The organism is Myceligenerans pegani (assembly GCF_014892515.1).
GTDB classification, from domain to species: domain Bacteria; phylum Actinomycetota; class Actinomycetes; order Actinomycetales; family Cellulomonadaceae; genus Myceligenerans; species Myceligenerans pegani.
Window position 1 is genome coordinate 1 of the sequence record NZ_JADBGR010000088.1, and the last position, 56,119, is coordinate 56,119.

General features: G+C 72.2%; 54 protein-coding genes and 1 pseudogene (1 of these 55 cut by a window edge). 26 read left to right on the forward strand and 29 right to left on the reverse strand.

Annotated elements, in window-relative coordinates; translation table 11 throughout:
- The 3 genes from IIE03_RS13330 to IIE03_RS13340 all read right to left on the reverse strand — a co-directional run.
- On the reverse strand, window positions 1–801 hold an 801-nt coding region (locus IIE03_RS13330), incomplete at its 3' end, for a DUF1684 domain-containing protein (protein ID WP_192863259.1).
- 233 nt (window positions 802–1,034) lie between these two features.
- Entirely contained in the window at window positions 1,035–1,856 is an 822-nt protein-coding gene (locus IIE03_RS13335) for an alpha/beta fold hydrolase (RefSeq protein ID WP_192863260.1), read from the reverse strand.
- A gap of 76 nt (window positions 1,857–1,932) precedes the next feature.
- Window positions 1,933–3,177, reverse strand: a complete 1,245-nt coding sequence (locus IIE03_RS13340) for an MFS transporter (protein WP_192863261.1) — start codon at window positions 3,175–3,177, stop codon at window positions 1,933–1,935.
- A gap of 98 nt (window positions 3,178–3,275) precedes the next feature.
- Here IIE03_RS13340 and IIE03_RS13345 point away from each other — a divergent pair, with 98 nt between their 5' ends.
- The 7 genes from IIE03_RS13345 (at window position 3,276) to IIE03_RS13375 (ending at window position 8,109) form a co-directional block, all read left to right on the forward strand.
- Window positions 3,276–3,845, forward strand: coding sequence for a TetR-like C-terminal domain-containing protein (locus IIE03_RS13345; RefSeq protein WP_192863262.1), 570 nt, complete (start codon window positions 3,276–3,278; stop codon window positions 3,843–3,845).
- A gap of 300 nt (window positions 3,846–4,145) precedes the next feature.
- Entirely contained in the window at window positions 4,146–4,553 is a 408-nt protein-coding gene (locus IIE03_RS13350; protein WP_192863263.1) for an ArsR/SmtB family transcription factor, read from the forward strand.
- A gap of 1 nt (window position 4,554) precedes the next feature.
- The gene (locus IIE03_RS13355) at window positions 4,555–5,199 is read left to right on the forward strand and encodes an SRPBCC domain-containing protein (protein ID WP_318842968.1); all 645 of its coding nucleotides are present in this window, start codon (window positions 4,555–4,557) and stop codon (window positions 5,197–5,199) included.
- A 22-nt stretch (window positions 5,200–5,221) separates the two neighbouring features.
- Complete coding sequence (locus tag IIE03_RS13360; protein ID WP_192863264.1) at window positions 5,222–5,713, forward strand: SRPBCC family protein; 492 nt, start codon at window positions 5,222–5,224, stop codon at window positions 5,711–5,713.
- Window positions 5,714–6,001: 288 nt separating this feature from the next.
- Entirely contained in the window at window positions 6,002–6,748 is a 747-nt protein-coding gene (locus tag IIE03_RS13365) for a hypothetical protein (protein WP_192863265.1), read from the forward strand.
- A 24-nt stretch (window positions 6,749–6,772) separates the two neighbouring features.
- The gene (locus tag IIE03_RS13370; protein WP_192863266.1) at window positions 6,773–7,672 is read left to right on the forward strand and encodes an aminoglycoside phosphotransferase family protein; all 900 of its coding nucleotides are present in this window, start codon (window positions 6,773–6,775) and stop codon (window positions 7,670–7,672) included.
- Entirely contained in the window at window positions 7,669–8,109 is a 441-nt protein-coding gene (locus IIE03_RS13375) for a class I SAM-dependent methyltransferase (RefSeq protein WP_192863267.1), read from the forward strand. Before IIE03_RS13370 ends, IIE03_RS13375 begins: the two co-directional genes overlap by 4 nt.
- A 33-nt stretch (window positions 8,110–8,142) precedes the next feature.
- Here IIE03_RS13375 and IIE03_RS25885 read toward each other — a convergent pair whose 3' ends face one another.
- A complete protein-coding gene (locus tag IIE03_RS25885; protein ID WP_318842969.1) occupies window positions 8,143–8,598 on the reverse strand; it encodes a luciferase domain-containing protein in 456 nt (151 codons plus the stop codon).
- Between the two features lie 225 nt (window positions 8,599–8,823).
- On the opposite strand from IIE03_RS25885, the gene IIE03_RS13385 reads away from it, so the two are divergent.
- The 5 genes from IIE03_RS13385 (at window position 8,824) to IIE03_RS13405 (ending at window position 12,220) form a co-directional block, all read left to right on the forward strand.
- Window positions 8,824–9,117, forward strand: coding sequence for a hypothetical protein (locus IIE03_RS13385; protein ID WP_192863268.1), 294 nt, complete (start codon window positions 8,824–8,826; stop codon window positions 9,115–9,117).
- Window positions 9,114–9,458 carry a hypothetical protein gene (locus tag IIE03_RS13390; protein WP_192863269.1) on the forward strand — a complete coding sequence of 115 codons (345 nt, stop codon included), beginning with the start codon at window positions 9,114–9,116 and terminating at the stop codon, window positions 9,456–9,458. Before IIE03_RS13385 ends, IIE03_RS13390 begins: the two co-directional genes overlap by 4 nt.
- Window positions 9,459–9,550: 92 nt before the next feature.
- Entirely contained in the window at window positions 9,551–10,372 is an 822-nt protein-coding gene (locus tag IIE03_RS13395; RefSeq protein ID WP_192863270.1) for an alpha/beta hydrolase, read from the forward strand.
- Window positions 10,373–10,433: 61 nt separating this feature from the next.
- Window positions 10,434–11,663 (forward strand): helix-turn-helix domain-containing protein, encoded by a 1,230-nt coding sequence (locus IIE03_RS13400; RefSeq protein WP_192863271.1) that lies wholly within the window; start codon window positions 10,434–10,436, stop codon window positions 11,661–11,663.
- Between the two features lie 107 nt (window positions 11,664–11,770).
- Window positions 11,771–12,220 (forward strand): helix-turn-helix transcriptional regulator, encoded by a 450-nt coding sequence (locus IIE03_RS13405; protein WP_192863272.1) that lies wholly within the window; start codon window positions 11,771–11,773, stop codon window positions 12,218–12,220.
- Between the two features lie 235 nt (window positions 12,221–12,455).
- On the opposite strand, the gene IIE03_RS13410 is transcribed toward IIE03_RS13405, so the two are convergent.
- Window positions 12,456–12,806 carry a M24 family metallopeptidase gene (locus tag IIE03_RS13410; RefSeq protein WP_192863408.1) on the reverse strand — a complete coding sequence of 117 codons (351 nt, stop codon included), beginning with the start codon at window positions 12,804–12,806 and terminating at the stop codon, window positions 12,456–12,458.
- A 108-nt stretch (window positions 12,807–12,914) separates the two neighbouring features.
- On the reverse strand, window positions 12,915–13,301 hold the full coding sequence (locus tag IIE03_RS13415) for a hypothetical protein (RefSeq protein WP_192863273.1): 387 nt from the start codon (window positions 13,299–13,301) through the stop codon (window positions 12,915–12,917).
- A 151-nt stretch (window positions 13,302–13,452) separates the two neighbouring features.
- Between IIE03_RS13415 and IIE03_RS13420 the strand changes: the two are divergent.
- From IIE03_RS13420 to IIE03_RS13430, 3 genes and pseudogenes are all read left to right on the forward strand, one after another.
- A pseudogene (locus IIE03_RS13420) lies at window positions 13,453–13,632 on the forward strand (23S ribosomal RNA methyltransferase Erm); the annotation flags it as partial.
- Window positions 13,633–13,827: 195 nt separating this feature from the next.
- Window positions 13,828–14,349, forward strand: a complete 522-nt coding sequence (locus IIE03_RS13425; RefSeq protein ID WP_192863274.1) for a PadR family transcriptional regulator — start codon at window positions 13,828–13,830, stop codon at window positions 14,347–14,349.
- Window positions 14,346–15,122: an alpha/beta fold hydrolase gene (locus tag IIE03_RS13430; protein WP_192863275.1), complete on the forward strand. Its 777-nt coding sequence runs from the start codon at window positions 14,346–14,348 to the stop codon at window positions 15,120–15,122. The genes IIE03_RS13425 and IIE03_RS13430 overlap by 4 nt, the downstream gene beginning before the upstream one ends.
- A 102-nt stretch (window positions 15,123–15,224) precedes the next feature.
- Here the strand turns inward: IIE03_RS13430 and IIE03_RS13435 are convergent, their stop codons facing one another.
- On the reverse strand, window positions 15,225–18,200 hold the full coding sequence (locus IIE03_RS13435) for a glycoside hydrolase family 2 TIM barrel-domain containing protein (RefSeq protein ID WP_318842970.1): 2,976 nt from the start codon (window positions 18,198–18,200) through the stop codon (window positions 15,225–15,227).
- 190 nt (window positions 18,201–18,390) lie between these two features.
- Complete coding sequence (locus tag IIE03_RS13440; protein WP_192863277.1) at window positions 18,391–19,425, reverse strand: LacI family DNA-binding transcriptional regulator; 1,035 nt, start codon at window positions 19,423–19,425, stop codon at window positions 18,391–18,393.
- A 315-nt stretch (window positions 19,426–19,740) separates the two neighbouring features.
- On the opposite strand from IIE03_RS13440, the gene IIE03_RS13445 reads away from it, so the two are divergent.
- Window positions 19,741–21,213 carry an RICIN domain-containing protein gene (locus IIE03_RS13445; protein WP_192863278.1) on the forward strand — a complete coding sequence of 491 codons (1,473 nt, stop codon included), beginning with the start codon at window positions 19,741–19,743 and terminating at the stop codon, window positions 21,211–21,213.
- A gap of 130 nt (window positions 21,214–21,343) precedes the next feature.
- Here IIE03_RS13445 and IIE03_RS13450 read toward each other — a convergent pair whose 3' ends face one another.
- From IIE03_RS13450 to IIE03_RS13460, 3 genes are read right to left on the reverse strand one after another with little or no spacing between them, the layout of a single operon-like run.
- Window positions 21,344–22,075, reverse strand: a complete 732-nt coding sequence (locus IIE03_RS13450; protein ID WP_192863279.1) for a DUF2306 domain-containing protein — start codon at window positions 22,073–22,075, stop codon at window positions 21,344–21,346.
- A 43-nt stretch (window positions 22,076–22,118) separates the two neighbouring features.
- Window positions 22,119–22,886 (reverse strand): ABC transporter permease, encoded by a 768-nt coding sequence (locus IIE03_RS13455; protein ID WP_192863280.1) that lies wholly within the window; start codon window positions 22,884–22,886, stop codon window positions 22,119–22,121.
- Window positions 22,883–23,851, reverse strand: a complete 969-nt coding sequence (locus IIE03_RS13460) for an ATP-binding cassette domain-containing protein (protein ID WP_192863281.1) — start codon at window positions 23,849–23,851, stop codon at window positions 22,883–22,885. The genes IIE03_RS13455 and IIE03_RS13460 overlap by 4 nt, the downstream gene beginning before the upstream one ends.
- 164 nt (window positions 23,852–24,015) lie before the next feature.
- Between IIE03_RS13460 and IIE03_RS13465 the strand changes: the two genes are divergently transcribed.
- Window positions 24,016–24,915, forward strand: coding sequence for a TetR/AcrR family transcriptional regulator (locus tag IIE03_RS13465; RefSeq protein WP_192863282.1), 900 nt, complete (start codon window positions 24,016–24,018; stop codon window positions 24,913–24,915).
- Between the two features lie 127 nt (window positions 24,916–25,042).
- Here the strand turns inward: IIE03_RS13465 and IIE03_RS13470 are convergent, their stop codons facing one another.
- On the reverse strand, window positions 25,043–25,699 hold the full coding sequence (locus IIE03_RS13470; protein WP_192863283.1) for a biliverdin-producing heme oxygenase: 657 nt from the start codon (window positions 25,697–25,699) through the stop codon (window positions 25,043–25,045).
- 242 nt (window positions 25,700–25,941) lie between these two features.
- On the opposite strand from IIE03_RS13470, the gene IIE03_RS25890 reads away from it, so the two are divergent.
- Window positions 25,942–26,799: a peptidase inhibitor family I36 protein gene (locus IIE03_RS25890; RefSeq protein WP_225997726.1), complete on the forward strand. Its 858-nt coding sequence runs from the start codon at window positions 25,942–25,944 to the stop codon at window positions 26,797–26,799.
- A 124-nt stretch (window positions 26,800–26,923) separates the two neighbouring features.
- Here the strand turns inward: IIE03_RS25890 and IIE03_RS13480 are convergent, their stop codons facing one another.
- Entirely contained in the window at window positions 26,924–29,815 is a 2,892-nt protein-coding gene (locus IIE03_RS13480) for an AfsR/SARP family transcriptional regulator (protein ID WP_192863284.1), read from the reverse strand.
- A 160-nt stretch (window positions 29,816–29,975) separates the two neighbouring features.
- A complete protein-coding gene (locus IIE03_RS13485) occupies window positions 29,976–30,899 on the reverse strand; it encodes an undecaprenyl-diphosphate phosphatase (protein WP_192863285.1) in 924 nt (307 codons plus the stop codon).
- 38 nt (window positions 30,900–30,937) lie between these two features.
- On the opposite strand from IIE03_RS13485, the gene IIE03_RS13490 reads away from it, so the two are divergent.
- A complete protein-coding gene (locus IIE03_RS13490; protein ID WP_192863286.1) occupies window positions 30,938–31,879 on the forward strand; it encodes an aldo/keto reductase in 942 nt (313 codons plus the stop codon).
- Between the two features lie 8 nt (window positions 31,880–31,887).
- Here IIE03_RS13490 and IIE03_RS13495 read toward each other — a convergent pair whose 3' ends face one another.
- Entirely contained in the window at window positions 31,888–32,208 is a 321-nt protein-coding gene (locus IIE03_RS13495) for a primosomal protein (RefSeq protein WP_192863287.1), read from the reverse strand.
- Between the two features lie 156 nt (window positions 32,209–32,364).
- Between IIE03_RS13495 and IIE03_RS13500 the strand changes: the two genes are divergently transcribed.
- The 3 genes from IIE03_RS13500 to IIE03_RS13510 are packed head-to-tail and all read left to right on the forward strand — an operon-like array spanning window position 32,365 to window position 36,596.
- Window positions 32,365–32,580, forward strand: coding sequence for a DUF5703 family protein (locus IIE03_RS13500; protein WP_192863288.1), 216 nt, complete (start codon window positions 32,365–32,367; stop codon window positions 32,578–32,580).
- A gap of 42 nt (window positions 32,581–32,622) precedes the next feature.
- A complete protein-coding gene (gene mshC / locus IIE03_RS13505) occupies window positions 32,623–33,903 on the forward strand; it encodes a cysteine--1-D-myo-inosityl 2-amino-2-deoxy-alpha-D-glucopyranoside ligase (protein ID WP_192863289.1) in 1,281 nt (426 codons plus the stop codon).
- 11 nt (window positions 33,904–33,914) lie between these two features.
- Window positions 33,915–36,596, forward strand: coding sequence for an acyltransferase family protein (locus IIE03_RS13510; protein WP_192863290.1), 2,682 nt, complete (start codon window positions 33,915–33,917; stop codon window positions 36,594–36,596).
- A 23-nt stretch (window positions 36,597–36,619) separates the two neighbouring features.
- Here IIE03_RS13510 and IIE03_RS13515 read toward each other — a convergent pair whose 3' ends face one another.
- Window positions 36,620–37,522, reverse strand: a complete 903-nt coding sequence (locus IIE03_RS13515; protein ID WP_192863291.1) for a PAC2 family protein — start codon at window positions 37,520–37,522, stop codon at window positions 36,620–36,622.
- A gap of 116 nt (window positions 37,523–37,638) precedes the next feature.
- Here IIE03_RS13515 and IIE03_RS13520 point away from each other — a divergent pair, with 116 nt between their 5' ends.
- Window positions 37,639–38,085, forward strand: coding sequence for a nitroreductase family deazaflavin-dependent oxidoreductase (locus tag IIE03_RS13520; protein WP_192863292.1), 447 nt, complete (start codon window positions 37,639–37,641; stop codon window positions 38,083–38,085).
- Between the two features lie 124 nt (window positions 38,086–38,209).
- Here IIE03_RS13520 and IIE03_RS13525 read toward each other — a convergent pair whose 3' ends face one another.
- The 3 genes from IIE03_RS13525 to IIE03_RS13535 form a co-directional block, all read right to left on the reverse strand.
- Entirely contained in the window at window positions 38,210–39,577 is a 1,368-nt protein-coding gene (locus tag IIE03_RS13525) for a M20/M25/M40 family metallo-hydrolase (RefSeq protein ID WP_192863293.1), read from the reverse strand.
- Window positions 39,578–39,662: 85 nt separating this feature from the next.
- A complete protein-coding gene (locus tag IIE03_RS13530) occupies window positions 39,663–41,033 on the reverse strand; it encodes a chitinase (protein ID WP_192863294.1) in 1,371 nt (456 codons plus the stop codon).
- A gap of 144 nt (window positions 41,034–41,177) precedes the next feature.
- Entirely contained in the window at window positions 41,178–43,268 is a 2,091-nt protein-coding gene (locus IIE03_RS13535; RefSeq protein WP_192863295.1) for a M3 family metallopeptidase, read from the reverse strand.
- A 99-nt stretch (window positions 43,269–43,367) separates the two neighbouring features.
- Here IIE03_RS13535 and IIE03_RS13540 point away from each other — a divergent pair, with 99 nt between their 5' ends.
- A complete protein-coding gene (locus IIE03_RS13540; RefSeq protein WP_192863296.1) occupies window positions 43,368–44,021 on the forward strand; it encodes a DUF6314 family protein in 654 nt (217 codons plus the stop codon).
- Here IIE03_RS13540 and IIE03_RS13545 read toward each other — a convergent pair.
- The 9 genes from IIE03_RS13545 to aspS form a co-directional block, all read right to left on the reverse strand.
- Window positions 44,008–45,639, reverse strand: coding sequence for an ABC-F family ATP-binding cassette domain-containing protein (locus IIE03_RS13545; RefSeq protein WP_192863297.1), 1,632 nt, complete (start codon window positions 45,637–45,639; stop codon window positions 44,008–44,010). The genes IIE03_RS13540 and IIE03_RS13545 overlap by 14 nt on opposite strands.
- 257 nt (window positions 45,640–45,896) lie before the next feature.
- Complete coding sequence (locus IIE03_RS13550) at window positions 45,897–46,217, reverse strand: helix-turn-helix domain-containing protein (RefSeq protein ID WP_192863298.1); 321 nt, start codon at window positions 46,215–46,217, stop codon at window positions 45,897–45,899.
- Window positions 46,210–46,587: a type II toxin-antitoxin system RelE/ParE family toxin gene (locus IIE03_RS13555; protein ID WP_192863299.1), complete on the reverse strand. Its 378-nt coding sequence runs from the start codon at window positions 46,585–46,587 to the stop codon at window positions 46,210–46,212. Before IIE03_RS13555 ends, IIE03_RS13550 begins: the two co-directional genes overlap by 8 nt.
- A gap of 191 nt (window positions 46,588–46,778) precedes the next feature.
- Window positions 46,779–47,762, reverse strand: coding sequence for a phosphotransferase family protein (locus IIE03_RS13560; RefSeq protein ID WP_192863300.1), 984 nt, complete (start codon window positions 47,760–47,762; stop codon window positions 46,779–46,781).
- A 102-nt stretch (window positions 47,763–47,864) separates the two neighbouring features.
- On the reverse strand, window positions 47,865–49,325 hold the full coding sequence (locus IIE03_RS13565; RefSeq protein ID WP_225997727.1) for an FAD-dependent monooxygenase: 1,461 nt from the start codon (window positions 49,323–49,325) through the stop codon (window positions 47,865–47,867).
- A gap of 132 nt (window positions 49,326–49,457) precedes the next feature.
- Window positions 49,458–49,985, reverse strand: a complete 528-nt coding sequence (locus tag IIE03_RS13570; RefSeq protein ID WP_192863302.1) for a DUF4190 domain-containing protein — start codon at window positions 49,983–49,985, stop codon at window positions 49,458–49,460.
- A 145-nt stretch (window positions 49,986–50,130) separates the two neighbouring features.
- The gene (locus tag IIE03_RS13575) at window positions 50,131–50,688 is read right to left on the reverse strand and encodes a DUF4190 domain-containing protein (RefSeq protein WP_192863303.1); all 558 of its coding nucleotides are present in this window, start codon (window positions 50,686–50,688) and stop codon (window positions 50,131–50,133) included.
- Between the two features lie 229 nt (window positions 50,689–50,917).
- On the reverse strand, window positions 50,918–51,379 hold the full coding sequence (locus tag IIE03_RS13580) for a DUF4190 domain-containing protein (RefSeq protein WP_192863304.1): 462 nt from the start codon (window positions 51,377–51,379) through the stop codon (window positions 50,918–50,920).
- Window positions 51,380–51,564: 185 nt separating this feature from the next.
- Window positions 51,565–53,367 (reverse strand): aspartate--tRNA ligase, encoded by a 1,803-nt coding sequence (gene aspS / locus IIE03_RS13585; protein WP_192863305.1) that lies wholly within the window; start codon window positions 53,365–53,367, stop codon window positions 51,565–51,567.
- Between the two features lie 146 nt (window positions 53,368–53,513).
- On the opposite strand from aspS, the gene IIE03_RS13590 reads away from it, so the two are divergent.
- Both IIE03_RS13590 and IIE03_RS13595 read left to right on the forward strand, forming a co-directional pair.
- Entirely contained in the window at window positions 53,514–53,984 is a 471-nt protein-coding gene (locus IIE03_RS13590) for a PPOX class F420-dependent oxidoreductase (protein ID WP_192863306.1), read from the forward strand.
- A gap of 12 nt (window positions 53,985–53,996) precedes the next feature.
- Entirely contained in the window at window positions 53,997–55,010 is a 1,014-nt protein-coding gene (locus tag IIE03_RS13595) for a DUF2332 domain-containing protein (protein WP_192863307.1), read from the forward strand.
- 1 nt (window position 55,011) lies between these two features.
- Here the strand turns inward: IIE03_RS13595 and IIE03_RS13600 are convergent, their stop codons facing one another.
- A protein-coding gene (locus IIE03_RS13600; protein WP_318842971.1) for an exo-beta-d-1,3/1,6-glucosidase crosses the window boundary here: on the reverse strand, window positions 55,012–56,119 show its 3' portion. The gene runs 1,154 nt beyond the window's last position; only the last 1,108 of its 2,262 coding nucleotides appear in the window; the start codon falls outside the window, past its right edge; its stop codon occupies window positions 55,012–55,014.

Sequence of the window (56,119 nt, forward strand, 5' to 3'; positions counted from 1 at the left end):
CTTGCGCGGGGTCTTTTCGCCGGCTTCGATGCGGAAGGGGTAGCGGTTGCCGGCCGGTGGCGTGGGGCAGATCGGGAAGTAGTCTGCGAACGCGCAGGGCAGGTTCAGCGCCCGGTTGAAGTCGAGCGTGACGGTGCCGTCCGCGGCGGGCGCGGGGACGTCGAGGGACCGGCCGGCCGGGTAGGTGGTGTCGCCGCTGGTACCGTCGGTGAAGACGGTGGTGTACCGGCCGGCGGCGACGATGACCTGCATCCGGTAGGCGGCGCCGTCGTGCTCGAAGTGCACGACGCCGGGCGAGAGGTACTCGTGCTCGCGCCAGCCCACCGTGTCCAGCGCGAGGGACCGCTCACCGTCGTGCGCCTCGAACCTTCCCGTGACGATCCAGGCGGGATCCGGATCGTGGACCGGCACGCCGTCGAACACCGCCCGGGCGGGTGCCGCCGGGTCGTAGACGTTGATGTGGTAGCCGTCGCGGTAGGTGATCCCGATCTCCAGGTCGCCGACGGCGATCCGGCGGTCATCGGGGCCCTCGGCCAGGTCCAGGGCGGCCACCTGGGCGAGCTCGGCGCCCTCGAAGGTCATGGTGGCGCCGTCGAGATCGATCATCAGGGTCTCGCCGCTCTGCCACCAGCGGCCGGGCACGCCGTCGTAGCTGCGGGGCGTGTCGTCGAGCCAGTGCACGGCCACGGCGGCCAGCCAGCCGTGGGGCTGGGCGAGCCACTGCTGCCAGCCCGCTCGCCAGGCCCTCCACTCGGCCTCGTAGACGTTCCGGCCGGTAGCGTCGGTCACGGGGTGTGTCATGGCGTACTCCTCGGGGTATCGGGCGTCCGGAACGGACGCATGTCAGGTCGCGCGGGACGCAGGGCCGCCCAGCATGCGGAACCGTGCCCGGCGGGACGGCACGGGACGGCCGTCCCGCCGGGTGTGGCAGCTCAGTCCGGGGCCGGTCCCGGGCTCCGAGAGGCTCAACCCGTCGTCGCCGGCATCGATCCTGAAGTTGCCAGAACCGCAATTGGTTCGATGGCACGACGGCGTCATGGCCGACGATCTCGAACACGCTGTCCGGTGATGACGCCCGCCAGGAGCTTGGCCGTGGCATCGGGGGACTCGACCGGGAAGTGGTGGGAGCCCAGGTCGATGAGTTCCAGGTCGAGCCGGTCGCCGTAGCGGTCGATGGCTTCCTGGCTGATCAGGTCGCGGATCGCGAAGACGGTGATCGGCTGGGTCGTCTCGCGTAGCGCGGCGTCCATGTCCCAGCGGATCAGCCCTTCGATCGATTGCACGCCCGCGGGTTGCCGCACGGCCACCATCTTGTGGAAGTAGGTGTCCTTGAGCTCGGAGGCGGTGCCTTCGGGTGATCCGCCTTCGACGAGGCCCCGCACGGCCGCAGCGAAGTCGTCGTGGAACCCGCGGATCAGGGTCCGGGCCTGCTCGTCACCGATGGCGGGGAACAGGCCAAGGTAGTGCAGGGCGTCGAGCGCGATCACCTGGGTCACCGTTCCCGGGAGCAGTCTGCCGGCCTCGACCGCGACCGCCCCGCCGAGGGAGTGCCCCGCGACGACGACGGAGGTGACTGATTCGGCCCTCAGGACGGCGGCGACGTCGTGCGCGAACTCGGCGATGGTCCACGCATCCCGCGCAGATCGGGACTCGCCGTGTTCGGCGAGGTCGATCGCGAGCACTCGGTAGGTCTCGGGCAGGTGGTCGGTGACCGCGTCGAAGTCTCCGCGGTGGCATGCCCAACCGTGCACGAGGGCGAGCGTCGGCCCGTCTGCCGGGCCGCTGACGGTGTAGCGGATGGTCGTCCTGTACGGCCGGCGCACCTCACGATGCCACTTGGTCCTCGTCGTGGTCATGGGTTTCTCCTCTTGTCTCATGGTGTCTCCCGGGATGTGTGCGACGCGCATCTGACGTGTTCGGTCAAGGCGTGCCTCAGGGGCGCGCCGGACCCGCGACCCGGCCACGTGCCCGCGCTTGGTTCAGGAGCAGGGTGCAAGCGGTGAAGGTCGCCGCGACGATCACGAGGGCGTAGACGGTGGTGGCGGTCGGCAGGCCCAGGGCGGTGACGGCGATGCCGCCCAGCACGGCAGGCACGCTGTTGCCGAGGTAGTTGATGGTGTTCGCCAGGGCGAAGACCGCGCTGCGCTCATGCGGCCCGGCAATCCGGGCGAAGGTGCCGAACGTCGCGAGCACCGATCCCCCGAAGCCGATGCCGGCGACGACGGTGCCGGCCGCCGCAATCCATGCGGCGTCCTGCATCACGGCGGCCAGCGAGATCAGGGTGCCGATCCCGAGCGTCGCCGAGGACGGGGCCAGCAACGAGGACGCCGAGCGGGACCGAAGCACGAGGACCGCGAGTGCGCCGGTACCCGCCAGGAGCGTGACGACGATGCCACCGATCAGGCGGTTGTCGAGCCCGAGCAACTCCGCGGCGACGGACGGCCCGAGCGAGAGGTACATGCCGGCCAGAGCCCAGGCGGCGACCATCGCCGGGACCACAGGAATGATGTCCGCGCGCAGGTGCGAGGGCATCGCGACCCGGGGACGCAGGGACGCCACGGCTCCGGGCCGGCGACGCGAGGTCTCGGGCATGAGGGTCACCACGACCGCCGCCAGGACCATGCCCACCAGCAGCACGGCGTAGACCAGCCGGGTCGGCGCAGGGCCGAACTGGACGAGCAGACCACTGCCCAAGGCCCCGAGAGCGAGACCGCCCAGCGGCCCGACGGAGGTGACCACGCCCGCCCGCCCGCGCGAGGGCGTGAGGTCGACGAGGGTCGCACCCAGCGTGGTGGTCGCAGCTCCGGTCGCGACGCCTTGCAGCACGCGTGCCGCGGACAGCACCAGGACGTCCTGCGCCGTCAGGAACAGGACGAGCGCGACGATCTCCAGCCCGATCGCGGCGGCGAGCACCGGACGCCGTCCGAGGTGATCGGACAGCGCTCCGAAGACGAGCAGGGAGCCCAGCAGGCCGAACACGTAGAGGGCGAAGACGACGGTCAGCACCCAGGCGGGGAACTGCCACTGCTGCTGGTAGACCACATACAACGGGGACGGTGCGCTGGAAGCGGCCAGGAAGAGCACGAGGACGGCACCCATCCAGCCGAAGAATCCCCTTCCCGGCGCGCCGAGCCGCCGCGCGGCAGGTGGACGAACGGTCTCAGACTTGACGGGCATACGAACCTCGCAATGATCGTTGCGTTAGAGCTTGCACAATGACGCTAACGCAGTCATCGTTGCGATTATTTCGCAGCGATCGATGCGATACTGGTCACATGGCCACCGCGAGCGCACCGCACCAAACCGTTCGCCGGCCGGGTGGCCGCTCCGCCCGGGTCCGCGCGGCCGTTCATCAGGCCGTCAAGGAGATGCTCGCCGAGGACACCGGGGACCAGCTGACCATCCCGGCCGTCGCGACCCGCGCCGGGGTTCACCCCACGACGGTCTACCGCCGTTGGGGATCCGTCGGCGACCTGCTCACCGACGTCGCGACCAGCCGCTTCTCCGGCGACCTCGTCGTCCCGGACAGCGGCAGCCTTCGCGAGGACCTCGAACGCTACGCCGCGGACCTGGCCAGAGACCTCAGCGACCCGGACACTCTCGCCCTGGTACGCGCCATCGTCGGCGCGGCCGGCGAGAACGCCGACGTGTGCCGCGCCGAACGACAGGACCAGCTCGAGGCGATCCTCGATCGCGAACACGCGCGCGGCAACAAGCAGGCACCCACCGTCGAACGCGCCGTCGACGGGCTCCTCGCCCCCCTCTACTACCGGGCGGTCTTCACGTCGCAGACGCCGACCCCGGAATGGGCACGCTCCCTGGTGGCACACCTGTTTCCGGAATGAGACACGGCGGGGACCACCAGCGTCCGGACGCCGTCAGGGAGCGCCCGTCCAGTGCGCCGAGAAGGCTTCCCGTCGTGACGACCAGGTACGCCCCCGCAGCACGACGCCGCGCATGGTCCCCCTGTGGGTCAGCGACTTGACCCGAGTTCGCGGCCACCCGCACGTGGCCCGACGCTCTCACCGACGTGAAGGCGGGGAACGAGCACCGCGCCGACACCGGGCGACGTCGAACCGGGCCGAACACGACAACCGAATACCAGCACCTGCTTATATAAGTGAAGGCTGGTATGATCCGCGGTCGTGCACGCGTTCGACATCCTCGGCGACCCGGTGCGCCGGCGCATTCTGGAGCTGCTCGCCAACGGTGAGCAGACCTCCGGCGCGATCACGAACGTGATCCGAGCCGAATTCGGACTCTCCCAGCCCGCCGTCTCGCAGCATCTGCGCGTGCTCCGAGACAGCGGGTTCGCGTCGGTACGCCCTGAGGGCGCTCGCCGGTTCTACGCCGTCGAGCCCGGGCCGCTGAGCGAGGTCGACGCGTGGCTGGACCGGTTTCGCCGGTTCTGGGAGCAACGCCTCGACGCCCTGGACACCGAACTGGCCCGGGGCAGGCGTGCGGCTCAGACTTCGGCCGGCAAGGAGCCCACCGCACCGGCCGAGCCAGGCGCCGGCGCGGACAAGGCCGATCCGTCTGCGAAGGGAGCATGACGTGAGAGACATACTCGAGGAACTGGCCGCCGCGCGCCGGACGATGGGCAAGGCCAGCGTGCCCGCCGGTGAGGCGTACACCATCGAACTGCGGCGGCGATACGACGCGCAGATCGACGACGTCTGGGACGCCGTGACCAGCCCAGAGCGGCTGCGGCGCTGGTTGAAACCGATCACCGGGGACCTGCGGCCGGGCGGGACGTTCGAGTTCGACGGCGGTGAGCACGGCGAGATCCTCCGGTGCGAGCCGCCGCGTCTGCTGAAGGTGTCCTGGCTCTACGGGCCGGACGGCGACGCCTGGCCCGGCACGAGCGAGGTGGAAGTGCGCCTGGCCCCAGGCCCGAACGGCGACACCGAGTTCGAGCTCATCCACGCGGCGGTCGTGGAGGAGCCCCTCTTCCCGACCTACGGCCCCGGCGCCGGCGGCGTCGGCTGGGACCTCGCTCTCCTTACCCTGGCCCGCCTGTTGGCCGGTGGCGAGACCGCCGGCCACGAGGCCGTCGAGAAGTCGCCCGAAGCGCGCGAGTTCATCCGGCGCAGCGCCGCCGCATGGGGCGAGGCCCACCTGGCCGCCGGTGGCGACCCGGAGCACGTCGCGGCCGCGGTCGAGGCCACCACCACGTTCTACGCACCCGACCCGGCCTGACTTCCTGGAAGGAACACGCGCCATGAAGTACACCAACTCGATCGAGATCGCCCTGCCCCGGGAACAGGTGGCCCAGCTGCTCGCCGACCCGGCACACCTCCCGAAGTGGCTGCGGGGCATGGTGCTGCACGAGCCCGTGAACGGGGAGCACGGGCAGCTCGGCACCACGTCGCGGGTCGTGATGCAGTCGGGGCAGCGAACGATGGAGGGTACCGAGACGATCACCCGCCGAGAGCCGGCAGACCTGCACGAGATCCCCCGCGGGACCGTCGTTCACTTCGACCGCGAGATCGCCGCCCCGGGCATGTGGAGCGTCGTCCGCGATCGGCTGACCGAAGCCGGTCCGACGACGACGCTCTGGGAGGAGGAGAGCGAATACCGGTTCAGCAACCTGCTGATGCGGCTCATGGGGCTTCTCATGCGCGGCGCCTTCCACAAGCAGTCGCAGCAGCACATGGAGGACTTCAAGGCGTTCGCCGAACAGGGGAAGGACATCCGCGAAGCGACCAGTTGAGCTGCCACGCTCAGCCGGATCTCTCAAAGCGACGATGCTCGTCGGCATCTGCGACTTCCGGCGCACCCGATAGCGCGTCCAGACGGACTTTGAGGTAGGCCGCGCCGAGGTCGCTGATCGGAGGCGCATGTTGCGTCCCGTGCGACGAACGTGCGGCGCCGATGCCACGCGCGTGCGCTGTTCTGCAGGCGGGGCACGCGATGTGATGGCGAAGCACAAGACGCCCAGACCGACCGGCCGGCGGTCCTGGCTGCGTCCGTTCCCCTCTATCGCAAGGGAGTACACGCAATGACTGTCGCTACCCTGGCGCTGATCAGCGTCGACCTGCCCGAGGCGTTCGACCCTCGCTGGTCGCGCCTGCCCGGCATCACCGTCGAGGGCACCACCATCACCCTCGACCCCGCGCAGTACTTCTTCCGGTTCGACGAGGCGTCCTGGCTCATCGCCGACTGGGACCTGGTGCGTGAGCAGTTGCTGCCCGTGAACGAGTCCGCCGAGGAGGCCCTGGAGCAGACCGCACTGCGGTTCATCCAGACTCACGCCCGCACCACGACCGACGCAGCCGAGGTCCTGCGCACGGCGTGGCAGGTGTACTCCTACGTGTTCCGCGACGAGCTGCTGCCCGTGGCCGGCCTGGAGGAGATCGGCCCGGACGAGCTGCGCATGCTGCGCCAGGCCGCCACCCTCATGGCGCTGAACAAGGTCAAGCCCGACGGCTCGATCGTGAACGTGGGCCCCTGCTGGTTCTTCCCGGCAGCGACCCAGGTCGTGTTCGACGTCGACGAATCCAAGGGCAACATGATCGACGAGGTGTACCACTCGACGTGGTTCAACGAATCGCGCAGGGTGGAGTCGGTCAAGGCACACGCCGCCCTCGGCGGACGCCTGGTCCACGGCTGCCAGTCCGCACCCAACCAGTCCGGCGGCGCGCTCGTACCGTACGGCGCCTCGATCGACCGGTTCCGCCAGGACCTGGCCCGGTTCCGCGACACCTGGCTGCAGGCCGTGTACGCCTGCCGCGTCGCCACCGACTGACCAACCACGCCTGACGAACGGAGCATGAGCTTGAACACCACGGACGTGACCACCGCGCTGCCCTCTCTCCTTGCGGAGGCGGGCCTGCCGGACAGGTACGACCGTCAGCCGATCCGGGTGTGGGCACGGTCCGGGGTCGAACGCCTCACGTTCGACTGCGGCGCGTCCGTGGTGCTCAAGTACGCCGAGACCCCGTTCGACACCGAAGACCACACCCTGATCGCCGCCGCAGGGGCGGGCCTGCCCGTCCCCGCCGTCCACGCCTCCACCCATGTCGGCGGCCTGCTGGTCATGCTCATCGAGGACCTGGGCGAAGCCACGAGAGAAGCTGGCATCGGCGACGGCGCGCGTGCCGCCGTCCAGATCCACGCCATCACCAACCTGCCCGGCCTCCCCACGGTCGGGCAGAAGCACCTCTCGAACCTCCCGGCGAACACGGCGGAGATCCTCACCCGGTACGACGCGCCCGACGACGCCGTCGCAGCGGCCGGCGCGCTGACGGCCGCAGCCGAGACACGGGCCAAGGGCACGGAGCTCGCGCCGTTCGGGCTGGTGCACTCCGAGTTCCACCACACCTCCCTGCACGTGACCGGCCGGGGGCTGCGGATCCTGGATCTGGCACGAGCGTTCGTCGGTCCCGGGGTACTCGATCTCGCCTCGTGGTCCGGCACGATCGATGCTCCCGATGTCGAGGACCTGTGGGATCTGGTCGACCTCTACCGGGCCGAGGGCGGCGCTCCGGAAGCCTCTGCCGACCGTGGCGGGATCGATGCCGCCTCGTGGGCCTTGGGATGGCACCGCGTTTGGGTCGCCGAATGGTTCGCCCGTCAACTCGACCTCGGCTGGGCCGAGGGAGCCGAGGACGCCTGGATGAACGCGATCACCAAACACCTGCTCGAAGCCGCCACCCTGCTCAAGACATGAACCCACCCGGGCGGTTCGAACTCACGCGCGTACCAGGCGTCGGGCCCGACACGAGCATTCTCGGTGAGCTGGCAGGCTCCGTCGTCGTGGAGATCGGCTGCGGCAGCGGACACAACATCGCCCACCTCGTCGCCCACCACGACGCCGTCGGAATCGGCATCGACCACGACCCCGCCAAGATCCACCGCGCCCGCACTTTCTACGGGCACATCCCTGGCCTGCAGTTCATGCACGACGACGCCGAACAGAACCTGTGTCGGCTCGCCCCCGGCTCCGTCGACGTCATCGTGTCAATCTTCGGAGCCCTGAGCTTCACCGACGACCTCCGCTCACTACTCCGCGCCTGCTCCCGCGCGCTCGCCCCACACGGCCGACTGCTGGTCACACTCCGTGCCGACGACGACCACGACCAGGTCACTCTCCTAAGACACCGCTGACCGGGCGTCGACCGCCGCAAGGTCCTGCAGCGCTCAGGCTCCGCGAGCAAACGCGATGCTCTCCTCGACCACCGACACCACGGCATCCACCTCGGTCGTATCCCGGGGGCCGTAGACCATGTACTCGGTGCCGAAGTCCTCGTACTGGTGGGCCTCGGCCCAGCCAAGGGCAACCAGTTCCTCGCCGCGTTCGTGCGGCAGCACCAAGTGCACACTCGTGTCGGTGACCCCGTGCAGATGGACCGGCTCCAGACGCCGGCCGGGGGCGAGGTTCGTCTCCGGAGCGCGCTCCTCCTCCACCCCCTCAAGGAACACTGCCCGTGACGACGCAGGCGACACCTGACTGTGCCCCTCACAGACACCATCCAGCGCGCACACCCGCGCCACCAGCTCGCCCCACACGGCCGGAGGCGACTTCTGGGTGAGCTGGCGATGCGGGCCCTGGTCAGAGGTCTGCGGGCGCTCGCCCGCGCGTTCCGTCTTGAGCACCTGCGGACCGTACAGCGGACAGAGGTCGGCTCGCACCGGAGTTTCGCCCACCAGCGGTGCCTCCCCGTCGGCGGCGCGGAGGGTGTAGCTCTGCGCCAAACATGCGAAGTGCCCGCGTCACGCATGCGCTACAGAGTTCTCGGTGCGCCGGGTTCGATGGAAGGCGTACGAGAGCCCGCCGTGATCGTTGCCCGTGGGCTCACGCCGAACCCTGGAGCGTGAACCATGCCGAACACCAAGACGCCTGCACCAACGCCCTCCCTGCACGCGATGTTCGTCGCATTGACCGAGATCCTGGAGATGCTCGGTGAGGACCGCATCGCCCGCCTGACCCTGCTGCGCGGCGGAACCGTCACGATCGAACCCGTCCACCTGTCCGACGGCGCATCCATCGCCCGCGACCTCGGCCTGTCCGAGACCTTCATCCAGCGCCTCGCTGTACCGACCATCGCGGACTGGTCCGGAACCGTCTCAGGCATGGAATGCCACGTGCGCGCGCTGGCCGGGAGAGAAGCATGAACAGGCCGCGGCCGGTCGCGCTCGGCTACATCGCCGCCCACACCCGCGCCCAAGCTCGGGAGCAGCGCGAGGCCGTCACCGCGTACGTGCAAGCCGAAGGCCTCGCCCTGGCAGACGTGCTCGACGACACCCGCGACGGCCTCACTATCAGCCAGATCACCGAGACTGCCCGCCACCACCAGGCGGACGTCGTGGTCGTCCCGGGCTCGGCCCGACTGGCCGAGGCATACACCCGGCTCGCGTTCGAACTGGAGAAGCATGGCGTGCGCTGCACCTTGCTGGGCGAGGCTCGTACACCGCGTCGCGTCCGTGTTCTCTCGTCAGTCCGGCCTCGGTCATGATCCCGACGATGCCGCTGAACGTCGGCGTCGCAGGCGGCGCCAAGTCGGGCAGACTTGCCCGTGTCAGTCCCCCAGCGGACCAGGAGGTTGCCATGCCCACCGAATCCCGCGTCGAGTTCCGCTCGCTCGACGGGTTGCGGCTGGTTGGCGATGTCGCGATGCCCGAAACGCCGCCCACCGTCGGAGTGCTGCTGGTCCACGGTCGTGGGGTGACGCGGCACGAGTCCGGGTTCTTCGACCGGATCGCCGACGGACTCACAGCCGCAGGAATCGCATCCCTGCGATTCGACCTGCGTGGGCACGGTGAATCTGAAGGAACGCAGGAGGACGTGACGCTCGCCGGGCTGCTGAACGACGTGCGGGCTGGTTTCGAGGTACTGCGTGCTGAGACCGGCGTCGCATCGGCGTCGCTGGTGGGGCAGTCATTCTCAGGCGGGGTGTGCGCGTTGTATGCGGCCAGGCGGCCGGAGGAAGTGGATCGCCTCGTGATGCTGTGCCCGCGGATCGACTACAAGAAGCGAACCATCGACTCACGCCCGTACTGGGTGGACGATCATCTGGATGCGGAGCACGCCGAGGCGCTCACCCGCGACGGGTTCCTGCAGTACTCCGCGAGCTTCCGGCACGGGCGAGCGTTCCTGAACGAGGTCTTCTGGCTGCAACCACACACCGCCCTGGGCGACATCACTGCCCCGACGCTGCTGGTGCACGGGGACGCGGACACCCAGGTCCCGATCGGCCCGTCCTACGACGCAATCAAGGAGCTAAACGCCGACTCCCGGCTCGTAGTCGTCGAGGGGGCGGGACACGGATTCTCCGTCACCGGGGACAAGGCGTACCGGCAGCCCCAGACCCTTGCCTGGCAGGCCGAGGTCATCGACGAGATCGCCGAGTGGTTCTCCCCGGAGCGCTGACCGTGGACGAAGCGGCCGCTATCGTGAGGCCTCGGAGCCCCTCGTGTGAGAGGAGACGGTGATGACTGGCGACGGCCAGGAGGCGGTTGGGTCGCGGATCGCGACGTACCGCAAGCTTGCGGGCTACACGCAGCGCGAGTTCTCCGACCACGCCCACCTCTCGCTCGGCGCGATCCGCAAGGTCGAGCAGGGCGAGCGCCTGCCCACCTACGGGTTCCTCAACACGGCGGCCCGCACCCTCGCCGTCAGCGTCGAGGAACTCACCGGACAGCCCTACCGTGGCCGCGAGCGGGCCGACGCGCGCGTCCACGCACCGATCGCCGCGATCCGCGCCATTGCCCGCACCTACGACCTCCCGCCCGAGTGGCGTACCGCACCACGCCCGCTCAACCTGATCGCTCGCGACGTGGACCAGGCCACGACCTACCGTGCCGCAGCCCGATACACCGCCCTGGGAGAAATGCTGCCGGCGCTCCTGGAAGAACTCACGGCGTGCGTCCACCAACTTGACGGCAAGGCCCGACGCCGCGCCGCGCGCCTCCTGGCCTCCGGCTACTACATGGCCTACAGCCTGGCCTCGCGGCTCGGGTACGTCGACCTCGCCTCGCTCCTGGAGGACCGTCTCCAATGGGCATCGGGCATGGCCGACGATCCACTCTCCGTCGGACTCGCCCAGTGGACACGAGCCAACGGATTCCAGATCGCCAAGGACTACGACGCCGGCCTGCGCCTCCTGGAGCGCGCCTACGACCAACTCCAAGCCGACGTCGGCGATACGCCGTCCGGCCCGGCGGTGACACTGTTGGGCAGCATCCGGCTCCGGCAGGTCACCCAGGCTTCCCGCGCCCGGGACGAGGACGCCACTCTCCACCACCTCGCGGAGGCCCGACGCCTCGCCGAACTCGTGCCCGATGGCGTGGACCGCGTCCACTACCACCTGACCTTCGGGCCCGTGAACACCACCGTCCACGAGATCGCCGCCCAGATCGAACTCAAGCACGCCGACATCGCCGCAGAGCGGGCTCGCACGCTCCAACTGCCCGCCTCCATGCCGCGCACGCGTCGAGGCCACCACCTGATCGACGCCGCTCGCGCCTTCATCGCAGTCGGCGACCGCGACGCAGCGCTCGACGCCCTGCAACAGGCACGCACCGTCGCACCCCAGCAGACGCGCTACCACCCCATGGCCCGCGAAGCTGTCCGGGTCCTGGCCAGCCACAACCGCAAGGTCGGTGAAGACGTCCGGGCACTCGCCGCGTGGATGGGCTCGGCTACCACCGACACGCCGTAACGGTCTGTCAAGCCGCTCTGGCACCCCGAAGTACCCCGCCGCGGGGTACTTCGAGCCCCGCCCCTCCCGGAACCTGGTTCTGTCGAACCATCGATCGAGGGGGACGAATGGCAGGCCACGACGTCACGAACCTACAAGGCCAGGAGATCGGCCAACTGATCCAGTCAGCCGGCACGGCAGACGTGCTCGACCAACTGCGTGCCGCAACCGGCGAGAGCCGATCTGTCGTCGTCCTCGTCGTGACGGGGAACCCACCGCGGCCAGATGCCCCGGCAGCTCGACCGCCGCAGCCTGACACTTTGGCAGCGCAGACGACGGAGTCCGGCCGCCGAACGGCCCTCGCACGTCGTCGTCGCGAAGTCTGCAAGACACAGGAAGGCCTCGCCATGGACATCGGGGTCGAGCGCTCCACCGTCGCGCGCTGGGAAGCCGGCGAGACGACGCCATCCCTCTGGGCCCGGCCCCGACTCGCCAACGCGCTTGCCATCACCCTTGACCAACTCGACACGCTCCTGACCGTGGCACCCGGCCACGCCAGATGCGCGGGTGCATCGTGAGCGGGCTCGCAATCCCGGACGCCGTCATCGGCGATGCCGAGGAGGTAGTCCTCGTCCATCGCTCTACGACGGCATCCGACCGGGAGAGCCGGTCAGCAACACAAGGCATGTCGATGACGAGTGACGGCCGATTAAGGACCGAGGGCATCGCACGTCACGACGACGCGCGCCTGCTGTCGGCCGCTGTCGCCGACCCGCGGCGGCCGTCCCACCCGGCAGCGCGACGGCCGCCGCCCTATGCCCAACGAACTCCGCCGCGCGACGGCGTCAGCAGGTCGCAGCGGTCTTCGGTGACGGGCACGGTGTCGCACACGACGTGGTCGCCGACATGGTGCTTGATCACCCAGGACTGGATGTAGAAGGTCATGCCCGGCCGAGGGACCGTCGTGTTGCCAGGGCGCAGACCGAGCACGGAGCCCACCCAGGATGGAGGAAAGCCGACGCCGATGCGGTAGCCGCAGTGGTGGCGGTCATTGGGCGCGCCGAGGTGCGCGTCGACGGTGTCGCGCCATGCCCGGTAGATGTCCTCGGCGGTGCACCCTGGCCGGATCGCGGAGCGGATACCGGCATGTCCGGCGAGGGCGATCGCGGCGGCCGACGGGCTCCGGGAAGAGCCGACAACGGCGACGCCGTTCGCCGAGCTCGGTCAGCAGGGCGCGGATGCGGTCGGCGTCGAACCCTGCTCGGGTGTCGTTCACACGGACTCCAGGCTGGCGACGTCGATGAAGATGTTGCGGATCGCGAATTCCGGTGCCGAGTGCTGCAGAGAGTAGGCACGCAGGGACTCGGTCGGGCTGAGGAACCACCAGGGGCTGAGCACGTAGACGTTGTCGTAGACCCACTCGGGGATCTCGCGGCGGGATCGGCGAGCCTCACGCTCGGCGATGGCCGCGAGCATCGCGTCCCAGCGGCGCTCGCCTGTCGAGTCCGGCCGCCGGAGGAACCGGTCCTGGTCGGCGGGTGTGTGCAGGGAGCGATAGTCGCTTATTGCCTGCGCGGCCATGCGCAGCAGAAAGTTCTGGTCTGGGCGAGGCCCGGCCAGCTCGGAGCGGACGACGTCGGCCAGCGAGTTGAGAGTCATGTATGGGTTCGTGTCGTAGGCCGAGGCCATGGTTGTGCTCCCTTCTGCTGTACGAATCCTATGGGTCCTCGCACGATGTGTGGGGTATCGACACCACGTACGAGTACGACGATCTGGGGCAGGGCCGGTCGGTTCTTGGCGAGGAAGACAGCAGTGGGAGGTCGCGCGCAAGCGCGCCGCCGTCGGCGGCACCACCCTTCTGACCGCCCAGTGGTGGCCCTGGTACACGTTCCGGCTGGACCGACGCGTGCCCGCGGCCGCCTTCCGGCCCCGGCCGAGCGTGGACGCGGGGATCCTCGTGATCGACCGCCGTCCGCAGCCGCTGCTCCCCGCGACCTGAACGCTCGTGCGTGGGCTGAGGCGTTCGCCATCGTCCGGTGAGGACCGCGGGAACGGCTGCGCCACGTCGTGCAGCCGTACCCGCGCGACGCCACGGGATGCTCACGCCACGGGTAACGCGCAGCGATCGGGTTCTCCGACCGCCAGCTAGTTGACATATCTTCCATAAGACTTGTCTACTAGCTTCGTGATCCTCGCGCGCATCATCCTCGGGTTGCTCGACCTCGCGCCCATGTCCGGGTACGACCTCAAGCGCCACTTCGACACGACGATCAACCACTTCTGGTCGGCCGACCGGGCGCAGATCTACCGGACGCTCGCGCGGCTCGTCGAGGACGGGCTCGTGACCGTGGAGACCCTCGCGGGGGCGAAGGCGCCCGACAGGCACGAGCACCGAATCACGCCGGAGGGCCGCGACGCGTTGCGGGAATGGCTCACCTCCGAGCTCGACCGGCAGCCCGAGCGGGACGCGTTCCTCGCGCGGCTCTTCTTCGCGGGAAGCCTGGACGACGCCGAACTCGCCGGCCTCCTGGCCAGGTACCGGGCAGCGGCGCAGGAACAGCTGGACGCTCTCGAGGCGATCCGCGCCTCGACTCCCCCGCCGGCCGACCGGCGCGCCCGCCTCCGCATCGTCACCCTCAACTGCGGGCTGACCCGCACCCGCGCCGAGCTCGACTGGCTCGACGAGGTCACCAAGGAGCTCACGTGACCGACCATCCCGAACTGCACCACGAGGAGGCCGGGTCCGCGCACCCACCGCTGCTCTTCCTCCATGGCGGCACCGTCGCCGGCTGGTCGTGGGAGGAGCAGGTCGCGGCCTTCAGCGACCGGAAGGTGGTGACGCCCGACCTGCCGGGCTTCGGCCGGCGTGCCCGCGACGACTGGCCCGGCCTGCCCGGCGCCGCCGACGCCGTCGCGAAGCAGCTCGCCGAGCTGGGCATCACGGGCCCGGTCGACGTCGTCGGGCTGTCGTTCGGCGGGATCGTCGGGCTCCACGTCGCGGCACGCCATCCCCGCCTCGTGCGCACACTCCTCGTCAGCGGGCCGATGCTGGCGCCCGCCGGGATCGCCCTGCGGGCCGCGGGCAGGCTGCAGCTGGGCGTGTGGAACGCGCCCTGGTACTGGAAGGCACAGGCGGCAGCGATGGGCCTGCCGCCGGACGCCCGCGACCTGTTCGTCCGGCACGGCCTGACGATCCGCCGCGACACCATGCACCGGATCGCCTCCGAGATCTACCCGCGTGGCGCTCTCCCGGCGGACATCTCACGCTACACCGGACCGCTGCTCGGCCTGGCCGGCGCACGCGAGTCCGCCTACTTCCGCCGCTCGCTCGGGGCGCTGCGGCGAGCCGTCCCCCAGGCCGAGATCCGCCTCGCGCCCGGGATGCACCACATGTGGAGCATCGAGGACACGGGCCTCTTCAACGACGTCACAGCCTCCTGGCTGGCCGGCCGGGTCGACCCGCGTCTGCTGCCGCTCTGACGTGCGCGGCGTCCGGCCCGGGTGATCAGGCCGGACGGATCCCGGCCCGCTCCCGCGGCCGCCGCGGCGCCGGCACCGCCGTCAGCCGTGCCGGCACCGCCGTCAGCCGTCCTGACGGAACACCATCGACCAGCGGGCGGGCGCGGGGGCGATCTCGTACGCGGGCAGGACGTCGGGGCCGCAGGAGGCCGAGCCGACGCCGCGCTGGGCGTGGTCGAGGTTGATCCACAGCACGTCGCCCGGCACGAGGTCCGTCGTGTGCCGCGCCGCCGCCAGGTCGTGGTGCGTCCACCGGCGCACGGTCGCCTCCACGGGAGTGCCCACCGTGTCCACCGCCAGCGCGCTGCCCGCGCGGCTGAGCCGGAGGTGGCGCACGCCCGCGCGGGCGCCGTTCTCCTGCGGGCGGACGTAGGGCGTCTGCCAGTCGCGGACGGTGGTCCGCCAGGCCCCGATGCGCGCGGCGAGCGCCGAGTCGGCGTACGCCTCGCCCGGCCCGGCGCCGAACCAGGCGACCTCGGTCGCGTCGTCGGCCAGCGGCCCCCGCACCCCGAACCGCACGCCCCAGCGCGGGACCGGGACCTCCCAGCGCCCCAGCGGCGCGAGTTCGACGTCGAGGCGGACGCCTCCGTCGACGGGCGTCCAGCGGAACGTCCCGCGCGCACCGGTGTCGGTGCCGGCGGGCAGCGCGTGCTCGACGACCACCAGCGCGCCGTCGTCGTCACGGACGTCGACCGTGCGGTGGCGCACGCGGTGCAGCCCGAGGCGGTGCCACAGGTCGGCGACCTGGCGGTGCCACCCGAGCCGGTCGTTGTCGAGGGGCGCCCGCCACAGGTCGACGTGCAGCGGCTCGGTCGCGGTGTCGCCGAGCGCGACCAGCCGTCCGCCGCCGTCGAGCACCGCCGGGCCGACCTGCCAGCCGCGCGCCGTCGTCAGCGCCGGGCCCGCGGCGACGGGCGCGCGGCGGGCGTCCGCCAACTGCTCCTGGGTCCAGGCCACCTCGTGGTCGGCCGGCGCCCAGGGCGTGTCGGACGCCAGCAGCGCGCGGACGGTCAGCCAGCGCTCCCCCGTCACGTCGGTCGTCCGGCGCGCGGCGTCCGGGAGCGCCACCCTCGCCACCCCGCCCGGGGCGACGGGCTCCACCTCGACCTCGCCGCCGGCGACCGGCACGCCGTCGTCGGCAAGTTCCCAGACGAACCGGAGGTAGGCGGTCGTCACGTGGGCGTGCAGGCTGCGCACGACGAGCACGCCGTCGTCCACGTGCATCCGCACGGGCTCGACGACCTTCTTCAGCTCGAGGAGTCCGGGCGACGGCGTCCGGTCGGGCAGGACGAGGCCGTCGGCGATGAAGTTGCCGTCGTGCAGTTCCTCGCCGAAGTCGCCGCCGTACGCGTGGTAGGTGCGCCCGTCGGCCGTGCGCCGCGCGATGCCGTGGTCGATCCACTCCCACACGAAGCCGCCGGCCAGCCGGTCGTACGTCTCGAACAGGTCCTGGTAGTCGCGCAGGCCCCCGGGGCCGTTTCCCATCGCGTGGGCGTACTCGCACAGCACGAACGGCAGGGCGCGCCGCCAGGCGTCGAGCCGGGGGTCCGCCGTCGGCGGTTCCTGTCGGCGCCCGATCACCGCGACCTCGTCCGGGTGGGCGTACATGCGCGAGTAGAGGTCGACGTCGGGGCAGTCCCGGTCGCCCTCGTAGTGCACGAGCCGTGACGGGTCGCGGTCCTTCGCCCAGCGCGCCATCGCGCGCAGGTTCTCGCCCGTACCCGCCTCGTTGCCGACCGACCAGATGATCACGCTGGCGTGGTTCTTGTCCCGTTCGACCGTGCGACGCATGCGCTCCAGCATCGCCTCGTGCCACTGCGGGTCGTCGCTCGGGTTGGCGCGCCATCCCACCTCGACGAACCCGTGGGTCTCCAGGTCGCACTCGCCCAGGACCCACAGCCCGTACTCGTCGCACAGGTCGAGGAACTCGGGCGCCGGGGGGTAGTGACTCGTGCGGACGGCATCGATGTTGTGCCGCTTCATCAGCAGCACGTCGGCGAGCATCGTCTCCTGGTCGAGCGTGCGCCCGGTCACCGGATGCCACTCATGGCGGTTGACACCGCGCAGCAGGAGCGGCGCGCCGTTGACCTCGATGCGGCCGTCGCGCACCTCGACCCGGCGGAACCCGACGCGCAGGGCGACGGACTCCGTGGCGGTCCGCACCGTGACGTCGTACAGCCGGGGGCGTTCGGCCGACCACGGCTCGACCGGCCGCGACACGGACGCGCGCGCGTCCGCGCCGGCCAGGCCGAGCTCGGGCGCGTCGAGCAGCACCTCGCCGGCGTCGGTGAGGACGTCGAGGGCCAGGGTCCCGGCGCCCGTCACCGGGTCGTAGTCCGCGTGGACGAACACGTCCTCGATCCCCGCCCGGGGCCGTTCGAGCAGCGTGACGGAGCGGAAGATCCCGGACATCCACCACATGTCCTGGTCCTCGAGGTAGCTGGCGGCGGACCACTGGTACACGCGGACGGCCAGGACGTTCACGCCGGGCCGGGCCTCGACCTCGAACTCGGACGTCAGGCGCGAGCCCGTGCCGTGGCCGACGCGGCGCCCGTTCCACCAGACGACGAACGAGGAGTCGACGCCGTCGAAGCGCAGCACGGTGCGCGCGCCGGCGGCCGCCCAGTCCGCGGGCACGTCGACGGTCGTGCGGTACTCGCCGGTCGGGTTCTCCCGGGGGACGTGGGGCGGGTCCACGGGGAACGGATAGGTCACGTTGACGTAGGCGGGGGTGCCGTACCGGGCGCCCTCGACGCCGTCGGGCCCGAGGCCGGCGAGCTGCCAGCTCGACGGGACCGTGATCCGGTCCCAGGCCGAGTCGTCGAAGTCCTGCGCCTCGAAACCCTCGGTCACGTCGTGCGGCCCGGCGGCGAGCCGGAACGCCCAGGCGCCGTCGAGCGACAGCTGCGGCGCGTCCGACCGGAGCCGCGCACGGGCGGGCAGGCGGCCGGAGCCCGGTGCGGTCGATGTGAGGGCGGGTTCGGTCGAGGCGGCGGCGAGGTCCTTGGTGGTCGCTCGAGCAGAGCCGTGAACGTTCACGGGACGACCGTACACAGCCCTTGGCCCGTCGGTCAACGCACCCGGAGGCCGCGGGCGGAGATGCGGTCGGCAAGGTGTCGAACGGTCGGTCGGATGTTGGATGATCGGCTCCCCCGAGCGGCCGATCATCCGACACCCGACCGACTGCTCGGCAGGGACCGCGCCGCCTCCCGCGGGAGCTCTCAGGTACTCACGCCGAGCCGCGCGTCAGCAGCGTGGCGCGGACGCTGCGGCGGATCGGCGGGAGGCGGGCGAAGTCGGCGTCGGCCAGGATCTGGATGATGTCCAGGATGTGCTCCGCCAGCCCGCGCCGGTCGAGCGAGATCGAGGTGAGCGGCGGGTCGACGGCCTCGCCCAGGGCCAGGCCGTCGACGCCGACCACGCGGACGCCGCCGGGGACGTCGACGCGCAGGGCACGGGCGGTCTGGACCGCGCCCAGTGCCATGAGGTCGTTGAACATCAGCACGGCGTCGGTGTCGGGGTGTTGGCGCAGGAGCGCAGCGAAGGCCTCGCCTCCGCCCGAGATGCTCTCCTCCCCCGCCACGACGCCGGTCAGCTCACCCCCGGTCGCCTCCTCGAACCACTCCCGCCGGGGCGACGGCGTGTACGGACCCCCCGAGCGATGGGCAGAGTCGACCATCCCGAACCGACGCGCACCGCGCTCGCGGAGTGCCGCGACCGCGTCGACGATCCCGGACTCGAGGTCGGTGTCCACCGCGTGGACGCCGGGGACGGCGCTGCTCGGCTCCGACCGCTCGCGCCCGAGCCGGACGACCGGCAGCCCGCGAACGATCTCGACCAGGTCCGCGTCGGGCCGACGGAAGTAGCCGGCGATGACGTCGACCTGTGTGGACAGCAGCGCCAGGCTCTCGACGACGTCACCCTCCGGCGCGGCGATGACGACCTGCCACCGGCGTTCCGCGGCGGCCGAGAGCAGGTCCGCGGCCATCTCGGTGTAGTACGGGTTGCGGAGGGACGGGACCACGAGGCCCAGCGCGTGCGCCTTCTGCCTCGTCACCAGGTTGCGGGCGTACCGGCTCGGCCGGTAGCCGAGACGGTCGGCGGCCTCGAGCACCCGCCGCCGCGTCGCCGCGCTGATCTCGCTCATGTCGTTCATCGCGCGCGTCACCGTCTGCCGTGACACCCCGGCCTCCTCGGCGACGTCGAGAATCGTCACACGCTTGCCCACCGGGCCGCCCTTCTCCCTGCACAGGTCACCAGTCACGAGCCATCCGTGACAGACCCTATAGGTGTCGGGGCGGTCACGACGGCCTCCGAGGAGGCCGTCGCGCATCATGCCCCGGCCCCTCATCACCGGAGTGCGCCCGACGACGATGTCGGCGCCCCTGCCGTCCCGACGTGCGGAAGTCGACACACCCGCCGATCTTGCGTGATCGCTTCTGATCGTTGATGTCCTCTCCTGAGTCTACGATCTTGCAGGGCCATCGGATGTGCACTAGTTTGACGCAAAGTGCTCGACGCTGTGTTCGGCACTGCGAACCCGTTCCGCTGCAATGACGCAACAGGAGGTTCTTCGATCATGAACTCATCCCGGATCCGACCGCTGCGCCGGCTCTTGGCCGGACTGGCCGCGCTGGTCCTGCTCCCGGCCACGGCCGTAGCCCTCTCGACGGCTCCCGCATCCGCCGCCACCAGCCAGTTCCGGGGCATGAACTGGGCCGTGCTCGGCGACAACTTCAGCACCGGCATCCTCGTCCTGGACGGGCTGTCCAGCTCCGACAGCTACTCGACCGTCAAGGCGAAGGCGAACGCCCTGTACGACGACATGGAGTCGAGCCTCCAGGTCAACACGGTCCGCCTGCCCGTCAACACGCACACGGTCGGCTCCTCCTGGTGGGCGAGCTACCGGGGCACGATCGACGCCGCGACCGAGCGCGGCTGGAAGGTCGTCCTGGCGTACTGGGAGGACGGCGCCGCCTCCGGCGGGCGTGTCACCGACTACGCCGCGTGGAACGCCATGTGGTCCGAGGTGACCAACCGGTACGGCGGCAACAGCCTGGTCTACTTCGAGCCGATGAACGAGCCGCACGGCTACAGCTCGTCCGAGTGGCGCAACGTCGCCGCCGACTGGCTCGACCACCACTACTCCGCCCCGGCCAACCGCGTCCTGATCGGCGGCACCGGCTACAGCCAGGACCTGCGCGACCTGTGCAACGACAGCCGCTTCGCCGGCACGCTGTTCTCGTTCCACCACTACGCCTTCTTCTACGGTGAGAACACCTACGACGGCTGGCGCAGCCACATGACGACCCGCCTGGGCAACTGTGCCTCGCGGGCGGTCGTGACGGAGTTCGGTGCCCCCATGAACGACGGCCGCAACTACGCGGACGGCGGGAGCACGGACAACTTCGTGCGACACATCCGCGCCGTCACCCAGGTCATGCGCGACAACGACATGGGCGCCACGTACTGGCCCGCCCTGGGCGGCAAGCCGGGCACCATCGGCTACGACTGGTACTCGATGTACGCCAAGAGCGGCAGCGGCACCGACCTGAACCTCTCGATCCGCAACACCTCGGGCGCGGACCGCCTGCGGTACGGATGGGGCGACGACGTCTCCGGTGGCACTCCGGGCGGCACCGTGACCCCGATCGTCAACGAGACCTCCGGCAAGTGCGTGGACGTCGTGCAGGCCTCCACGGCCAACGCCGCGGAGATCATCCAGTACACGTGCTCGGGCGCGTCGAACCAGCAGTTCGAGCTGCGGGACCTCGGCAACGGGTACTACAACCTCGTCGCGCAGCACTCCGGCAAGTGCCTCGACGTGAACAACGCGTCCGCGGCCGACGGCGCCGCCGTCATCCAGTACACCTGCGGCAGCGGCACCAACCAGCAGTGGCAGCTGCGAGCGGTGTCGGGGTCCAGCTACGTCGAGATCGTGGCGCGCCACTCGGGCAAGTGCCTGGACGTGATCGGCCAGTCCACGGAGAACGGCGCCAGGCTGCAGCAGTACGCCTGCTGGGGCGGCGGCAACCAGCACTGGGACGTCTGAGCACGGACCTCCTGACCGAGCCGCCGGAGGATCGCGTGGGCGGGCGCGCCTGCGCCTGCCCACGCGATCCGACGGAGGAACCACGGTGCCCCGGTGCGGCCGGGACGGCGTCGGCCCGTGCGCGAAGCGCTCACCGGGCCCTGGGGATCCGTGCCCCCTTCCTCGGCTTCCGGTGGATCCACCACTCGGCGAAGAGCAGGTTCACCACGAACGAGACCCAGGCCGACGCGGCCGCGGCCCCCGCGATCTCGGGCGCGCCGAACGCGATGTCCGGGTCGGTGAGCGCCCCCGGTACGTAGACGGCGATGAGGATCGCGGCCCAGAACCGGTTGGTCACGATCGAGAAGGCCAGCGCGGTGCTCCGGATCATCCATTCCCGGTGGTCGCCGAAGCGACGCTGCCGCACCGCCCGGTAGCCGAGCAGGGTGCAGGCCAGCAGCAGGACGCCCAGCATCGTGTTCGCCACCTGCTGTGCGACGCCCGAACTGGGGAACTGGGCGATGTACAGCGCCGCGACGGCGGTCGGGATCGCGGTGGCGACGTAGACGCGCCCGCTCCACCGGTGCACGCGGGGGTGGTGGGCGCGCAGCCACGGCCAGAGCTGCAGCACGGCGGCGCTCAGCATGATCGACCCGGTGAAGATGTGGGTCACGAGCGCCGGGTAGAACGCCGGGCCGCGGTCCGTCGGGACCAGGGACTGCGCGGGGTCCAGGCCCACGTAGCGCGGCAGGGTCGTCGCGAGGAACGCCGCGGTGACGAGGGCCAGCGGAGCGATCCAGGGACGTCGCCACCAGCGCACCGGCCGGGGCGGACGGACCGGGGCGGGTGTGGGTGTCGTGTCGGTCGTCGTGTCGGTGGTCATGTCGTGCCTGCTTTCGCCGGGCCGGATCGAACACTGGGGGTGGTCATCGCCGGGCCCGGAAGGCCAGGCCGGCCGCCACCGCGAAGGTCACGCCGAGCCCCAGGCACCAGGCCACGGCGAGCGCCGCCGCGCCGCCAGGGTCGGCGGCCGTTGCGACGTCGCCGGCGAGGAGCCCGCGCACGGTCTCGATCACGGGCGTGACCGGCTGGTGCTCGGCGAACCCGCGCATCCAGCCCGGCAGGGTGTCGACGGGCACGAACGCGCTCGACACGTAGGGCAGGAACATCACGATGAACGAGAATCCCCCGGCGGCGTCGGGCGACCGGACCAGGACTCCCACGAGGGCGGCGAGCCACGTGATCCAGCCGACGAAGAGCAGGATCATGCCCACGGCGGCGAGCCATTCCAGGGCCGACGCCTCGGGCCGGAAACCCATGAGGATCGAGACCCCGAAGACGATGGCGGTCGTCGCCAGGTTCTTCGCCAGGCTCGCGACGACGTGCCCCGACAGCACGGTCCAGGCGGTGACGGGCATCGACCGGAGCCGTTCCACCATGCCGCTCGACATGTCGTGCTCCACGGCCAGCGCGGTGTTCGCCGCGCCGAACCCGGCCGCCAGGAGGATCACGCCCGGTGTCACGTAGTTGATGTAGTCGGTCCCGACGTCGAGGGCGCCGCCGAACACGAGCACGAACATGAGCAGGATGACCACGGGCAGCAGCACGGCGGTGATCATGGCGTCCACGTCGCGCGAGACGAGGCGCAGGCCGCGCACGGTCATGGTCGAGACGTCTCTGAGCAGGTACGTCATGCCGCCACCTCCGCCGCTCGTGCCGTACGGGCCCGACCGACGTGGCCGGTCAGGGTCAGGAAGACGTCGTCGAGGGTGGGCGTGCGCATCTCCCAGTGCTCGGGCGTGACCCCCATGGCCTCGACCGTGGTGAGCACGGACCGGACGTGCGCGACCGAGCCGTCGGTCGGCACGCGCACCCGGGCGCCGTCGACCGTCGCGGCGGCCAGCGCCGGGGCGAGCCGGACCGCGTCGGACGGGGACGGGAGGGTGAGCTCCACGCCCGCCTCCCCCACCTGGCGCTTGAGCTGCGCGGGCGTGCCCTCGGCGGCCACGCGGCCGCCGTCGACGAGCGCGACGCGCTCGGCCAGCCGGTCGGCCTCCTCCAGGTACTGCGTGGTGAGGAAGACGCTGGTGCCCTGCTCGACGACGTCACGGACGACGTCCCACAGGGCCTGTCGCGATCGCGGGTCGAGGCCGGTGGTGGGCTCGTCGAGGAACATGATCCGGGGCCGGGTCAGGAGTCCCGCCGCGAGGTCGAGGCGACGACGCATGCCGCCCGAGTACGTGTCGACGCGCCGGCTCGCGGCGTCGGCCAGATCGAACGCGGTGAGCAGTTCGGCCACGCGGTCCCCCACCACGCGGCGCGGGAGGTGGGCGAGGTGGCCCATCATCGTGAGGTTCTCGGCGCCCGTCTGCCTCGCGTCGACGGCGACCTGCTGCCCCGTGAGGCTGATGATCTCGCGGACCCGGCGCGCGTCGCGCACGACGTCGAACCCTGCCACCGTCGCGCGTCCGGCGTCGGGTCGCAGCAACGTGGCCAGGATGCGGACGGTGGTCGTCTTGCCCGCGCCGTTGGGGCCCAGCAGCGCGAGGACCGATCCCTCCTCGAGTTCCAGGTCCAGCCCGTCCAAGACGGGCGGGCCGGCGGAACCTCGCTTCGCGAAGGACTTGCACAGCCCTTCGGCGGTGACTATCGCACCCATGGTCTCCCTCTCTCTCGCGGCCTCCGGGACTCCGGACTCTCTGACTCCCGGGTCGTTACTGTGTATTTCCTACACGTATTAGTGTGTAGCGTAAACAGTATGCGGTCAAGACAGTTTCAAGTCGACCGCTCCACGGAGTGAGGCGACAAGGCAGGATGGGAGTGATGAGCATCGACACGACGCCCGAGCCCGCCGGACAGCCGCAGGATCCGGCAGAGCAGCCGGGGGACGGCGGGGCGGACGGCGAGCCGCCCGCCACCCTGCAGCGCTTGTGGGGCGCCACCGCGCCGCGGCGCCGCGGGCCGAAGCCCGCGCTGTCCGTCGAGCGAATCGTGCAGGCCGCGATGGAGCTGGCCGACGCCGAGGGCCTCGCCGCCGTCTCGATGGCCCGCATCGCGGAGGCGGTCGGGTACACGCCGATGGCCCTGTACCGGCACGTGGCCGGCAAGGAGGAGCTGCTGGTCCTGATGTCGGACGCCGTGGCGGCCGATCTGCCCGACATCCCCACCGACGTCGGCTGGCGCGCGGGCCTGGAGGCCTGGACGCGCGCCCAGATCGAGATGGGGCTGACCCGGCCCTGGTTCCTGGAGCTGCCGCTGTCCGCCGCGATCCCCGGACCCAACCGCGTCCGCTGGCTCGACCAGGCGTTCGGGTTCCTGCGCGAGGTCGACCTGCCGGCCGACGAGAAGCTCGCCGTCGTCGGCCTGCTCGCGCAGCACGTCCTGGGCGAGACCCGTGTGCACGTCGAGTCCCGCCGCGCCGCGGCCCAGCAGGTGCGGCGCGAGGCCGGGCTGCCCGACGGAACGCCCGAGTCCGAACTCGACCCCGCCGCGCTCGCCGCGGCCGACCCCTATGCCGACTTCGAGGCCATGCTCGGCCGGTTCGCCTCCCCGGCGACCTACCCGCACCTGTTCGAGGCGTTCGCGGCGTGGGAGGGGACGACGGCGGACGCACCCTCCGACGACGACATCGGCTTCGGGATCATGATCGTGCTCGACGGCGTCGAGGCCTACCTCCGCCGCCGCGGCGCCCTCCCGGCCGACGACTCAGGGGACCGCTCGTGAGCCGCGTCCCGTCGCACGGCGGAAGGCGACCCGCCGTCGCGGCGATCGCGGCGATCGCGGCGACACATCCCGCCCGAGCGCCCTACGCGAGTGACCTTGCCCCGTGCGGCGCGCGAGGCGCCCCGGCCTACGGCCGGTGCACCTGCGCGAGGGCCGCGAACACCGCGCGGTTCAGGCGGAAGGCGAGCCGCGCCTCCGCCAGGACGGCATCGACCTCGGCGCCGTCGAGCCGGAGACCGTCGAGGCGCTCGCGGTAGACGTCCTTGAAGACCTTCGACTTCGGGATCTCGGGAAAGCTGTAGAACGCGAGGCCCGCGCCGTCGAGGCCGTAGTGGCGCTCCATCATGCGCCGGACGATCTGCCCGCCCGACAGGTCGCCGAGGTACCTGGTGTAGGCGTGGGCCGCGTAGTGCGGCAGGCTCGACCCGACCTCCCGGATCCGCGCGGCGTACTCGTGTGCAGCGGGCAGGATCCGGATCTCTTCGCGCCAGGCCGGCCCGTACAGGAACGCCAGGTCCTGCTCGATCACCGGCACCCGGGTGAGCTCGTCGAACACGAGCGTGCCGCCGCGGGCGTCGTCGCGCACCGCCGCACTCGCCTCCTCCAGCGCCTCGTACACGACGAGCTGCTGGGCCGCGAGGTCCGCGTACGCGGCGCGGTCCAGGTCCCCCGACATGAGGTGCTCGATGAACGGCTCGCTCTCGGCGGCCGTGTGGTCGTCCCGCGTGCCGTCACGGAGCAGGGCGGACAGGGTGGGCGCGGCGTCGGCGGGAAGTGCACTCATGAGGATCTCCGAGGGTGCGGGGTGCCGCGCGGCGAGCGGCACACGGTCCAGCGTGATGACAAGATGTCACCACGTTGCGGAATCCTAGCAGGACAACTTAGGTAAACCTACCCTTATCTGCAATGTGGCCGCAGGCAGGCAAGTACCTGAGTGGCCGCGGGCATGTAGGAGGGATGTAGGCCGGGCGTAGCCGCCCCGTGCATCGTCGCTCGTGACAGTCCCCCACGAGCGAGGAGTCAGCCATGGAACTGACGAGAAGTCGTGTCGGCAAGGCCTTCGTGATGGTCCTGGCCCTGATCGGCAGCCTGCTGGTCACGACGATCGGCGCCCCGGCGGCCCAGGCCGCGACCGCCCGGAACGGCGTCTGCGAGAGCGGCGAGATCTGCTTCTACTACAACAGCAACAACGCCGGGTCCATCTCGGACCACGCGGCCAGCGACCTCGGGAACTACGGCACGGACCCCGCCACGTGCTACGTGTTCCGCACGGCCGGGCGCAACGGCTACAACCAGTGCATCAAGAACAACGTGGCCTCGGTCTGGAACCGCACGGGCAAGACGGTCCGGGTGCACTACAACTCCTACTACGGCGGCAGGTACGACGCCGTCGCCGCCGGGGCCAAGCGCAACCTGTCCGCCGCCCTGAAGAACGAGAACGCCTCCCACGACGTGTCGCCGTTCCGCTCGGCGGACGGCTGCAAGAACAGCTTCGGCAACCCCCGCACCTGCGCGGGCGCCGTCTCCTGGGCCAAGGGCAAGGTCGGCGCGACCGGCTGGGGCGGCCTCTGCGACCGGTTCGTCGCGAACGCCTACGGGTGGTCCAACAGCGGCTCGCACACGGCATACATCCACTGGACCCAGATCCCGTCCACGCACAAGCACGGCGGTGACCGCACGGTCCCGGCCGGCGGCCTGGCCTTCTTCAGCGGCGGCAGCAGCGGCGCCGGGCACGTGATGATCTCGATCGGCGGCGGCGAGTTCGTCTCCAACGACATCGACGGCTACAACAGGATCTCCAAGGCGACCATCGCGGAGGTCGAGAACGAGTGGGGCCAGCGCTACCTCGGCTGGGCCCAGCCCTGGTTCAAGGTCAACCACTGACCTCGGTGGTGCCCGGCGGGCGGCGGCCCGCCGGGCACCGCTGGCTCGCCGAGCACCGCTGGGCCGCCGACCCGCCAGCCGGGCACCGCTCCCGGCGCGGCCGCTCGAGCCGCGGCCGGACCGGTCACGTCACGGCCTTCGCGTCCCGGACGCGTCCGGTGCCGAGCGTCCCGAGCAGCGCATGGCAGCGCGCCTCGCCGTCCCACAGCCCGATCCGGTGGAAGATCCCGGCGGCCTCGGTCAGCGCGGCGTGGGCGCGCCCGGTCTCGGCGCCGTCGAGCAGGACCGGTGCCCAGCGCAGGAGGGTCATGGCCGTGCAGCGCTCGTCGTCGAGGCCGCGGAACAGCGCCACCGCCCGCTCGAGCCGCGCCGTCGCCGAGCCCGGCCTGCCCAGCTCGTGGTCGAGCAGCCCGAGGTCGCTCAGCGTGACGGCCTCGCGGTGCCGGTCGCCGCTTCCCCGGGCGAGCCGGAGCGCCTCGTCGTACCAGGGCCGCGCCTCGTCCGGCCGGTCCCGGGCGACCAGGACCCGCCCGATGGAGCCGCGCAGGAGGGCCTCGCGCGGCGCGTCGCCCGCGGCGGCCACCGGGCCCAGTGCGCGCAGCAGGCATTCCTCGGCCTCGGCGAAGCGGCCGCGGAACCGGTGCACCGTGGCCAGCCCGGCGAGGGACATCGCGACGCCGATCCGGTGTCCCTGCGACTCGTACACCCGGAGGGACGCGCGCAGCCGCGCCGTGGCGTCGTCGAACTCGTTGGCGTAGATCATCACCTGGCCGAGCCCGCGCAGGAGCGCCCCCTCGGCCATCGGGTCCAGGCCGGGAAGGCCCAGCATCAGCCGGGCGCCGGTCCGCCAGTCGTCGTACAGCGCCTTCTGGTCGTACAGCGGGGCGAGGGACTCGACGAGCCACGCCCCGGAGCGAACCAGCTCCCAGGTGCGGGCGAGCCGGACGGCGTCGAGCAGGGCGTGCCGCTCGGCGGCGAGCCACGCGGGCGCGTCGCGGACCGTCGGCTCGACCGGTTCCACGACCGCGCCGACGACGTCCGCGGACCCAGCCGGCCCGCCGCCCGGCACGTCGACGTACGCCTCGGCCCCCGGGTCGACGAGCGGATCGAACAGGCTCGGCGGCCGGCCGGTCCGCGCCCGGTCCGCCAACCGCTGCCAGCCCCGCACCACCCGGTCCGCCGCCTGGCGGCACACCGCGGCCCCGCGCCGCACGGCGCGCTCGCGCGCGTGCACCCGGATCAGGTCGTGCATGCCGTAGCGGGCCTGGCCCACGGCGTCGTGCCGGACGAGCTGCACCAGGCCGGCATCGAGCAGGAGGTCCATGACCGGTTCGTGGTCCTCGGTGTCCAGCAGGGCGCCGAGCACCCATCCGGGCTGGTCGTTCGGCCCGAGGAGGCCGAGCAGGTCGAAGGCGAGCGCGGCGTCGGGCGGAAGCGACCGGATCGAGAGGTCGACGCTGGCTCGCACGTCGAGGTCGCCGAGGCTCAGCTCGGCCAGCCGGCGCGACTCGTCCGTGAGCCGGGCGAGCATCTGCCGCAGGGGCCAGGAGGGGCGGCTGAGCAGCTTCCCGCCGGCGATCCGGACGGACAGCGGCAGGTAGCCGCACAGCCGCACGATCGCCCGCGCCTCGGCGGGTTCCCGCCGCACGCGGGCCGGGCCGACGATCCTCGCGAGGAGCGTCTCGGCGTCCTCGGGCTCCAGGGCGCCGAGCTGGAGGTGCCGCGCACCGGGCAGGTCGGTGAGGCTGTTCCGGCTCGTCACGACGACGGCGGACTCCCCGTTCGGCGGCAGCAGAGCGCGCACCTGGCCGGCGTGCGCGGCGTCGTCCAGCACGAGCAGGGCCCGCCGCCCGGAGATCATCGACCGGAAGAGGGCCGCGCGAGCCTCGACGGACTCGGGCAGGGGATGCCCGAACCGGCCGAGCCCGTGCAACAGGGTGGCGAGCAGCTCCCCCGGTTCCCGCTGGGCGGGTGAGGTCCCGCCGAGATCGAGGTGGAGCTGGGCGTCCGGGTACCGGTCCGCGATCAGCCGGGCGAGACGCAGCACGAGCGTGGACTTCCCGGTGCCGGGCGCGCCGCTCACGACGACGACGGCGGGCGCGTCGGCGCAGTCGTGCTCTCGCACGAAGGACACCAGGGTGGCGAGCTCGACGGCTCGCCCGGCGAAGTCCGGGACACCCGGCGGGAGCTGCCGGACGGGACTGACCGGCACGGGCACGGGTGCCGGCGGGGATGCGGAGTCGGGCCCCTCCGGTGTGGTCCGCGGACGGGGCAGGTTCCGGTCCAGGATCTGCTGGTAGACGTCGCGGGTCGCCTGGCTGGGGTCGGTGCCCAGTTCGTCCGCCAGCGTCCGGCGGAGGCGGTCGTACTCGAGGAGCGCCTCCGCCTCGCGCCCGCTGCGGTAGAGCGCGATCAGGAGCTGGCGGCGCAGGTGCTCGCGGAAGGGATGCCGGCGGGCCTGGTCCTGGAGCTCGTCGACGACCGCCTCGTGCTCGCCGTGCTCGATCCGCACCTGCAGCAGGTGCTCGACGGCCGTCATCCGCAGGTTCTCCAGGCGGGCCGTCAGCGCCCGGGCGGCGGCGCCCGGCGCCGCGCCGTCGAACGGCTCACCGCGCCACAGCGCGAGGGCAGCGGTCAGCAGCTCGCGCGCCTCGGAGGTCCGGCCGGCGCGGAACGTGTCCAGCCCCGAGCGGACCTCGGCCTCGAACCGCAGCGCGTCGACGCCGACGTCGCCGGCCGCCAGCAGGTACCCCGGCCCGCGCCGACGGATGGCGTCGGGGCCGGTGCCCCCGAGCAGCCGGCGGAGCTTGCTGACGTAGCCGTAGACCTGCGTCGGCGCGGAGTCCGGCGCCCGCTGCGACCAGACGTCGTCGATGATCTCGCCCACCGTCGCCGGGTGCGGCGCGCGGGCGACCAGGCTGCCCAGGACGGAGCGGCTCTTGCCCGTCACCGGGTGCCAGGACTCGCCGTCGCTGAGCTCCGGTGACCCCAGGATCCTGACCCGCATCGTGAGCATTCGGTACGCCCCCTTGCCCGGGGGCGTGCCCCGGCACGACTCGATGGCGACACTCGACCCCGGTCAGGGCCGAGACACACACTGACCACCACGGGGTGCGGAGTCAAGGGGAGAACTACCCGGAGCCCCGGGTCGCTCGCGCGCCGCTGCCCGGTGCCGGTCAGCCCACCCCGCCGGTGGGGTCGACCGTGCCGGTGACGAGCAGGGCGGCCACCACGGCCGCGAGCGCGAAGCGGTAGTACACGAACGGCGCGAACGAGTAGCGCTTGACGATCTTGAGGAAGGCCACGATCACGAAGTAGCCGACGACTCCGGCGACGATCGTCGCGATGATGGTGTCGCCCCAGCCGGGCGCGCCCTCGGGGATCGGCTCGCCGATGGTCTTCAGCAGCTGGTAGAACCCGGACCCGAACACGGCGGGCAGCGCCAGGAGGAAGGAGTAGTCCGCGGCCGCGCTGCGCTTGAATCCCATGAACAGGCCCGCGGCGATCGTGCCGCCCGAGCGCGACACGCCCGGGACGAGCGCGAGGGACTGCGCGATCCCGTACGTGATCGCGCTGCGCGGCGTGAGCGTCTCCAGTTCGCGTTCCTGGCGGGCCGTGCGGTCGGCCCAGAGGATGACCGCGCCGAACCCGGCGAGCATGGCGACGGTCAGCCACAGGTTGCGCAGGCTCGTCTCGATGTAGTCCTGGAACAGGAGGCCGAGCACGACGATGGGGATCGAGCCGAGGATGATGTACCAGCCCATCGCGGCGTCCGGGTCCCCGATGCTGAGGCCGGGCCTGGCGTGCCGGACGTCGATCGACCCGGACGCCGGCCCGAGGCCCAGCCGCGAGCGCCAGTCGGAGCCGTTGGCGCCGGTCAGCGCGCGGTACCAGGCGACGAGGATCTGGCCGATCTTCCTGCGGTAGTAGATGACGACGGCGGTCTCCGTGCCGAGCTGCGTGATGGCGGTGAACGCCGCCCCGGCGTCACCCGCGCCGATCAGTTCGCTCGTGATGCGCAGGTGCGCGCTGGAGGAGATCGGCAGGAACTCGGTCAGACCCTGGACGAGTCCCAGGAAGATGGCTTGCCACGACGTCACGGGCGGTAACCTTACCCGCTGCCGGGTAGCCTGCGAGCATGGAACACCGCAGGGTGGGGGCTTCCGGACTGCGCGTCTCCGAGCTGGGACTGGGGACGATGACCTGGGGCCGCGACACCGACGAGCTCGACGCCGCCGAGCTGACCCGCGACTTCCTCGACGCCGGGGGCACCCTGATCGACACCGCGGCCGCCTACGGCGAGGGCGAGGCGGAGAAGGTCATCGGCACGCTCCTGGCGGGCAAGGTGGCGCGCGACGACGTGGTGCTGGCGACCAAGGGCGGCACGCGCCGGGACGCGTCCCGCGGTGCGCTCCTGAACTCCCTGGACGCCTCGCTGCGGCGGATGGGCACGGATCACGTGGACCTGTTCCTCGTGGCCTGCCCGGACGGGGCGACGCCGCTCGCGGAGACCTGCTCGGCGCTGCGGCTGGCGGTGTCGTCGGGCCGGGCCCGGTACGCCGGCCTGTGCAACCACCCGGGGTGGGCGACGGCGCGGGCCGCCTCGCTGCTGGGCGACGACGTCGGCCTGCCCGCGATCTCGCTCGAGTACTCCCTGGTGCAACGGGGCGCGGAGCGTGAGGTCCTGCCCGCGGCGGACGCGCTCGGCATGGGGCTGCTGGCCTGGTCGCCGCTGGGGCGCGGGGTACTCACCGGCAAGTACCGGCACGGCATCCCGGCCGACTCGCGGGCGGCGTCGAACCATCTGGCCGGGTTCGTGGCGCCGTACCTGGAGGGTGAGGCGACGTCGGTGGTGGACGCCGTCGGCATCGCCGCGGACGGGCTCGGCCGGGCGCCGGCGGAGGTGGCGCTGTCCTGGCTGCTGGAGCGGGATCAGCTCGCGTCGGCGATCGTGGGCGCGCGCACGCCCGCCCAGCTCCGTACTATCCTCGGGGCCACGGATCTGCGGCTCCCGGCGGAGGTGCTGTCGGCGCTCGACGACGTGTCGGCGCCGGCCGTCGGCTATCCGGAACGCTGGTAGGACTCCCCTCAGCGGGCGGGCTCGCCGGCCGGCTCCGCGTCGTCGACGTCCGCGAGCTCGTCCTCGAAGTCGAAGTCGAGGTCGTCGTCCTCGTCCTCGTCGTTGCCGTCGTCGTCCTCGTCGTCGAGGTCCTCCGCGAGGTAGAACGGGGTGACCTCACCGAAACGCGTGGCCAGCGCGTCCTCGTACACCTCGTAGGCGTCGGCGAGCACGTCGTACGCGTCGTCGACGGCAGGGTCGTCATCGCTCCGTCTCGTGGCGACCGCGTTGTAGTGGGCCTCGAGTGCGGCCACGAGGCGGTCGAGTGCGGCGCGCGGGTCAACGGTCATGCATCGAACTCTACTGCCGCGCGCTGGCCTGCGGTATCGGTCGGCGCCATTCGATGCCCAGGACGTGACCCAAACCGCGCGATCCGCCCCTTGATCCCGACGACGGATGGGCCACAATGGTCGGACGAATGTCGTCTGTGACGGGGGCGGTGACACATGGCGGATGACGGCTCCACGTGGCGCAAGCACGGCCAGTACGAGTACCGGGTCGTGACCATCGACAGATCGACGAGCCTGCCCGACGCTCGCAAGCTCCTCACCGACGAGGCCGAGTACGGCCGCTGGGAACTGGCCCGCACCCGCCTCTACCTGGGTGGCGAGCGGCGGGTGTGGCTCCGGCGCAAGATCATCCGCGTGAGGTCGACCCTCTGACCGATGGACGGGAGTGTCCGACAGACCGTCTAGGCTGTGCGCGTGCGTTCCTGGCCCCTTCCGCAGATCCCCGTGATCCCCGGCAGCTCCGACAAGATCCAGGTGCACGACACCTCGACCGGCGGGCTGGTCGAGGCCGCACCCGGAGCCACGGCCGGTCTGTACGTCTGCGGCATCACGCCGTACGACGCGACGCACATCGGCCACGCGAACACGTACGTGGCCTTCGACCTCCTGGTCCGCGCCTGGCGGGACGCCGGCAAGGAGGTCACGTTCGTGTCCAACGTGACCGACGTCGACGACCCGCTGCTGGAGCGCGCCGCCGCGACGGGGGTCGACTGGCGTGACCTCGCCCGCGAGCAGGTGGCGCTGTTCGCCGAGGACATGACGGCGCTCGGCGTCGTCCCGCCGGACGTGTACCGCGGCGTCGTCGAGTCCGTGTCCGACGTCGCCGCCGCCGTGACCGCGATGCTGGAGTCCGGGGCCGCCTACCGCGTCCCGGCCGGGGACGCGTCGCCGGCCGGCGCGACCGGCGACGACGTCTACGCCGACGTGTCCGCCGACGCGCGGTTCGGCGACGTGTCGCGCCTCGACGCCGCCACCATGGGCACCCTGTTCGCCGAGCGCGGCGGCGACCCGGACCGGCCCGGCAAGCGCGACCCGCTGGACCCGCTGCTGTGGCGCGCCGAGCGACCCGGCGAGCCCGCATGGGACGGCGGTGCGCTGGGCCGCGGGCGGCCGGGCTGGCACATCGAGTGCGCGGTGATCGCCCGGTCCGGGCTCGGCCTGTCCGGTTCCGGCACGTTCGACGTCCAGGGCGGCGGGGCCGACCTCGTGTTCCCGCACCACGAGATGTCGATCTCCCACCTGCGCGCGCTCGGCGTCGAGCCGGCCGGCGCGCACGTGCACGCGGCGCTGATCGCCTACGAGGGCGAGAAGATGAGCAAGTCGCGGGGAAACCTGGTGCTCGTCTCCCGCCTCCGCGCCGACGGCGCCGACCCCATGGCGATCCGCCTCGCCCTGCTCGCCCACCACTACCGCACGACGTGGGAGTGGACCGACGCCGATCTGGCAACGGGTGCCGAACGTCTCGAGCGGTGGCGGGCCGCCGTGTCCGGCAACGGCGGCCCGCCCGCCGACGACACCCTCGCCGCCGTCCGCGCCGCCCTGGCGCACGACCTCGACGCCCCGGCGGCCCTCGCCGCCGTGGACGCCTGGGTCGACGAGGCCCTGGACCCGTCGCGCGACACGGCCTCGGACGAGGAGGGCGCCCCCGGCGTCCTCTCCCGAGCGGTCAACGCCCTCCTGGGCGTCCTCCTCTGATCCGCCCGCCCGTGCCGGAGGACGACGTCGCGCACGAGGACCGCCGCGGGCACGTGGCACACGAGCGCGACCCCGCGCCCGCGGGAACCGGTGGGCGCGGGAGCACCGCCGCGACCGCCGTCCCGGCCACGCGGACGACCGGGGCCGCCACGTCACCCGCCGCGCGCGGGGCGGACGGCGCCAGGGACACGACCGGCGCGGGCCGGATCGGGGAGATCGACGGCCTGCGCGGGGTCGCCCTGACGCTGGTGGTCCTGTTCCACGTGTTCGGGGCCGGCCGGGTGTCCGGGGGCGTCGACGTGTTCCTGGTGATCTCCGGCTTCCTCACCACGCGCGCCGTGCTGCGCCGCGCCACGGCGGGCCGCCTCACGGTGTCCGGTGCCTGGTCGCGCGACCTGGTGCGGCTCGCGCCGACCGCGCTCCTCGTCCTGCTCGCCGTGGCGGCCGGCACGTTCGCGCTGCTCCCGGCCGGCCGGTGGGAGAGCGTGCTGCGGGAGGTGGCGGCGTCCGCCACGAGCTGGGAGAACTGGCGCCTCGTCCACGCCGAGCTCGCCTACGGCGCGGCGGGCCCGGCCGCGAGTCCGCTGCAGCACTTCTGGTCGCTCGCCGTTCAGGTGCAGTACCTCGCCGCGCTCCCCGTGGTCGCGCTCGGGTGCGTCGCGCTCGCGGCGCGGTGGCGCCGCCTGCGGGGCCGCAGGATCACGCCCGAGCGGCTGTTCGGCGCGCTGCTCGGCGTCGCCACGGCGGCGTCGTTCGGCTACGCGGTCTGGCTCACGGCCGTCGCGCAGCCCATCGCCTACTTCCACACGCTCGCGCGGATCTGGGAGATCGGCGCGGGCGGGCTCCTCGCACTGGCCGCGGGCCGGGTGCGGATGTCAGCGCCCGTACGACGCGCGGCCGCGTGGGCGGGCCTGGCCGCCGTCGTCGGCTGCGGCTTCCTGTTCGACGGCGGACGGCTCTTCCCGGGACCGGCGACGCTCGTGCCGGTGGCGGGCGCCCTGCTGGTCCTCCTCGCGGCCGACGCCGGTGCGGCGCGCGCCACAGACGACTCCCCGGCGTCGGACGGCGTCCTGGCGGCAGGCCGCGGCACGGCGGCAGCCGGCGGCACGGCGGCGGGCCGCAGCGCGACGGTAGCCCGCGCCTGGCCCGGCCTGTTCGCCCGCCTGCTGGGAGGCCCGGTGCCGCGGTGGCTCGCCACGATCTCGTACGCGCTGTACCTGTGGCACTGGCCGCTCCTGATCGCGTGGCTGGCCGTCACCGGCCGACCCCGGGCGGGAGTGCTCGACGGCGCGGCCGTGGTCGCCGTCTCCGTGCTGCTCGCCTGGGCGACGACGCGCTGGGTCGCGCGCTCGGTCGAGCGCTGGGCCGCGCGGCCCGCGGCGCCCGTCCCGGCGCGGCCCCAGGTCCGGATCTCGATGCGATCGCCCCGGGTCCGGCCACCCCAGGATGAGCAAGCGCAGGCCGAGCAGGTTCAGGCCGAGCAGGTCCGGCGGGTCCGGCCCGGGCGGGTCCGGCCCCGTCGCCGGATCCCGGTCCGGGCCGGCGTTCTGCTCGGCACGACGTCGCTCGTGCTCGCGGGCGGCGCGTGGGCGAGCGCGGACGGCATCGAGCGAGGACGTGTCGCCGAGCTCGCTGCGCTCACCGAGCCGTCGGCCGACCATCCGGGAGCGGCGGCGCTCCGTCCCGGCCGGGCCGGGCATCCGGCCGCCACGGAGGTGCCGTTCCGGCCGTCGACGACGATCGCGGCTCGCGACGGACGCCACGTGACCGACTGCGCGAACAACAAGAAGGCCAGCAGCGAGGTGGTCACCTGCGTCATCGCCGCACCCGCGGACGGGGAGCCGACCCGGCGGGTCTACCTGGTCGGCGGCTCCCACACCCAGCACTGGGAGGACGCCTGGGTGCAGGTGGCGGAGGACGCCGGCTGGGAGGTGACGGCCATGATCAAGCAAGGCTGCCGCCTCACCGCCGGCCCGGAGACGTTCCAGGAGTTCTGCGGGGACTGGTCGGCCGCCGCGCTCGAGCGGGTGATCGCCGAGCGGCCCGACGCCGTCGTCGTGGAGGGCACGCAGACCTCCGCGGACGGAACCGATTTCGTCGCCCCCGAACAGGCCGCCGCCTGGGAGGAGATCACCGCCGCCGGCATCCCGGTGATCGGCGTGCGGGACACGCCCCGCTTCGACCATCACGTCCCCACGTGCCTCTCGGCCCACCGGAACCTGCCGCGGCAGGAGGCCGTGGCGGCGTGCTCGGTCCCGCGTGCCGACGTCTTCGACGACGCGTTCCCGCCCGTGGCCGACGGCCGTACCGGCACCGGCGACACCGGCACCGGCGCCGACACCGGCAGCGACGGCGGGGACGACAACCGGGCCGACGACGGGGCTGACGACGAGCCCGGCGCCGCGGCCGGCGACCGCTCCGCCGCGCCCGCGATCGTGCACCTCGACCTCACCGACGCGATCTGCGGGCCCGACACGTGCGACGTGGTGGTCGGCAACGTGCTGGTCTACCGCGACACGGACCACCTCACGGGAACCTACGCGGAGACGCTGGGCCCCGACCTGGACGTCGCGGTGCGCACCGCCGCACCCTGGCTGTTCGAGCAGGACGTCGCCGAACGGTCACCCGGTCCCGGCCCCGCCACCGAGCGGTCGCCCGTGCGGCGCGCTCCGGGTGCGAAACCCACGAACTGACCGCCCGGCAGGCGTGACCGGCGTCAGAGCGAGCCCGGCGTGCCCGGGTCCTTGCCGTCCTTGCCGCCGATGTCGCGGCGGCGCAGGTAGCGCTCGAACTCCCGCGCGATCGCGTCGCCGGACGCCTCGGGCAGCTCGGCGGTGTCCTTCGCCTCCTCGAGCTGGGCGACGTACTCGGAGATCTCCGAGTCCTCGCTCGCGAGCTCGTCGACGCCCTGCTGCCAGGCGGCGGCGTCGTCGGGCAGGTCGCGCATGTCGATGGACTCCCCGAGGAGTTCCTCGATGCGCGTGAGGATGGCGAGCGTCGCCTTGGGCGAGGGCGGGTTCGCGACGTAGTGCGGCACCGCCGCCCACAGCGAGAGCGACTGCAGCCCGCGGTCGGCGGCCTCGTGCTGCATCACGCCGACGATGCCGGTCGGGCCGGTGTAGGTGTTGGGCTCGATGTCGAGCACGGCCTGCACGCCGGCGCTGTCCGACGTCGCCGTCATGGGGATCGGCCGCGTGTGCGGCACGTCCGCCAGCAGGGCACCGAGCGTCACGAACGTCTCGACGTCCAGGTCCGCGGCCATGCCCAGCAGCTCGGCGCAGTACTTGCGCCAGCGCATCGACGGCTCGATGCCGTGCACGAGGACGACGGTGCGCTGGGGCAGGTGGGCCACCCAGACCGACGTCGTCGGCCAGGTGATGTACTGCTTGCCGTCGTCGTCGAACGCGACGGTGGGGCGGTTCACCTGGAAGTCGTGGTACTCGTCCGGGTCCAGCTCGGCGACCTTCTCCGCGCCCCATACCTCGCACAGGTGCGTGAGCGCGCTGGTCGCGGCGCCCCCGGCGTCGTTCCAGCCCTCGAAGGCAGCCAGAAGGACGGTCCTGCGGACCGCTCGTGAGGTCGGGGCCTGGTCGTTCGGCTCGGACTGGGCGTCGGTCATCCTCCCACCCTATGGGGTACGCCTGCCGGTCCGGCACGCGTTCGCCCGTGGCGTGGTGCGGCGTGTTGTCCGGGTAGGCTCCGGAATATCCGAGCCGCTCGGCCGTTGGAACCGGCATGACCAAACTCCAGGGTGAATACGTTCCGAGCACGGCCGGCTGGGTGCGCGACCAGGTGGAGGCGTTCGAGGCGTCGAACGGCACCGAGGCGAACACGCTGCGCGGTGGCAGCGACCCGATCGTCGTGATCACCAACCGCGGCGCGAAGACCGGCAAGATCCGCAAGACGCCACTGATGCGCGTCGAGAAGGACGGCAGGTACCTGGCCGTCGGGTCGCTCGGCGGAGCGCCGAAGAATCCGGTGTGGGTGTACAACTTCCGCGCCAACCCCGAGGTCGAGCTGCAGGACGGGCCGGTGAGGAAGAGGTACGTGGCGCGCGAGCTGTCGGGCGAGGAGCGCGCCGAGTGGTGGGACTACGCCGTGGCCACCTGGTCGACGTACGGCGAGTACCAGAAGAAGACGGACCGCCAGATCCCGTTGTTCCTCCTCGAGCCGGTGGACTGAGACCCGGCGAACCGAGACCCGGCCCGACGCCCGTCCCGCGTGCGGAGCCGCACCTGGACGCCGCGCCCGAGCGGCCGCGCCCTGCCCGGTGCCGGCGAGCATCGCGAGCGTCCCGGGCGGCCGGTCAGCAGGTCGCCAGGAGGCGGTCCAGGACCCGGGTGCCGAACTTGAGGGCGTCGGTGGGGACGCGCTCGTCGACGCCGTGGAACATCCCGGCGAAGTCGAGGTCGGCGGGCAGCCGCAGCGGAGCGAACCCGTAGCCCGTGATGCCGAGGCGGGACATCCACTTGTTGTCCGTGCCGCCCGACAGCGTGTACGGCAGCACGGTGGCACCCGGGTCCTCCGCGGCGATGGCGTCCACCATCGCGTCCACGAGGGACCCGGTGAAGGGCACCTCGAGGGACACGTCCTGGTGGATCGGCTCGACCCGCACGCCGGGCCCGGCCAGCTCCTTGAGCGTCTCGATCCCCTCGGCCTCGTGTCCCGGCAGCAGCCGCACGTCGATCGCGGCCGACGCCGATCCGGGGATGACGTTCGCCTTGTAGCCCGCCTCCAGCTGGGTGGGGTTGGAGGTGTTGCGCACGGTGGCGCCGACGAACTTGGCGGCGGGGCCGAGCGCGGCGACCAGGTCGTCCACCATGCCGGGGTCCTCCGCGAAGCGGGCGGCGTCGTACGGCAGGCCGGTCAGCTCGGCGACGCCGCGCAGCAGCGCGTCCACCGTGGGCGTCGGCGTGTACGGCCACGCGTACCTGCCGATGCGGGCGACGGCCTCGGCGAGGGCGGTGACGGCGTTGTCGTGGTTCACCTGGGAGCCGTGGCCCGCGCGCCCGTCGGCGAGCAGCCGCATCCACGACAGGCTCTTCTCGGCGGTCTGCAGCAGATAGGCGCGGTGTCCGCCGACGTCCACGGAGAATCCGCCGACCTCGCTGACGGCCTCGGTCGCGCCCTCGAAGAGGTCGGCGTGCCGGTCGGTCATGTAGCCCGCGCCGAGCCGGCCGCCGTTCTCCTCGTCGGCGAAGAACGCGACGACGACGTCGCGGGCGGGCTTGCGGCCCTCGCGCACCATCTGCCGCACGACGGACAGGATCATGGCGTCCATGTCCTTCATGTCGACGGCGCCGCGGCCCCAGATGAGCCCGTCGGTCTCCTCGGCGGCGAACGGGTCCACGGTCCAGTCGGCGGCGGCCGCGGGCACGACGTCGAGGTGACCGTGCAGCACGAGTGCGGGCCGCGACCGGTCGCTCCCCTCCAGCCGGACGACGACGGAGGCCCGCCCCGGCTCGGACTCGAAGATCTCCGGTGCCAGGCCGACCTCGGTCAGGAGCTCCATGACGTACTCGGCGGCGGCCCGCTCCCCCGGCCCCTCACCGGTGCCGTAGTTCGAGGTGTCGAACCGGATGAGGTCGCGGCAGATGCCGACCACCTCGTCCTCGGCGGCGGGGACGGCGGGCACGGCGGGGGCGGGGGTAGCGGGTCGCGCAGTCTCGGTCACGTCGGACACGGTACCCGCTTCGTCCGTGCCCCCGGCGAGGGCGGAGCGCCGGGGGCACGGACGAGGCGGATGTGCCGGGGCCGTGTCAGAAGCCCGCGGTGATCCTCGTGAACTCCAGGTCGGCCTGGGCGATGCCGCTGCAGTTGCTGGTGACACCGCCGCCCGGGCACGGCCGGTCCCGGTTGACGGACCAGAACGCGAACCGCCCCACGCCCTGGGCGCGCGCCCAGTCGCGGATCGCCGTCCACTGCGCGGGAGAGGTGGTCTCGCGCTGGTCGGAGAGTCCGTTCATGCCGGAGATGCCGACGTGCGCGTACGCCTCGGCCTCGGACCATCCGTGGGCCGCCATGAGCTGGTTCTTCAGGCCCTGCGCGGCGCTGATCGTGTCGGCCCGCATGTCCCCGCCCCCGAAGTTGAACGGCATGATCGTGTAGTTGTCGATCGGCGTCCCGAACTCGGCGGCCCGGTTGATCAGGCGTGTCCCCCACCAGGTCGGGCCGTTCACGCCGGTACCGAACGTGACCACGATCTTGGTGCCCGGGTTGTTCCGCTTGACGATGGCCAGCCCGCGCAGGATGCGGTCCTGGACCGCCTCGTTCTCGAACTCGTCGGAGTTCTCGATGTCGAAGTCGACGACGTGGGGGTGGTGTGCGTCGATCACCCGCTGCACCGCGCCGGCGAAGGCCTCCGGCGTCGCGCAGTTCGGGCCGAGCTTGTTCCCGGACCAGCCGCCGAACGAGATCTGCACCTGTCCGCCCGCCGCCTTGATGGCGTTGATGGTCTGCTCGTCGACGCCGCCCGTCAGCGGGCGCTGGCCGTCCCACGCGGGGTTGCAGCCGCCCGAGGACAGCATGAACGCCATGGTGAACCCGCGCACGCCGGTCTGGTTCATGACGTCGACGGGGTTCTGCGGGTTGCCCCAGCCGAGATACAGGTAGGGCGCCCCGGCCATACGGCCGGGCAGCGGGTCGCCGCCGCCCGTCGGCAGCCTCCACTGCTGGTTCGCGCCGCCGTGGCAGTCCCAGATGATCAGCGGCGTACGGTCGGCGCTGTTCCAGCCCGAGACGTCGAGGCATTTGCCCAGCGCGCGCAGCGTCCCGTCCGCGTGGTGCGTCCACTGCTGCGCGGCGTTGCCGTTGCAGCCGACGATCTGCACCTTGGTGCCGTTCGTCGGGTCCGCCCAGGCGACGTCGAGGCACTTGCCCAGCGCGCGGATCGTGCCGTCGGCGCGGACGTCCCAGTTCTGCGCCGCCGTGCCGTTGCACGTGTACAGCTGCACCTGGGTGCCGTCCGCGCTGTTGGCGCCGTCGACGTCGACGCACTTGTCCGCGTAGCCGACGATGGCACCCGTGGCCGCCTGCGCCGGCACGATCCCGCCGAGTCCGGCGACCGCGACGAGCGCGACGAACAGCGAGGTGATGGCGGCGCTCGTGCGCCGCCGGGGCCGTGTTCGCATGGTCATCTCCAACCATCCAACGAGTTAGTAAGGAGACCGTACGACCGGGCGCTCCGGCGACGCATCAGTGCTTTCCCGTACGCGCGCCCCGGCCCTCGCGTACACGGCGGTCCCGCTCGCGTCGGGGCGGGGCCCGGGAGCGCGTCAGTCGCCGAGGCCGAGGCGGGCCAGCAGCGGAGCGATCTCCGGGTCGCGGCCGCGCAGGTCCCGGAAGGACCGCGACGGGTCCTGCGATCCGCCGCGAGCCAGCAGCCGCCGGCGGAACACCTCCCCGTTCTCACGGGTCAGGCCGCCGTTCTCGCCGTACCACTCGACGGTGTCGGCGTCGAGCACCTGGGACCAGACGTACGAGTAGTACGCGGCCGAGTAGCCGCCGCCGAAGACGTGGTTGAAGTAGGTGGTGCGGTAGCGCGGCGGGACGGGCCCGAAGTCGATCCCCGCCGCCGCGAGCGCCGCCCGCTCGAACCCGGCGACGTCGTCGGGCGTCGCCGGCACGTCCTCCGGGGTGAGCTGATGCCACGCCTGGTCCAGCAGGGCGGCGCCGAGGTACTCGGTGGTGGAGAACCCCTCGCCGTACTGCCGGGACGCGAGCATGGTGTCGATCCACTCGCGCGGCATCGGCTCGCCGGTCTCGTGGTGCACGGCGAAGCTGCCGAGGATCTCCGGGTCCCACGCCCACATCTCGTTGACCTGGGAGGGGTACTCGACGAAGTCGCGCGGCACGTTCGTGCCGGACTGCGACGGGTAGCGCACGTCGGACAGGAGCCCGTGCAGCGCGTGCCCGAACTCGTGGAACATCGTGGTGACCTCGTCCCACGAGAGCAGGGTCGGCTCGCCGGCGGGAGCGCGCACGATGTTGAGGTTGTTCACGACGACGGCCCGCTGGCCCAGCAGGTGGTTCTGGTCGACGAGGTTGTTCATCCAGGCGCCCCCGCGCTTGGACTCGCGGGTGAACCAGTCGGCGACGAACAGGCCGAGGCCCTGGTTCCGCTCCCCCGGCTCCGGCTGGTCGAACACCTCGAAGATGCGCACGTCCGGGTGGTAGCCGACCAGGTCGTCGCGCTCCGTGAAGGACAGGCCGAACAGCAGGTTCGCCGCATGGAACACGCCGTCGCGCACGACACGCTCCAGCTCCAGGTACGGGCGGAGCAGGGCGTCGTCGAGGGAGAAGCGCTCCTTGCGCACGGCCTCCGCGTGGTAGGACCAGTCCGCGGCCGCGACGGGACCGCCCGCGAGCGCCTCCAGGTCCGCGTGCTCGGCGCGGGCGTTGGCGACGGCGGGCGGGGCGAGGCGGGCGAGCATCGCGTCGACGGCGCCGGTGGTGGCGGCGGTCGCGTCCTCGGCGACGTAGGCGGCGTGGTGCCGGTAGCCGAGCAGGCGGGCGCGCTCGGCACGCAGGCGCACCATCTCCAGGAGGGTGGCGCGGGTGTCGTGCGCGGAGCCGTCGCGGCCGCGGTTCTCGGAGGCGGCCTGGACGCGGGCACGGACGTCGGCGCGTGCGAGGGAGGACAGCACGTGCTGGTGGCTGAAGAGCTGCATCTCCAGCAGCCAGCCGTCGCTGCCGCGGGATTCGGCGGCGGCCCGCGCGCCGGCCTTCGCGGCGTCGGACAGGCCGTCGAGCTCGGCCTCGTCGGTGATCAGGACGCTCGCGGCGTTGGCGCCTGCCAGGAGCTTGCGGCCGAACTCGGCCTGCAGCGTCGTGAGCCGCGCGTTGATGTCGCGGAGGGTGTCCTGGTCGGCGTCGGACAGTTCGATGCCGGAGCGGCGGATGCGGACCAGGAGCTTCTCGAGGAGGTAGTCGGTGTCGGGTTCGAGGGTGAGCGTCCCGGCGTCGGCCTGTTCCCGGAGGGACAGCGCCCGCTGGTAGAGGCGGGCGTCCAGGTAGATGGCGTCCTCGTGCGCGGCGAGCTGCGGGGCGAGGCGGGCCTCGATGTCCTCGAGGCCGGGGGTGGCGTCGGCGGCGAGCTGGTTCCAGAAGACGCGCAGGGCCCGGCCGAGGAGGGCGCCCGACCGCTCGAGCGCCTCGAGGGTGTTCTCCACGGTCGCCGGGGCGGGGTCGGTGACGATGTCCTCGATCTCGGCGCGCTGGGCGGCCATGCCGGCCACGATCGCGGGCTCGTGGTGCTCCTCGCGGATCGCCGTGTAGTCGGGCAGCTCGTAGGGGAGGGTGGACGGCGCGGCGTACGGGTTCGCGGGGTCGAGGATGGCCGCGGTGGCGGCGTCAGGGATCGTCATGACGCCCATTCTCACCCGGCCGCCGCCTGGTGAGGACGGCTTTTCCGGGCCGGCCGCTCTCCGATCCGCCGATCCCGCCGCAGCCCCTAGGCTGGAGCGGTGGACCCGTCACAGCTCCTCGGCACGTGGGAGTTCCGCCGCGAGGTGCGCGACCGCCTCGACGGCACCGAGTACGTCGCCTCCGGCGAGGCGACGTTCACGCCCGACGGCGACGGCCGGATTTGCTGGGCCGAGGAGGGCACCCTGCGGTGGGCGGACCGGAGCACGCCGGTGAGCCGCACGCTGTTCCTGGTGCGCGAGCCGTCGGGCGCCGTCCCCGGGACCGACGAACTCGCGAGCGACGAACCCAGGAGCGACCAACCCGGGAGCGACGACGCCGCCGGCGCCCCCGCAAGCCGCTGGCGCGTGACGTTCGAGGACGGCCGCGACTTCCACCCCTGGACGGCGCGGCCGGTCGAGCACGTGTGCGGGCGCGATCGCTACGAGGGCACCATCCGGTTCCTCACCGACCATGAGGTTCCTTCCGCTCCGAGCCCGCAAGCGGAAAGGACCTCATGGTCCGCAAGGAACCGCGTGGTGGTCCGCTGGGACGTGCGCGGGCCCGCGAAGGACTACTCGATGGTCACCCACTACACGCGGACGGCCTCCGGCACCGACCGCGCCGTCCCCGTCGGCGGGAGCGCGGCCTCCGACCAGAACGACGTGGCCGGGAGCGGGCGCCACGGGCTTGCGGAGGTCGTCAGACCTCGGTGAGCACGCCGTCGTGGTCCATGCGGAGTTCCCGGTCCGGGGACAGCCGCTCCAGGAACGGGCGGTCGTGGCTGACCAGCAGGAGCGCTCCCCGGTAGGCCGACAGCGCCTCCACGAGACGGTCCGTGCTGTCGATGTCGAGGTTGTTGGTCGGCTCGTCCAGCACGAGGAGCTGCGCCGGCGGATCCGCCAGCAGCATCCGCGCCAGCGCCACGCGGAACCGCTCCCCGCCCGACAGCGTCCCCACCGGCTGGTACACCGCCGACCCGCGCACCAGGAACCGCGCCAGCCGGTTGCGCAGCTCCCCGGGCGGCACGTCCGGCGCCCCGGCCCGGACCGTGTCGAGCACCGTCGCCGCGTCGTCCAGGACGTCGATCCGCTGCGGCAGGTAGCCCACACGATCCGTCAGCAGCCTGCCCGACGCCGCGACCGCCGTCGGCCCGTCCGCTCCGGCCCCGTCCCGGACCGCGGCCCGACCGTGCAGCAGACGCTCCAGCAGCGTCGTCTTCCCCACCCCGTTCGGGCCGGTCAGCGCTACCCGCTCCGGCCCCTGGAGCACGTGCTCGCGTCCGTCCGACCCGGTCAGCACCGCGATGCGGCGGCCCGCCGGGACGTCGGGATCCGGCAGGTCGACGACGATCCGGTCGTCGTCGCGCACGGCCCGCTCCGCCGCGTCCACCGCCGCCCGCGCCTCGGCCACCCGGTCGTCCGCCAGGCCCCGCCGCGTGCCCTGCGACCGCTCCGCCTTGTTCTTCCGCTCCCGGATCGCCGCCGGGACGTACCGGCGGTTCGCGCGGTCCTTGCGGGCCTGCCGCTCGCTGTGCGCGACCTTCTCCTCCAGCGCGATCCGCTGCCGCCGCTCCCGGCGCAGCGTCTGCTCCGCCGTCCGCAACGCCTGCTCGGCCGCCTCCTGCCGCACGTCCAGCCAGGCGCGATACTCGCTGTACGGGCCACCGAACGTCGTCAGCGAACCCGCCCGCAGCTCCGCGGTCTCGTCCATCAGCTCCAGCAGCGCCAGGTCGTGCGACACCACGATCAGCGCCCCGCGCCAGCCGCGCACCAGGTCGTAGAGGCGCTCGCGGGCGTCGCCGTCGAGGTTGTTCGTGGGCTCGTCGAGCAGCGCGACGTCGGCCCCGCGCAGCCGCAGCCCGACGACGGCGGTCAGCATCGCCTCCCCGCCGGACAGCGTGCCGACGGTCCGGTCGAGGTCGGCGGGCAGCCCGGCCGCCGACAGCGCGGCGACGGACCGTTCGGCGACGTCCCAGTCGTCGCCGACGACGTCGAACAGCTCGGGACGCACGTCACCGCCGGTGATGGCGCGCACCGCGTCGACGACGGGGCGGACGCCGAGCAGGTCGGCCACGGTCGCCCCGACGTCGAGCGTGAGCCGCTGGGGCAGGTGGTCGGCCGTGCCCGAGACGACGACGGAGCCCGACGTCGGACGCAGCCGGCCGGCGATCAGCCGTAGGAGGGTGGACTTCCCGGCGCCGTTGAGGCCGGTCAGCCCGGTGCGGCCGCGGCCGAACGCGCCGGAGATCCCCTGGAGCACGATGCTTCCGTCGGGCCAGGCGAAGGTCAGGTCGTTGAGGACGACAGCAGGATGTGAGACGTACGAAGGCAAGGCGAGAACTCCCGGGTTGGCGTGACACGCCGACGCCGGGCTCCGCCCTCCGTGCCGTGCCGCCGTCGACGGCGAGGCATGCGAGAGAGCGGGATGGCGTCAGCGCAGGGGCGCGACTACCGGGAAAGTCCTCATGCTCGATCCTTCTGCTCGTCCCGCCTCACCCGCGGACCAGCCCGCCGGGACGTCGTGGACTCTCCCACGCTCCCGGGAGACCAGCAACCTGTTTTCGCCACCGTCGCGAACGACCACGCCTGTCAGCCGACCTTGAGTTGCTCGTCGCCGAAGTCGGCCACGAGGTAGAGCGTCCCGCCCAGCGCGTCCACGTACCGGCCGAGGACCTCCTGGGTCGAGACGTCACCCGCCTCGATCTGCGAGACCCGTGCGACGGAAACACCCATGGCCTCGGCCACCTGCTTCTGCGTGAGACCGCGACGCTTCCGCATCTCGGCGAGCCTCCAGCCGCGGGCCTCGTCGAGCATGCGTCGCACTCCCTCGGCGAAGGCTTCCTCGCCCCCCGCGTGCTCGATCGCGCGCTCCCGGTGGGGACTGTCCTGCCACCGCTTGAGCTCAGTCATCTGACATCTCCTTCCGTCGGTTCATGAGGTGCTCCTCGAAGAGCGCCTCTGCCCGTGGAATCGCCTTCTCGTACCATCGACTCCACTGCCCCGCCTTGTCGCCCGCGACCAGCAGGATCGCCGATCGCCATGGATCGAAGCAGAACAGGATCCGCACCTCGCTCCTACCGCTCGAAGGTGGCCGGAGCTCCTTCATGTTCGCCAGGACCGACCCGCCGATGCGATCGACCAACGGGCGACCCAGCATGGGACCTCTCTCCCCAAGCACTTCGATGGCCTGGCCCACCAGTTGAAGGGTTCGCCCGTCGCTCTCGTAGAGTTCGTCGAGAAGTTCCTCCACTTCGGCCGTGTACCGAACCTCCCACGCCATGACGCCTCCAGGGATGACTTAAGAATATCCTTAATGTGACGGCACGGCAAGCGTCCCGGCGAGTTCGCAGGTCGCCAACTCGCGAGAGCGAGCATTGCCCATCAAGGATGTTTTCGCCACCGCTAGTGGCTTATGTTGCGTATACGCAACAGATGTACAGAGTACTGGCGGGTGATGTCCGGGCTGGAGTGCTACGGGGCGGCGAGAGCCTCCAGGTCTGCGAGGGCCGTGTCGAGGTGCCGCGTGATGTGGGTCAGGGCCGCCTCGCGTTGCGGGCCGGCGTAGCCACGGGGTGCGCCCTCGGTGAGCATGATGAGGTAGAGGTAGGCACGGTACATCGCCAGGCGACGGCGGGCGTCGTCGTCGAACGTGATGCCGCCGTAGCCGGACAGGAACTCGTCGTCGTCCTCGATGCTGCCGAACAGGGCGAGCGACACCATCTCGGCGAGCGGGTCGCCCCAGAGGGCGCGCTCGCCGTCGACGATGCCGGTGATGCGCCCCTCATGGAGCAGGACGTTGCCGGGCCACAGGTCGAAGTGGACCAGGACCGGCGTCGTCACCTCGTCGAGCGCGCCGGCGTTCGCGTCGAACAGCGCGCGGATCCGTGACACGGGGACGGGGAGCGGGGTGTCCCAGCGTCCGGCGTCGTCGAGCAGGACGCCGAGCATTCCCTGGAAGGCGGCACGCCACGAGCCCGACAGGCCCAGCTGCGGGTAGCCGAACGCGTCGCCGCTGATCCGGTGGAGCCGCGCCGTGAGCTCGCCGAGCTCGCGGCGCAGCTTTCGCCGCTCACCGTCGGAGAGCTCGCCCTCCTGCTCGTGCCAGTTCCGTCCGGGCAGCTCGGTCATCAGCAGCCAGTCGCTGTCGGCGGCGTCCCGGGAGAAGTCGACCCGCACCACGCGGGGTACCGGGAGCGCGCCCGAGGCCGTGTCGTAGAACATCGCCTCGGTCCGCATCAGGTCGCGCTCATGGCTCAGTCCCGGGGCGGTGGGGTCCGGCGCGACCTTCAGCACCAAGCCGGTCCCGTCGTCCAGACGGATGCGGTACGCCGTGTTGTAGGTGGCCGCTCCGAGTTCCTCGAACGCGGCCATGCTCCGCGGATCGATCCCGGCCGCCGCGAGGACGCGCGCCATCGCGGCGTCGTCCAGCGTCCTCCTGTTGACGTTGCTGCTCATCGCTCTCCCGTGGGTGGCGTCGGCGCCGCCGGACAGTTCGTCCGCGGGGGTCTCCGCGGTCTGCGGGTCGTCACCGTAGCGGAATCCGCGTCCTCGCCGGTGTCACGCCGCCCAGGCGATGTAGCCGTCCGGGCGGACCAGGACGGTGGTCGCCTCGCCGTCCGCACGGCGGACCTCGACCGCGCCCGCCGCCCACTTCGCGTACTGGCTGCCCGCCGGCGGGTCGATCGGGGCGGTGTCCGCGCCCGCCGCGGCGTCGTCGGCTCCGCGCACGATGACGAAACCGCCCGACCGCAGCGCCTCGTAGAGGCGAGTCGTCCCGCCGGACTCCTCCCGGACGAGCGGGAGATCCGGGGCACGGCGGCCGACCAGGCGATGCGCGCCGCGCGGACGCCCGTACCTGATCCCGACGCCGGAGATCATGCCCATCGCGCGCAGCCGGGCCGGCGGGAGGTTCCCGATGACGCCCACGATCAGCCCTCCGAGCAGGCGCGCGACGACACCCTTGCCGCGTGCCGCCCGGACGAGCGCGCCGCTCGCCCGCAGCACCATCGTGCCCACCGGATGCCGCTCGGACTCGTAGGAGTCGAGAAGCGCCTCGGCGGCCTCGCCGGTCACCTGCCCCGACACGACCTGGGCCAGCTTCCACGAGAGGTTCGCCGCGTCCTGCAGGCCCGTGTTCATGCCCTGGCCGCCGGCGGGCGAGTGCACGTGGGCGGCGTCGCCGGCGACGAAGACGCGGCCCACCCGGTAGTGCGGCGCCTGCCGCTCGTCCGAGTGGAAGCGGGAGGTCCAGCGCGCGTCGATCATGCCGAAGTCGGTGGCGAACGCCGCGCGCATCGTCTCGCGCACCTCGTCCAGGTCGAGCGGCGTGTCCTCGGGCACGTCGCGGCCGTACCGCCAGCCGATGACGCGGTGGTAGCCGTCGCCGAACGGGGCGAGGAAGCAGAAGGACTCGTCGCGCACGGCGACCGTGAGCACGTCCGACGGCGGCTCCGCGAGCCGCACGTCCGCCAGGACCATGGACCTGATCACGGCCTGTCCGGGAAACGGCAGCCCGACGAGGCCGCGGACGGCGGAATGATGGCCGTCGCATCCCGCGACGTAGTCGGCCCGCACGGTGCGGGCGCCGTCCGGCCCGGTCACCCGCAGCCTGACGCCGTCGTCGTCCTGGTCGAGGCTCTCCAACTCGGTGTCGTAGGCGAACATGACGCCCTCGGCCCCGGCCCGCTCCAGGAGAACCCGCTCCACCTCGTACTGCGGGACGGCCACGACCTGCGGGAACCGGCTGGGCAGGACGCTCAGGTCGAGCGAGAACCGGTTCAGCAGGCGCAGGTCCTGGATCACCTGGCCCCGGGCGACGATCGGGTCGGCGAGCTCGCGGGCGTCCAGTTGCTCCAGGGCGCGCGCGTGTACGGCGAACGCCCGCGACAGGTTGCTGATCCGCCGGGGCCGCCGTTCCACCAGCGTGGTGCGCACTCCGGCGGCGGCGAGGTCCCCGGCGAGCAGGAGCCCGGTCGGCCCCGCTCCGACGACGACAATGTGAGCGTCAACACCAGCCATGAGGGACATCATGCCTGGTTATAGGCCTGGCCGAAAGAGGACGCCGGGACCGCGCGCCGCCGTGAAACTCCCCGGCGGCGCGTCGCCGGGACCGCTCGCCGACGGCCGGCCGTGGTCCGCCCCGCGACCGGCTCAGTACGACGAGAAGTCGGACCCGGTCGAGTCGAAGCCTCCGCTGACCCCGATGGCGATGACGATCACGTAGAAGACGACGACGAGGATGCTGAGCGCCGTACCGATCCAGCCGGTGACGATGCCCGCGAGCGCCATGCCGTCGTTGTCCGCCTCGCCGTTGCGGACGGCCTGGCGCGCCTTGTTGCCGACGATGATCGCCGGGATGCCGGCGAGGAACCCGCACATCACGATGCTGACGATGCCGAGGACGAGCGCCCACACGCCCAGGTCGTTCTTGGGGAACGGCTGGCCGCCGTACTGCGCGGGGTAGGCGGGTGCCGCCGGGTACGGCGTGGCGCCGGGCTGCTGCTGGTAGGGCGACTGCTGGTACGGCGACGCCGGCTGCGGGATCTGTCCCGGCTGCTCGTACGGCGACGCGGGCTGCTGCGGAGCCCGCCCGGGCTCGTAGGGCGAGGCCGGCTGCTGCCCGCTCCCCGACGGGTCGTACGGCGACGGCGACGAGCCGTCGGGGGTGTTCGTCGACATGGTGGCGATGTCCTCTTTCAGAATCAGATGTATCCGTTTGAAGCAGTCTGAACCCTACCGAACCGGGCCCGGCTCGGTCGAAGATTCCCGCCCCGGAGTGCGCATCCTGGAGGACGGCGTGCGCGATGCTGCCGGGCGGCGCCCGTCAGTAGTCGGAATCGATGGTGGGCCACGCGGACGGATCGTTGAGGAAGTCCTGGAAGGCCGGGTCGTTCACGGCCGCGTTGAAGGCCACCACGAAGATGACGATCGCGATCGCCGAGAGGACGAGCGACGCCCAGCCGAGGATGATGCCGGCGAGGCCCAGCCCACCGTTGTCGGCCTGGCCCTCGCGCGTGGCGCGCCGGGACATGTGACCGGTGACGATCGCGGCGATGCTCGCGATGACCGGGCAGAGGAAGAAGCTCAGGATGCCCAGCACGAGCGACCACACGCCCAGGCTGTTCTTCGGGTACTGCTGCTGGTACGGCGTTCCCGGCTCCGCGGTCGGGTACGCGGACGGCGGAACTCCTCCCGCGGCGTACGGCGACGGCGGCGGCGCCTGCCCCGGCTGCGGCGTGCCCGGCGGCGTCGGGCCGCCGGGCTGCCCGGCTCCGGGCCGTTCCGGTGGCTGCCCGCCGGACTGCCCGGGCGTCCGGCCCGGCTCGTTCCCGCTCGGCGGTGGGTCGTACGGGTTCTGTGCTCCCGGCTCGTTGGTCGACATGCTCAGGCACCTCTCGCTCGCGGTGTTCCGGCACGTCCGACCCTAGTCACGAGCGCGGCACTCCGCCCGGCGGACCGTCCGGCGTTTCCCTGTGCGCGCCCGAACGTGCGCGGCGCACGGCCCGGTCGCGGGCGTCGCCGGACCTGGCGCGAGGCTCCGGCGGGGCGTCACACGGCGCGGCGGTCCGCTCCGGGCGACCCGGTGACCTGCGACGGGCCCAGGCGCGTGATCAGCTGCCGCTCACCACCCCCGCGCCGACGAACAGGACCGCGAACACCACCCACGCGAGCCACATGAGCAGGAACACGCCCACCAGGCCGACGTTGAGCCAGCCCAGGACGAGTCCGGCGGTCGCCGAGCCCGAGTTGTTCGCCAGCCCCTCCCGGATGGCTTTCCTGCTCGCGATGCCCGTGACGATCGCGACGACGCCGAGGACGAGCGGGCACACGACCCAGCTGAGGATCCCGCACACGAGGGAGATGGTCCCGAGGTCGTTCTTCGGCGGGGCGGGAGCGTACGGGCCGTACGGCGCTCCGGCGTAGGGCACAGCGGCCTGGCCCGGCGCGGGGCCCGGCGGTGCGGAAGGCGGGTACGGGTACTGCCCCGGCGGCTGGGTGGGCCCCGGCGGCTGCTCTGGCCCGCCGCCCTGCGGCTCGTACGGAGGCGGGCCGCCGGGGTAGTTGGTCGACATGGTCAGAGGGGCCTCTCAGCTCGCAGGCAGACTCGCAGGCAAAGTGGTCCAACCATACCGAAACCGGGCCTCCGTGTCCGACGACGCCCCGCACCACGGACGCCGTCGGACACGGACGTCGTCGTCGGACACGAACGCGGTCACACGGCGGACGCCGTCACGCGGCGGACGCCGGGACCGCGGCGTCACTTCGCGACGGCGACCGGCGCGGCCGCGGAGCCCTCGCGCGGCTCCGGCACGGCGTCCACGCCCGCCTCCTTGCGCTGCTCCGGCGTGATCGGCGCGGGGGCGTCGGTCAGCGGGTCGTAGCCGCCGCCGGACTTCGGGAACGCGATGACGTCGCGGATCGACGGGACGCCCGCCAGCAGCCCGGCGATGCGGTCCCAGCCGAACGCGATGCCCCCGTGCGGCGGGGCGCCGAACTTGAACGCCTCCAGCAGGAAGCCGAACTTCTCCTGCGCCTCCTCGGGGCCGATGCCCATGACGTCGAACACGCGCTCCTGCACGTCGCGGCGGTGGATACGGATGGAGCCCCCGCCGATCTCGTTGCCGTTGCACACGATGTCGTACGCGTAGGCAAGCGCGCTGCCCGGGTCCTGCTCGAAGCGGTCGAGCCACTCCGGCTTGGGCGACGTGAACGCGTGGTGCACCGCGGTCCACGCGGAGTGGCCGACGTCGATGTCGTCGTCCTCGCCCGCCGGCTTGAACAGCGGCGCGTCCACCACCCACACGAACGACCAGGCGCTCTCGTCGAGCTCCCCGGTCTTCTTCGCGATCTCGAGGCGGGCCGCACCCAGCAGGGCGCGCGAGGCGGCTGTCTTCCCCGCGGCGAAGAACACGGCGTCACCGGGCTCGGCGCCGGTGACCTTCGCGAGGTGCTCGCGCTCGGTCTCGGACAGGTTCTTCGCGACCGGGCCGCCGAGCTCGCCCTCGTCGCTGAACGTCACGTAGGCCAGGCCCTTGGCGCCGCGCTGCTTCGCCCATTCCTGCCAGGCGTCGAACTGGCGGCGCGGCTGGCCCGCCCCGCCCTTCATGACGACGGCGCCCACGTACTCGGCCTGGAAGACCCGGAACGGCGTGGCCCGGAAGTAGTCGGTGAGCTCCGTGATCGGGTTGCCGAACCGCAGGTCCGGCTTGTCCGTGCCGTACAGGCGCATGGCCTCGGCGTAGGTGATGCGCTCGATCGGGCGCGGCACCTCGACGTCGATGAGCTTCCAGATCTCCGCGAGCAGTTCCTCGGTCAGCGCGATGACGTCGTCCTGGTCCACGAAGCTCATCTCGACGTCGAGCTGCGTGAACTCCGGCTGCCGGTCGGCGCGGAAGTCCTCGTCGCGGTAGCAGCGCGCGATCTGGTAGTACCGCTCCAGGCCGCCGACCATGAGGAGTTGCTTGAACAGCTGCGGGGACTGCGGCAGCGCGTACCACGATCCGGGGGCGAGGCGCGCCGGGACCAGGAAGTCGCGGGCGCCCTCCGGCGTCGAGCGCGTCAGGGTCGGCGTCTCGACCTCGATGAAGTCGTGGGCCTCCAGCACGCGGCGGGCGGCCCGGCTGAGCTGGGAGCGCAGCTTCAGCGCGTGCGCCTGCGCCGGGCGGCGCATGTCGAGGTAGCGGTGCTTGAGGCGCGCCTCCTCGCCGATCTGCTCCGAGTCCGCGATCGCCGTCGACACCTGGAACGGCAGCGGCACCGACTCGTTGAGCGTGACGACACCACTCGCGATGACCTCGATCTCACCGGTGGCGAGGTTCGGGTTCGTGTTGCCCTCGGGACGCTGCGCGACCTCGCCGGTCACCTGCAGTACGTACTCGGAGCGCAGCGGGTGCGCCACGTCCTCGTCGCGGATGACGACCTGGGCGATGCCGGACGCGTCCCGCAGGTCGATGAAGCCCACTCCCCCGTGATCACGACGGCGATCGACCCAGCCCGTGAGGGTGACGGTCTGACCGATGTGCTCGGCCCGCAGTGAGCCGGCCGTGTGAGTGCGGAGCACGGAGGAAGTCCTTTCGTACGGAGGGTGTGATGCCGCCGGGCACGCGAGGAATCGTGTACGACGACGGAGCTGGCGTGCTGACAACACGCGATGGCGAGTCTAGTCGCTACGACCGACACGAAACCTCCCGGGCGTACGCTGCATCCATGCCTCGCACCATCGCCACGAACACCAAGGTCAGCCGTGACGAGCTCCTCGAGGTGCTGCGCGCCCGGCACAACGGCGTCCTCGTCACCACTCGCGCCGACGGCCGGCCCCAGCTGTCGCCCGTGACGTTCGGGGTCGACGGCGAGGGACGCGTCGTCGTCTCCACCTACCCCGACCGGGCCAAGGCGGCGAACCTGCGCCGCCGGCCCGAGGCCTCCTTCCTCGCCCTCGGCGACGACTTCGGCGACGCCTGGGTGCAGGTGGACGGCACGGCCGAGGTCCTCGACATCCCCGAGTCGGTGGAGCCGCTCGTCGAGTACTTCCGCGTCGCGGCCGGGAAGGAGCACCCCGACTGGGACGAGTACCGCGACGCCATGGTGAAGCAGGGCAAGTCCCTCGTCCGCATCACCATCGACCGCTGGGGCCCGGTCGCCACCGGAGGCTTCCCGGCCCGCCTCGCCCAGGACTGACGGGAGACCGCATTGGATCTGTACGCCGACGTCGCCGCCCAGTACACCGAGTTCGCCGAGTACGCCGCCGCAGCCGCCTCCCCCTGCTTCGAGCGGTGGGGACACGCCGTGGCCGCCGACGAGGACGTCCTGAGATGGATCTCCGCGCTCCCCGGGATCAAGAAGCAGCCCAACCTCGTGTTCGCGGCGGCCCGGTTCCACGGCGTCGAGGCGCCCGGGCCGTACGAGGCGCTGCGTGAGGCCCTGCTGCACGACGACGGCACGATCCGCGCCACGATCCTGGAGCGCTCGACCCAGACCAACGAGGCCGGGCGCCTCGCGACCCTCACCCCGGTCTTCGCCCGGCTGGCCATCGAGGCCGGGCGCCGCCCCCTCGCGCTCGTCGAGGCGGGCGCGAGCGCGGGCCTGTGCCTCTACCCGGACCGCTGGGGATACGACTGGACCGCACCCGGCCCGCGGAAGGCGCGGACGCCCCGCGTCGCCGTCCTCGGCCCCCAGCCGCGGCTTACCTGCCCGGTTACCGGCGACCTCGCGCTCCCGACCACCCTGCCCGAGATCACCTGGCGCGGCGGCCTCGACCTGAACCCGCTGGACGTCCGCGACAAGGACCAGATGGCCTGGCTGGAGATCCTCGTCTGGCCCGAGCACGACGACCGCCGCGACCGCCTGCGCCACGCCATCGAGATCGCGCGGGCCGACCCGCCGCGCCTCGAGCGGGGCGACATCCTCGCGGATCTGCCGCTCCTGGTCGCCGACGCGTCCCGGCACGGCGAGGTCGTCGTGTTCCACAGCGCCGTCGTCGCGTACCTCCCGGCCGAGGACCGCGCGCGCTTCGACACGATGATGCGCCGGCTGGTGCGCGACGGCGCCTGCCGCTGGGTGAGCAACGAGGGCCTGAACGTCATCCCGAGCGTGCTCGACGGCGCGCCCGAGCCGCCGGACACCAAGACGCTCGCCCTCGCGGTGGACGGCCGTGCGGTCGCCTGGTCGCATCCGCACGGCCGCTCCATGCGCTGGTTCGGCTGACTCAGGCGGTCACCGTGAACCTCGCGGTGAGCTGGTCCTCCTGCTGGGACGAGCGGCCCACGCGGAGCTCGAAGTCGCCCGCCTCGACCACCCGCTTCCCCGCCGCGTCCACGATCGTGCAGTCCGCCGCCGGGACCTCCAGGTCGACGACCCGCTCCTCCCCCGGCACCAACGTGACCTGGCGGAACGCCTTGAGCTCCTGGTCCGCCCAGCTCACCGAGGTGACCAGGTCGCTCACGTACGCCTGGACGGTCTCCAGCGCCGGCCGCGACCCCGTGTTCCGGAGCGTCACCGCGGCCCGCACCACGCCGCCGGGGCCGACCCGCGGTTCGGCCACGTGCAGGCCGTCGTACTCGATCGTGGTGTAGCTGAGCCCCTCGCCGAACGCGAATGCGGGCCGCTGCGTCAGGTCCGCGTACCGGTCGCCGTGCTGCCCCCGCACCTGGTTGTAGTACGTCGGCTGCTGTCCCACGTGGCGGGCGAACGAGACGGGCAGTCGCCCGGACGGCTCGATCTCGCCCAGGAGCAGCTCCGCGAGCGCCCGGCCGCCCCGCATACCGGGGTTCGCGGCCCAGACCAGCGCGGCGGCGTCGTCCACGACGGGCGGCAGGACCTGCGGCTTGGACGCCAGGAGCACGACGATCAGCGGGGTGCCGGTCGCGGCGACCGCCTCCAGCAGAGCGTTCTGCCCGCCGAGCAGGTCCAGCGTGGCGGTGGACCGTCCCTCACCGATGAGCTCGATGCGATCGCCGACGACGGCGACCACGTAGTCGGCGTCGCGCGCGGCGGCGACCGCCTCGGCGAGCTGCGCCTCGTCCACGGGTGCGGGCGTGACGACCGGTGGGCGCGGCTGCCCGTCGGGGAACGTGTCCCCCTCGGGGTCGGGGGCGAGTTCCAGGATCTCGGCGCCCCGGGTGTAGGTCACCGACCAGCCGTCCGGGACCCGCTCGCGCAGCCCGTCCAGCACGGTGCTGATGAGGTGGCGCGGATGCCCGTCGGGGATCCATCCGGCCTGTCCGGAGTTGCCTGCCCAGTCGCCGAGCTGGGCCTGGGCGTCGTCGGCAAGGGGGCCGACGACGGCGATCCGCCGCGCGGGAGCGTTCCCACCG

Excerpts from the sequence above, each read along its gene's own strand:
- IIE03_RS13335 (WP_192863260.1), bottom strand. The coding sequence starts at position 1,856 with ATGACCACGACGAGGACCAAGTGGCATCGTGAGGTGCGCCGGCCGTAC.
- IIE03_RS13340 (WP_192863261.1), bottom strand. The coding sequence starts at position 3,177 with ATGCCCGTCAAGTCTGAGACCGTTCGTCCACCTGCCGCGCGGCGGCTC.
- IIE03_RS13345 (WP_192863262.1), top strand. The coding sequence starts at position 3,276 with ATGGCCACCGCGAGCGCACCGCACCAAACCGTTCGCCGGCCGGGTGGC.
- IIE03_RS13360 (WP_192863264.1), top strand. The coding sequence starts at position 5,222 with ATGAAGTACACCAACTCGATCGAGATCGCCCTGCCCCGGGAACAGGTG.
- IIE03_RS13365 (WP_192863265.1), top strand. The coding sequence starts at position 6,002 with ATGACTGTCGCTACCCTGGCGCTGATCAGCGTCGACCTGCCCGAGGCG.
- IIE03_RS13370 (WP_192863266.1), top strand. The coding sequence starts at position 6,773 with ATGAGCTTGAACACCACGGACGTGACCACCGCGCTGCCCTCTCTCCTT.
- IIE03_RS13375 (WP_192863267.1), top strand. The coding sequence starts at position 7,669 with ATGAACCCACCCGGGCGGTTCGAACTCACGCGCGTACCAGGCGTCGGG.
- IIE03_RS13385 (WP_192863268.1), top strand. The coding sequence starts at position 8,824 with ATGCCGAACACCAAGACGCCTGCACCAACGCCCTCCCTGCACGCGATG.
- IIE03_RS13390 (WP_192863269.1), top strand. The coding sequence starts at position 9,114 with ATGAACAGGCCGCGGCCGGTCGCGCTCGGCTACATCGCCGCCCACACC.
- IIE03_RS13395 (WP_192863270.1), top strand. The coding sequence starts at position 9,551 with ATGCCCACCGAATCCCGCGTCGAGTTCCGCTCGCTCGACGGGTTGCGG.
- IIE03_RS13400 (WP_192863271.1), top strand. The coding sequence starts at position 10,434 with ATGACTGGCGACGGCCAGGAGGCGGTTGGGTCGCGGATCGCGACGTAC.
- IIE03_RS13405 (WP_192863272.1), top strand. The coding sequence starts at position 11,771 with ATGGCAGGCCACGACGTCACGAACCTACAAGGCCAGGAGATCGGCCAA.
- IIE03_RS13415 (WP_192863273.1), bottom strand. The coding sequence starts at position 13,301 with ATGACTCTCAACTCGCTGGCCGACGTCGTCCGCTCCGAGCTGGCCGGG.
- IIE03_RS13445 (WP_192863278.1), top strand. The coding sequence starts at position 19,741 with ATGAACTCATCCCGGATCCGACCGCTGCGCCGGCTCTTGGCCGGACTG.
- IIE03_RS13450 (WP_192863279.1), bottom strand. The coding sequence starts at position 22,075 with ATGACCACCGACACGACGACCGACACGACACCCACACCCGCCCCGGTC.
- IIE03_RS13455 (WP_192863280.1), bottom strand. The coding sequence starts at position 22,886 with ATGACGTACCTGCTCAGAGACGTCTCGACCATGACCGTGCGCGGCCTG.
- IIE03_RS13460 (WP_192863281.1), bottom strand. The coding sequence starts at position 23,851 with ATGGGTGCGATAGTCACCGCCGAAGGGCTGTGCAAGTCCTTCGCGAAG.
- IIE03_RS13465 (WP_192863282.1), top strand. The coding sequence starts at position 24,016 with ATGAGCATCGACACGACGCCCGAGCCCGCCGGACAGCCGCAGGATCCG.
- IIE03_RS13470 (WP_192863283.1), bottom strand. The coding sequence starts at position 25,699 with ATGAGTGCACTTCCCGCCGACGCCGCGCCCACCCTGTCCGCCCTGCTC.
- IIE03_RS25890 (WP_225997726.1), top strand. The coding sequence starts at position 25,942 with ATGGAACTGACGAGAAGTCGTGTCGGCAAGGCCTTCGTGATGGTCCTG.
- IIE03_RS13480 (WP_192863284.1), bottom strand. The coding sequence starts at position 29,815 with ATGCTCACGATGCGGGTCAGGATCCTGGGGTCACCGGAGCTCAGCGAC.
- IIE03_RS13490 (WP_192863286.1), top strand. The coding sequence starts at position 30,938 with ATGGAACACCGCAGGGTGGGGGCTTCCGGACTGCGCGTCTCCGAGCTG.
- IIE03_RS13495 (WP_192863287.1), bottom strand. The coding sequence starts at position 32,208 with ATGACCGTTGACCCGCGCGCCGCACTCGACCGCCTCGTGGCCGCACTC.
- IIE03_RS13500 (WP_192863288.1), top strand. The coding sequence starts at position 32,365 with ATGGCGGATGACGGCTCCACGTGGCGCAAGCACGGCCAGTACGAGTAC.
- IIE03_RS13515 (WP_192863291.1), bottom strand. The coding sequence starts at position 37,522 with ATGACCGACGCCCAGTCCGAGCCGAACGACCAGGCCCCGACCTCACGA.
- IIE03_RS13520 (WP_192863292.1), top strand. The coding sequence starts at position 37,639 with ATGACCAAACTCCAGGGTGAATACGTTCCGAGCACGGCCGGCTGGGTG.
- IIE03_RS13530 (WP_192863294.1), bottom strand. The coding sequence starts at position 41,033 with ATGCGAACACGGCCCCGGCGGCGCACGAGCGCCGCCATCACCTCGCTG.
- IIE03_RS13535 (WP_192863295.1), bottom strand. The coding sequence starts at position 43,268 with ATGACGATCCCTGACGCCGCCACCGCGGCCATCCTCGACCCCGCGAAC.
- IIE03_RS13550 (WP_192863298.1), bottom strand. The coding sequence starts at position 46,217 with ATGACTGAGCTCAAGCGGTGGCAGGACAGTCCCCACCGGGAGCGCGCG.
- IIE03_RS13555 (WP_192863299.1), bottom strand. The coding sequence starts at position 46,587 with ATGGCGTGGGAGGTTCGGTACACGGCCGAAGTGGAGGAACTTCTCGAC.
- IIE03_RS13560 (WP_192863300.1), bottom strand. The coding sequence starts at position 47,762 with ATGAGCAGCAACGTCAACAGGAGGACGCTGGACGACGCCGCGATGGCG.
- IIE03_RS13565 (WP_225997727.1), bottom strand. The coding sequence starts at position 49,325 with ATGGCTGGTGTTGACGCTCACATTGTCGTCGTCGGAGCGGGGCCGACC.
- IIE03_RS13570 (WP_192863302.1), bottom strand. The coding sequence starts at position 49,985 with ATGTCGACGAACACCCCCGACGGCTCGTCGCCGTCGCCGTACGACCCG.
- IIE03_RS13575 (WP_192863303.1), bottom strand. The coding sequence starts at position 50,688 with ATGTCGACCAACGAGCCGGGAGCACAGAACCCGTACGACCCACCGCCG.
- IIE03_RS13580 (WP_192863304.1), bottom strand. The coding sequence starts at position 51,379 with ATGTCGACCAACTACCCCGGCGGCCCGCCTCCGTACGAGCCGCAGGGC.
- IIE03_RS13590 (WP_192863306.1), top strand. The coding sequence starts at position 53,514 with ATGCCTCGCACCATCGCCACGAACACCAAGGTCAGCCGTGACGAGCTC.